We start from the raw sequence: 57,383 nt of genomic DNA on the forward strand, positions 1-57,383 counted from the left end.
ACCGGTGGTCTGCTGTCCTGGAATCGGTGGACTTCGGGTTGTCGCTCACGTGACGCTCCTTGGGATGCTCAATGCGAATAGGGTGCGCTGGACTAGCGCTGCGGGGTGCCCGGCGGGGCCGCGCCGCGCCATGGACGCCCCTCGGCTAGAGGCTACCGCCCGTGCCGCCGGCTAGCGTGGACGCCGTGAGTCCCGAGCATTCCCCAAATTCCTTGCTGGCTAGTCCGGCCAACGATGTCCATGTGGGCGCGGGCGCCACGTTCGCTCCGTTCGCGGGCTGGTCCATGCCCATCTCGTACGGCGGCGTGGTGGCGGAGCACAACGCGGTCCGCGAGGCGGTGGGGATCTTCGATGTCAGCCATCTTGGCAAGATCCTCGTCACGGGCACCGGTGCCGCCGAGTACATCAACAGCACGCTCACCAATGACCTGCAGCGCATCAGCCCTGGCAAGGCGCAGTACACGCTGTGCTGCGACGAGAGCGGAGGCGTGGTCGACGATCTCATCGTCTACCTCGTCAGCGAGAGCGAGGTGTTCCTCATCCCCAACGCCGCCAATACCGCCGAGGTGGCGCGGCGCCTCGAGGCCACCGCTCCGGCTGGGGTGAGCGTGCAGGACCAGCACCGTGATCACGCAGTGCTGGCCGTGCAGGGGCCGCGCTCCGCGGAACTTCTCGAGCTCGAGGAACTGCCCACGACCATGCCGTACATGGCGTTCGCCGACGCCACCTGGGAGGGCGCGGGCGGATCCGCGGTACGGATCTGCCGCACCGGCTACACCGGGGAGCAAGGCTACGAGATCGTGCTTCCGAGCAGTGCTGCCAAGGCAGCGCTCCAGCGGCTCGCGGACCGCGCCGAGCAGCTAGGGGGCAGGCTCGCTGGCCTCGGTGCGCGCGACACGCTGCGAACGGAGATGGGCTACCCGCTCCACGGCCACGAGCTGTCCCTCGAGATCACCCCGGTCGAGGCGCGCTGCGGATGGGCCGTGGGCTGGCGCAAGCCCGCTTTCTGGGGGCGGGAGGCCCTGCAGCGACAGCGCGAGGCCGGGCCCGGACGGACGCTGTGGGGCCTGCGCGCGCTCGGCAAGGGCGTGCTGCGCCCCGGGCTCTCCGTCCTCGGGGCGGAAAACAAGATGATCGGGACGACGACGTCCGGTACGTTCTCCCCAACGCTGAAAACCGGCATCGCGCTCGCGCTCCTCGACACCTCCGCGGACATCACCGCGGGCGCCACAGTGACGGTCGACGTGCGGGGACGCCACATTCCCTGCGAGGTCGTCCGTCCACCGTTTGTCGCACCGAGGACCCAGTGACTTTTCGCGATAGGATTTTCGCTCATGACGACGCTGCCCGAGTTCACCCGTTCCGCACATCCAGCGCCCCGGCCACAGGTCGAGCGGGAGCAGATTCTGCGGTCCCCGGGGTTCGGTACGCATTTCACCGACCACATGGTCGCGATCCGCTATTCGCGGCAGCAGGGCTGGCATGACGCCCACGTGCAGCCGTATGGCGCCATCACCCTCGACCCGGCGGCCATGGTCCTGCACTACGGGCAGGCCATCTTCGAGGGGCTGAAGGCATACCGGCAGCCCAACGGCACCATCGCCTCGTTCCGCCCCGACGCGAACGCCCAGCGCTTCCGCAGCTCGGCGCGCCGCATGGCCATGGCGGAGCTGCCCGACGAGTTGTTCCTCGAATCGCTGAAGGAGCTCCTCGCCGTTGATGAGGCGTGGGTGCCCGAGGCAGGCGGGGAGGAGTCGCTCTACCTCCGGCCGTTCATGTTCTCCACCGAGGCAGGGCTTGGCGTGCGGCCCGCGAAGGAGTACCAGTACCTCCTCATCGCGTCCCCGGCCGGCGCGTACTTCAAGGCTGGTGTCCGTCCCGTCAGCGTCTGGCTCTCCACCGAGTACGTGCGCGCCGCACCGGGTGGCACGGGTGCCGCGAAGTTCGCCGGGAACTATGCCGCCTCGTTGCTCGCCCAGGCGGAGGCAGCTGACCAAGGCTGCGACCAGGTCGTGTGGCTCGATGCGATCGAGCGTCGCTTCATCGAGGAAATGGGGGGCATGAACCTGTTCTTCGTGTTCGGCTCGGGCGCCGACGCACGACTCGTCACCCCCGAGCTCTCGGGCTCGCTGCTGCCCGGCATCACGCGGGAATCCCTGATCCACCTGGCGGAGGACGCGGGCATCCCGGTCGAGGAGCGCCGCATCTCGGTCGAGGAGGTCGACGAGAAGTCCCACAACGGCGAGATCACCGAGGTCTTCGCCTGCGGCACCGCAGCGGTGATCACGCCGGTCGGCCGGGTCAAGCACACCGGCGGCGAGTACATGATCGCTGACGGCGAGCCGGGCGAGGTCACGCTCGCGCTGCGCGATACCCTCACCGGGATCCAGCGCGGCACCTTCGAGGACACGCGCGGCTGGATGCAACGCCTGCTCTGAACCGCGCATCACGCCAGGGGCCTGGCCACCGATCCGGTGGCCAGGCCCTCATGCTCCCAGCAGCAATCCCACGGCGGCGATCAGCACGGTCAGTTCCAGAACGGCACCGAGCACATCGCCATTGATGCCGCCGAGGCGCCGGGTGCAATGCATCACGAAGACCAGCGCGAACGCGAACGCCACCACGAGGACGATCACCCCATGCAGCGGGCTGCCAGGCACGGCGACGGTCGCGATGAACAGGGCAGCCGCCACCCATGAGCCGATCGTCGCCCACGATTGGCTTCCCGCGACAAGTGCCCCGAACCCCTCCGGCCGTGCTGCCCGCAGCCCGGGGCGGCACGCGATGACCACGGCGACACGCCCGGCCGCGATCGCGACGGCGATGGCGACGAACATGCTGGCCCCAGCGAGCGCGCCCAGGGCCAGGCCCTGACCGATAAGGACGACGACGAGGGTGGCGATCCCGAACGGTCCCGAGCCGCCCGCGTGCATGATGCGCTGAGCCCGGTCCGGTGGCCCGAACGTCCCCAGGCCATCAGCGGTATCGGCGAGGCCGTCGATGTGCAGGCCACGCGTGGCGAGGGCCAGGAAGCCCACTCCCAGGATGCCAGCGAGCATGGCGGGCAGGCCGAGCGCGAGCATTCCCCACAGCAGCAGCGTTGTCGTGATTCCCAGCACAAGGCCGATCAGCGGGGTGACCGCGATCGCCCACGCGCTTGCTTGGCGGTCTATGAGCTGCGGTCCGCGCACGGGCAGCACCGTCAGCCACGAGAACGCCAGGCGCGCCCCGTCCACGGTGGGGTTGCTGCTCGTGCTGCCGCGCGTGCGACGGGGGCTCATCGATCACTCACCCCGGCCTCCGCGAAAGTGGCCATTCGTGCCAGCGTCGCCACGGCCGCGGCCAGGACGGGCAGGGCCACCGCGGCACCGGAGCCCTCGCCGAGCCGCATGCCGAGGTCCACGATCGGCTCGAGCTGCAGCCTCCGCAGCGCGATCGCGTGCGCGGGCTCGGTGGAACGATGTCCTGCCAGCCACCAATCGCGTGCTCCCGCGGCGAGGTCCTCGGCGACCAGCGCTGCGGCGGTCACTACTACGCCGTCGAGGATCACCGGGGTGCGACGCAGCGCCGCCTGGGCAAGGAACCCTGCCATCGCCGCGATGTCCGCGCCCGCGCTCGTGGCCAGCAGCCGTATCGGATCGCGCGCCACGACCCTGCCGCGGCGCATCGCGTCCCGCACGGCGGCTGTCTTGAGCATCCAGGCATTGTCATCGATCCCAGTGCCCCTGCCGACGGCGGCGATCGGCTCGGTGCGGGTCAGCGTGGCCACGAGCACCGTTGCCGGAGTGGTGTTCCCGATTCCCATGTCCCCGGCGATGAGCAGGTCGGCGCCCGCGTCGATCTCCTCGTCCGCGATGGCTCGTCCAGCCGCCACCGCGGCGACCGCCTCCTCGTGCGTCATGGCGTCCTCGGTGTCGATGCGCCCGCTGGAGCGGCGGACCTTGTGCGCGCGCACCGACGGCGGGGTATCGCCATCGACGCTGATATCGACCACGCGCACGGTCGCCCCGGCGTTCTCGGCGAGGCAGTTGATGGCGGCCCCGCCATCGAGGAAGTTCCGCACCATCTGCACGGTCACCTCGGGCGGGTAGGCGGAGACGCCGTGGCGGGCGATGCCATGGTCACCGGCGAAGATGACGATGCGGGGGCGGGTGAACGGAACGGGTGGGCATTGGCCCTGGCATGCCGCGATCCAGGTCGAGAGCTCCTCGAGCCTGCCCAGCGAGCCCGCGGGCTTGGTCAGCACTCCCTGCCGCTGCCAGGCCGCGCGCCGTGCCTCGCGATCCGGCTGCGGGATCGGATCGAAGACGCTGGGATCGTCCGGGCGTTCCTGGTCACTCAACTGCTCCAGCCTTTCTCGCCGGCCGCGCGACAGGCGGGGATCACTTCAGCGGCAACGGGATTCCCGCGACCACCAGGACAACTTTCTCGCATTCCTCCGCGATGCGCGCGTTCAACACCCCGATCTCGTCCCGGAATGCCCGGCCCGACCGGGTCTCGGGCACGATGCCCATCCCTACCTCGGGGGTGACGAGCACCAGCGGGGCCGGGTAGCGGGCTACGGCGTCGACGAGGCCGTCGACGGCTGCGCGAGCCCGCTCCGGCTCTGCCCACGCATCGAGGCGATCCATCACCGACGCGAGCCACATGCCGAGGTCGTCGATGATCGTGGGCGAGGCCGGTTCGCGGTCGAGCTCGGCGACCAGGTCCTCGGTGCGCACTGTCATCCAGTGCGCCGGGCGCCTCAGCTGGTGCGCGTGCACGCGCCGCGCCCATTCGTCATCACCAGGACGATCGGGTGCCGTCGCGATGTAGCGAACCTGCTCGGCCGTCGCCCAGGCGGAGATCACCTGCTCGCCATGGCCAGACTTGCCGGATCGCGCTCCTCCGAGGACCAGGCAGCGCATGGCGGGCTAGACCGCGTCGCCTGGCCGGACCTGTGGCTTGGGCACCCGCAGCCGACGGATCTGTGTCGCGCGGACGAAGGCGTACCAGCCAATGCCCAGGCCAGTATCGTCGCTGTCGGGGAAGCGCTCGCGGACCCGGTTGCTGATCTGCCGGCCCAGCACGATCCCCTCGATGATCATGAAGATGAGAAAGACCATCATGCCCAGCGTGATGATGGCCTGGATGTCCGGCGGCATGAACAGGGTCAGCAGCACGAGCAGCGCCAGCGGCATGAACAGGCCAGCGAGGTTGCGCCGCGCATCGACGTAGTCACGGGCGAGCTTGCGGGTCTTTCCCCGGTCCCTGGGCAGCAAGTAGTCCTCGTCGCCGGCCATCATGCGGGCCCGTCGCTCATTGGCGCGCGAGCGGCTCTCGGCGTTGAAGCGCTTGCGCTCCTCCTTGGACATCTTCGGCTTCTTGCGCTGCTCGGCCTTGAGGGCCTTCTTGCGTGCTCGTGCCTCGGCTCGCGTCATCGGGGGAGGCATGAGGGGGCCGCGCGCGCCTCGGCGGGCCTCGTTGCGCTTCGGGGTGGGGCGGCCCTTGCCGGGGGTGTGCCCGGAAGGCTGCGCCGACTGCCCCTGCTCCAGCTGGTCCTGGGCTGGTCCGTCCTTCGCGGAGGGATCATCAGGATTGCTGCCGCTGCTGCCACGTCCGGTGAGTTTCACGGGTTTTAGGGTAGGCGATCTGGTGATCCGGGCAAACCAGGGCACGCTTGCGGGCAGTCGGATGTGGTTTTCCTCGCACCTGGGTGGCTTCAGGGGCGCAGAGGGCCGGCGATACTGGTGGCATGAGGATCGTGCTGGCCCCGGACTCCTTCGGGGGCACGCTCTCGGCACGCGAGGCCGCGCTCGTCATGCGCGACGCGTGGCTGGCCGAGCGGCCGGGGGACCAGGTCGATCTCCTCCCGCAATCCGACGGCGGCCCCGGATTCGTTGACGCGCTGGCCACGCGGGGTGGCGAGGTGCTCGAGGCGACCGTGAGCGGGCCACTTGGTGGCCGCGTGCGGGCGCGCTGGTTGCTCCAGGGCGCGGGTCGTCCGGAGCAGGCGCCGGGCCGGGTCGCGTACGTGGAGGCCGCTCAAGCCTGCGGGCTGCACCTGCTGCCTGGACCGCCCACGCCATCCTCGGCCTGGGCGGCCACGAGCGCGGGTGTCGGGGACCTGCTGCTTCAGGCAGCCGGGCAGCAGCCCGGATCGATCGTCGTGGGGCTGGGTGGCACGGCCTGCACGGACGGTGGCTGCGGCATGCTCGAAGCGCTGGGTGGGGTCGAGCAGGGTCGGCGGGTGCTCGCCGGAACGACGCTGGTCGCTGCGACGGACGTCACGAGCCCTTTGCTCGGGCCACAGGGCTCGGCCCAGGTTTTCGGCCCGCAGAAGGGCGCTGATGCGCGCCTGGTCGCTCGGCTCGAGGAGCGGCTTTCCCGGGCGAGCACCTGGTTGCTCGACGAGCAGGGGGATGCCGTGGCCTTGCGCGAGGGGGCCGGCGCGGGCGGTGGGATCGGCGCTGCGCTGCTCGCGCTCGGGGGCGAGCGTGTCTCGGGCGCGCGGCTAGTCCTCGACGCCACGGGCCTCGGTGATGCCTGGGGCAAGGAACGGCGGGTGGATCCGATCGACCTCGTGATCACGGGCGAGGGGCGACTCGATGCCCAGACGCTGGCCGGTAAGGTGGTGGCCGAGGTGGCGGGCCGGTCGCTCGCGACGGCCGGGGCGGATCGCGTGCCCGTGATCGCGGTGGTGGGCAGTTGCACGCTCGACGAACCGGATTGGCGACGGCTGGGGCTTGATGACATCCTCTCGCTGTCAGTGCTGCGCGGGTCGATGAGCGCTGCGATCGGGGACGCCGCGGCGGCGCTCGCGGATGCCATTTCGCTGCTTGCTCGTCGGTACCACTAGGGCACGGGCGGCCCTGATCGGCGCATGGACGGGTAGGGGAATATCCGGAACAGGAGTACCGTTGGACCAAGCACCGGAATGTGCACGGTAATTCTGTAGGACCTGAGGGAGAACGCATGACTGTGCAGAACGAGACCACCACCCAGGGTGTGACGCTGACGACCGCTGCGGCGGCGAAGGCAAAAACGCTACTGGAGCAGGAGGGTCGCACTGACCTCTCGCTGCGCATCGCGGTGCAGCCCGGCGGTTGCGCGGGCCTGCGCTACCAGCTGTTCTTCGATGATCGCACGCTCGATGGCGACCATACCCTTGAGGTAGAAGGCGTCACTCTTGCTGTCGATCGCATGAGCGAGCCCTACCTGCATGGCGCCGTCATTGACTTCGTTGACACGATCGAGAAGCAGGGATTCACGATCGACAACCCGAACGCGACAGGCTCCTGCGCGTGCGGCGACTCGTTCAACTGACACGCTGACAACGTGGGGGCGGTCTGGCTCATGGCCAGGCCGCCCTTTCGCGTGCGATGAAACAACCATTGACCGGCATTTCCCGGTGCGTGTGCTTGCATGAGCGACGCGGCGCCGGGGTACTGTAATGCGGCGCGCGCCACAGGCCGGCGCGCTGCGCACCAGCTCGGAAGGGGCAAATGTGGCGATCGCGGTCAGCGGTTCCATCGCGACAGACCATCTGATGACGTTTCCCGGCACGTTCGAGGAACAGCTCGTCGCGGACAAGCTCAGCCAGATCTCGCTGAGCTTCCTCGTTGACGACCTCGTGGTCCGCCGCGGCGGAGTGGGCGGGAACATCGCCTTCGCGATCGGCGTGCTCGGCGGCAACCCCCTGCTGGTGGGCGCTGCGGGCGCGGACTTCGCCGAATACCGCACCTGGTTGCAGCGGCACGGCGTGGATTGCGATGGCGTCCGCATCTCGGAGACCGCGCACACGGCACGGTTCGTGTGCACGACGGATACCGCGATGGCGCAGATCGCCTCGTTCTATCCGGGCGCGATGAGCGAATCGCGGGAGATCTCGATCGCGGGCGTCGTGGATCGCCGGCCCGATATCGACATGGTCCTCATCGGGGCCAACGATCCGGACGCTATGGTCCGGCACACCCGCGAGTGCCGCGAGCTCGGCGTGCCCTTTGCCGCCGATCCCTCCCAGCAGCTCGCCCGCATCGATGGGGCCACCGCGCGTGACCTGATCGACGGCGCGGCCTATCTCTTCACGAACGAGTACGAGTGGGGCCTGCTGCGGCAGAAGACTGGGCTTTCCGAATCGGATGTAGCCGGCATGGTGGGCATCCGTGTCACAACCCTCGGCGCGGGTGGCGTGGATATCGTTGTCCGCGGCGAGGCTCCCGTGCATGTTGATGTCGTGCCTGATGAGGGGCGCGTGGACCCCACCGGTGTGGGCGATGCGTTCCGCGCGGGCTACCTGACCGGCCGCATGGCGAAGCTAGATCATGAGCGTGCTGCCCAGCTGGGCTCCTTGGTCGCCGTGCTAGTCCTGGAGACGGTCGGCACCCAGGAATGGACGTGGAACCGCGGGACGGCGCTCGACCGCATCAAGAATGCTTATGGGGCGGATGCGGCGCGCGAGATCGGCGATATCCTGCCTGGCTGACGGCCTTCGACCTGATCCGGAGCCGGGTACCTCCAGGGGTGCCCGGCTTTGTTCGTTAGCGGGGTGGGGGAGCGAAGCGTCACCGTCGTTCGAGCGTCCAGCAGCATGGCATGTGACTAGCGACCTAATAGATAGTGCACTAATTAGTTGTGCACGACTAGAGCGGGCGCTATCTTTAAGGCATGCCCGCCCCCGACCCGCTAGCCCTCGACCGCCAGGTCTGCTTCGCCCTCGCGGTCGCCAATCGCGCCGTCCTCGCCGTTTACCGGCCACTCCTCGAGCCCATGGGGCTCACGCATCCGCAATACCTCGTCATGCTTGCCCTGTGGGAGCAGGAGCCACGATCGGTCCGCAATATCGGCGAAGCGCTCCAGCTGGACTCGCCCACGCTGTCACCCCTGCTCAAGCGGCTCGAGGCGGCAGGACTGCTCACCCGGGCCCGCAGCCACCAGGACGAACGGCAACTCGAGGTCCACCTCACCGACAAGGGGCGAGCGCTCCGTGCCGAGGCCGAGAAGATCCCGCCCGCTGTCATGCGCAGCCTGGGTGTCACCGAGGCGCAGATCACCGAGCTCCACGACGTCCTCACCCGCATCAATATCGCCGCGCTTGATGCAGGAGCCCTCTCATGACCAGCAACGCCACCCGCCCCGGCCCGCTGCAATGGATCGGCTACAGCTTCGGCCGCACCCTGCCGCCCAGCATGCAGGACTGGGTGCGCAACGATCTCACCGGGGACTGGGCCGTGCCGCGGCATCTCCTCCGCAGCATGGCGCCGTTCGTTCCGATCTACGCGCTCGGCTTCCTGCTCCCGGGACCGCTCAGCCTGCGCGCCGCGGTCGTCCTGCTCGGCGTGCTGCTCGCGCTGTTCTACTCGGCCGCCTACATGGAGCCCAACAGGGCCCGGCGGCTCGAGCGCCACGGCCTGCCCAGCAATCTCCAGAACCCCAGGGCCGCCGCGCGCCACGCGCGCGAGAAGCAGCGCTACGAGGAGGCGCACGGCAAGCACACCGGGTAGCTCGCCGGCGGGCTCTAGCCGTGGCCCGTCGGCGAGCCGGACGTCACGCGATCACAGGGTGACGGGGTACTGGTGATCCTCGATCGCCGGGGTGATCCGCTCCTCCACGAAGATGCCATGCCACACCATGAAGGTGAGCAGGGTCCACAGGCGCCTGCTGTGGTCGGAGACGCCCGCGCGGTGCTCCTCGAGCATCTTGCTGACCGCGGCCAGATCGAGGATGTGATCGGTGCCGGATTCCGCGATCTGATCGCGCGCCCACTCGTACAGCTCGGGTCCGCGCAGCCAGTGCCGCAGCGGCACCGGGAAGCCCAGCTTCGCGCGGTGCAGCACATGGTGGGGAACGATGCCCTCGAGCGACTGCCGCAGCGCATGCTTGGTGGTCTCGCGGGTGATCTTCTGCTTGTAGGGGATCTTCTCCGCGACCGCGAGCACCTCGGGATCAAGGAACGGCACGCGCAGCTCCAGCGAGTTCGCCATCGTCATCTTGTCCGCCTTGACGAGGATGTCGCCGCGCAGCCACGTGAAGAGGTCGAGGTGCTGCATGCGCGCCACCGGGTCCCAGCCCTCGGAGCGGGCATAGATCGGTGCCGTGACGTCCATATGCGTCCACTCGGGCCGGAAGTCCCGCAGCACCGCGCGCAGGTGATGATCCTGGAAGCTGCGCGCGTTGCCGTAGTAGCGCTCCTCGAGCCGCTGCGAGCCGCGCTGCAGCAGGCTCTTGCCGCGCTTGCCCTCGGGCATCCGGTCCGACAACCGGGCTGCAGCACGGCGCATGCCCGGTGTCAGCGCGCTGAACGGCCGCAGCGACAACGGCTCGCGGTAGATGGTGTAGCCACCGAACAACTCATCCGCGCCCTCGCCGGAGAGCACGACCTTTACATGCTTGCGGGCTTCCCGGGCCACGAAGTACAGCGGGACGAGCGCCGGGTCAGCGACCGGATCATCGAGGTACCACACGATCTCCGGGATCGACTTGGCGAACTCCTCCGGCCCCACGATCTTCACCACATGGCGCGCACCGATCGCCTCGGCGGATTCCGCGGCCACGTCCACCTCGGAGTAGCCCTCGCGCTCGAAGCCCGTGGTGAACGTGATCAAGTCCGGGTTGTGCCGGATCGCGAGCGCGGCGATCGCGGTCGAATCGATGCCGCCGGACAGGAACGAGCCGACCGTCACATCCGCGCGCATGTGCTTCGCGACGGAATCCTCGAGCGCGGACGCGATCTCGTCATAGCGCTTCTGCGCCGCATCCTTGCCCTTGGCGAACGGCACCACCGGGAACGACGGCTTGAAGTAGCGCGTGATGCGCGGCGCCTCGCCCGGCCGCACCCACGCGTAGCAGCCCGACTCGAGCCGACGGATGCCCGCGTGCAGAGACTCGGGCTCGGGCACGTACTGCAGCACCAGGTAGTGCTCGGTCGCGCGCGGGTCGAGGCCGAGGTCCAGCTTCAACAGGTCCGCGGCCTCGAGCAGGCTCTTCTTCTCCGAGCCGAAGCCGAAGCCACCGGGGGCATCCGCGATGAACAGTGGCTTGATGCCAAACGGATCGCGAGCGATGAACAGCTCGCGGGTCTCGGTGTCCCAAACCCCGAACGCGAACATGCCGCGCAGTCGCTCCACCGCGCCCGGGCCCCAGTGGTGGAACGCCGCGACGATCGTCTCGCTATCGCCCTCGGTGCGGAACTCGGCGCCGTGCTCGCGGGCCAGCTCCTCGCGGAGCTCCAGGTAGTTGTAGATCTCGCCGTTGAACGTCAGTGCATACCGCTCCGGGTTCTCCGGAGGCCCCCAGCGCAACGGCTGGTGCGAGTGCGCGATGTCGATGATCGAGAGCCGGTTGAAGCCCAGCGCCAGATCTGCGTCATGCCACGTGCCCGCCTCATCCGGACCACGATGGCGCATGCAATGCAAAGCCTCTCCCAGCCGCGGCGCCACCTCCGCGGCAGACCCGTCCGGAGTCAGAATTCCCAGGAGGCCACACACAGCGCACAACACCTCAATCCACGATCAGCGCAGGGGCCACCACGGCGCCCCCGGACAAGCTGGGCAAACTCTTTCGCTAGGGAGTATGCCGCAAAACTTTCACCCGCATGAGGAGACCCGATAGTGCCGGCTGCAAACGCGTGGTCTACGCTGCGTAGTATTCAGGCTCAAGGGTTTGATCCGTGCGGATCCGCGCGCTCGCGGGGTCGGCACACGGTAGGTCTGAACAGGTTAGGTCTGCACATGGTGTGGCAACCAGGAAGGCGTGAACGTGGCACACGGTAGTCGGCGTCGGATTGCGCGACGGACTGGGCTAGCGGCGACTCTCGGTATCGCTGCCGTGCTCCTTTCGGGCTGCTCCATCGACAATACGGTTCTTCGATTCGGCTGGCCCTCGGGTATCACCCCGCAGGCCGAGATGATGCGCGAGTTGTGGACATGGTCGGTGGTCGCTGCTCTCGTTATGGGTGTTCTGGTCTGGGGGCTTACCTTCTGGACCGTGGTGTTCCACCGCAAGAAGAAGGGTGACCCCGACTTCCCGCGGCAAACGGGCTACAACGTGCCCCTCGAGCTGCTCTACACGGCAGTGCCCTTCGTCATCATCGCGGTGCTGTTCTACTTCACCGTCGTTGTGCAGAACTACGTCAACGACAAGGAGCACGGCGAGGCCGACGTCGTTGTCGACGTCACCGCCTACCAGTGGAACTGGAAGTTCGGCTACCGCAACATCGACATGGGCGACGGCACACCGATCTACGATGGCGCCGATCCTGAGGGCGGCCCCCAGCTCGGCTCCGCGGGAGGCGAGGATGACGACCACGGCAACAGCTACGGCCGCATCCACGGCTCCGAGCGGGGCGAGCTCGACTACCTGAGCTACAACACCATCGAGACCCTCGGCTCCAGCGAGGAGATCCCCGTGCTCGTGCTGCCGACGAACCGGCGCATCGAGTTTGTCCTCGCCTCCGCCGACGTCGTTCACTCCTTCTGGGTGCCCGAGTTCCTCTTCAAGCGCGATGTGATGCCGAACCCCGAGGCTAACCGCTCCGACTTCTCCTTCCAGATCAGCGAGATCGAGGAAGAAGGAGCCTTCGTCGGGCGCTGCGCCGAGATGTGCGGCACCTACCACTCCATGATGAACTTCGAGGTCCGCGCGGTGAGCCCGGAGCGGTTCGCCGAGTACATCGAGCTGCGCAAGCCCACCGTCGATGGCGGTCAGGGCCTGACCAACGCTCAAGCGCTCGAAGCGATCGGCGAGGAGCCGGTATCCACCAGCACCGTGCCGTTCGTCACGCAGCGAGAGGCACAGACCGCGATCCCCTTCCGTTCCGGCAACTGACGCCCCCGCACTGAACAAGGACGTGTTCTGACATGAAGATCGAAGCCAAGCTCTTCGAGCTGCTCACGGTGTTCTTCTTCCTCACCGCCATCCTGTATGGGGTGTTCACCTACACCTCGCGTGCCGGGCTGGAATGGGCCGGGCTCACCGCCATCGTGCTCACCGCGGGCCTGACCCTCATCATCGGCACCTACTTCCGGTTCGTGGCACGACGCATCGACACCCGGCCCGAGGACTACGAGGAGGCCGACATCGAGGACGGCACCGGCGACCTCGGCTTCTTCAGCCCTGGCAGCTACTGGCCGGTGCTGCTTGCCCTCTCCGCCGCGCTAGCAGGCATCGCGGTCGCGTTCTTCTACATGTGGCTCATCGCCGTCGCCGCCGTGATCATTCTTGTCGCTGCCGCAGGACTCGTCTTCGAGTACCACTGGGGCCCCGAGAAGCACTGACAACCGCAGAACCGCCTAGTTCGACACCGAAGCCCTCCAGCGCCGATTCCCACGCGCAGGAGGGCTTCGGCGTGCGGAATGGGCTACTGACAGCTGGCCGCGGATGAGTCCCGCAGCCGCATGCTCATGGCTGCGGGCTGGTCTGGCCGCCGCATTGGTTTGGCCGCCGCATTGGCGCCCAGGCTCCCTCCTGCGGCGCGATAACTCCCTCCGCCGGCCCCTAGGAGGGCGGTTCGGCCTACGCGCCGTGGTGGGCGATTGCGGCTGTGTAGCTAGTCCAAGGGTGGCGGAGCAACGGCCCCATGTGTCCAAACGCTCCGAATGCCGTCACACGCGATGGAAGCCGACCTGGGAATCCGGCGACTTCTATCGCGTTTCCTGTAGCGCGCGGATCCTTCGGGCCGGGAGCGGGGGCGCCATCCCTGGGATCATTGACTGGTGGAAACTTTTCCCGCTCTGGTGGGGAAAAGTTTCCACCCACGGTGGCCGCGACCAGTCCCGCGGGGACTTTCGGGCAGTAGCACGGTGATGCCCGCGCAGGTCGCGGTGTGCAGACACTCGATCGGGCGATAGGAACCCGGCGCTTGCTAGGTCACCGCCGTCGGCTTGATCATCCGGCTGCCCTGGCTTGCCGCGTGCCCTGGCTTGCCGCGTGCCCTGGCATGCAGCGGGGCTCGTCCAACAGCGTGCCCCGGCATGTTCTCGTACCGATATCCATGCGCGGCCCGCTAGTGGAAACAAATCCCGAGCAGATCGGGAAAAGTTTCCACTAGCGGGCCGCGTGTCCTTCGAGCCGACCCCGCTGCGTCGACCCCGCTGCGTCGACCTCGCTGCGTCGACCTCGCTGCGCCGATCCCGCGCCGCTATCCCGCGCCGCGATCCCGCACGCGCAAGCGAAGGCCCCCGGGAAGTGATTCCCCGGGGGCCTTCGGTCATTGCGCTGGTGCGCTAGCTAGGACGGATCAGTGCTGATCGTCGCCCTTCTCGATGCCGCGCTGCTGTAGCTTTCGGAGAGCCTGGGCCTGTCGGATATGGGCCTCGTGCTCCTCGTGCTCGAGCAGCTCGCGCTCGTCCGCTGGGTCCGCGGTGAGCAAGCCACCGGAGCCGGGGGCTCCTCCAGCGCCGAGCAGGTTCATCCGCTTGGGCACGGTCGCGCCCTGGTAGGGGAGCGGGACGGGATGCCCATGCTCATCGACGGGCCCGAGCGGCTGGTGCAGCTCGATGTACTCGCCGTGCGGAAGGCGGGTGATGATGCCCGTCTCTATGCCGTGCTCGAGGACCTTGCGGTCGGAGCGCTGAAGCGCGATGCACCAGCGGTAGGTGATGATGTACACCACCGGCGGCAGCACGATCAGGCCGAGGCGACCAAGCCAGGTCGTCGCGTTGAGCGAGATGTGGAACTTGAAGGCGATGATGTCGTTCATGGCCATGAGGAACAGCACGGCGTAGAACGCGAGGGCCATCGCGCCGAGCGAGGTGCGCACGGGCACATCGCGGGGGCGCTGAAGGATGTTGTGGTGCACATCGTCCTTGGTCAGCTTCGCCTCGATGAACGGGTAGGCGAACAGCAGCATGAAGATGATGCCGAGGATCACAGCGACGCCGACCACCGACGGGATCATGTAGTCGCCGATGTAGAAGTCCCAGGCTGGCCAGATGCGCGCCATTCCTTCGGTGAAGAACATGTAGAAGTCCGGCTGGGATCCCGCGGAGATCTGGGAGGCGTTGTATGGCCCAAGGTTCCAGATGGCGTTGATCTGCAGGAAGCCGCTCATCAGGGCAAGGATGCCGAAGATGATGCCGAAGAAGCCACCAGCCTTGACGCCGAACACCGGGAGGACGCGGACGCCGACGACGTTGTTCTCGGTACGGCCGGGGCCGGGGAACTGCGTGTGCTTCTGGTACCACACCAGCGCGAGGTGCGCGGCGATGAGTGCGAGGAGCAGGCCAGGGATGAGCAGGATGTGCGCGACGTAGAGCCTCGCGATGATCAGCTCGCCGGGGAACTCGCCACCGAACACCAGCCAGTGGGTCCAGGTTCCGACGACGGGGAGGGAAAGCATGATCGCGGAGGTAATACGAAGCCCGATGCCGGAGAGCAGGTCGTCGGGGAGGGTGTAGCCCATGAAGCCCTCGGCGATGGTGAGCACGAAGATCATGGAGCCGATGACCCAGTTGGCCTCGCGGGGCTTGCGGAAGCCGCCGGTGAAGAACACCCGCAGCAAGTGCAGGATGATCGATGCGGCGAACAGCAGGGCCGCCCAGTGGTGCAGCTGCCGGACGAACAGGCCGCCGCGGACCTCGAAGGAGAGCTGAAGGGCTGTCTCGTAGGCGCGGGACATCTCGACGCCACGCATGGGCTGGTACGGGCCCTCGTAGACGACGTGCGCGAGCGACGGATCGAAGAACAGCGTCAGGTAGACACCGGTCACGAGGAGGATGACGAAGCTATAGAGCGCGACCTCGCCAAGCAGGAAGGACCAGTGGGTGGGGAACACCTTGTTCATCTGGCGACGCATGCCCGCGGCCATGCGGTACCGCTGGTCCATGTTTATGGCAGCGTTGGCGGCTTCCTTGTTGGCGCGATCCTGGATCGCCTTGCTCGTGCTCATGATTCACGCTCCCCGAGGTCTGGGATCTCCGTGTAGCCGGGCCGTTCCCAGAACGCCGGTCCGACGGGTTCGATGAAGCCTCCGCGCGATACGAAGAAGCCCTCGTCGTCCACGGTGATCGGAAGCTGGGGGAGCGCTCGGGTCGCCGGGCCGAATACGGGCTTGGCGTACTGGAGCGCGTCAAACTGTGACTGGTGGCAGGGGCACAGGATCCGCTGCGTCTGCTGCTCGTACAGGGAGGTCGGGCAGGCGAGGTGGGTGCAGATCTTCGAGTACGCGAAGTAGTCGCCGTAGTTGAAGCTCTCCTGGCCCTGGCGCTTGATGACGCGCGCGGTGTCCGAACTGCGCAAGCGGATGAGCATGACGGGCGCGTACTGGTGCCGCAGCGAGTAGCGCAGCTTGTAGAGATCGCCACGCCATTCTTCCTTGAACGGGAAGACTGTCTCCATGCTGCCCGCGTCGAGGTCCTCGGGACGGACGAGCACGATGTCGTCGATGCGTCCAGTGTCGCGACGCAGGTAGACGGTCTGGCCCGGGTAGTCCTGGTCCCAGGGGGAAGTCCACAGCGGCGCATCGTTGCCGTCGGCCCAGGGGTTCTTGACCATGCCGCCGGCGAGCGCGACGGGCGCGGCGACCGCGAAGGTGCCAACCCCGAAGATCGCCGAGAGCTTGATCATGTTGCGGCGACCAATGGTGGAAGTGTCGTAGGCGTCCTTGAGGAGCGCCACGGTGGTCTTCTGGTCGACCGCGTCGGAGGGGCCATCGTGGCGCTGCTGGACCGCGATCTCCTCGGGGATCATCTTCTTGGCGATCAGGACAGCGGCGATGCCGATGCTGAGGATCGCGGTGCCAAAGGTGAGCCCGTAGAGCGGGGTGGCCCAGTTGTAGAGGTTGTAGCCCTCCTCGCCGAGGCTCTTGTGCTCCCACGGCCAGAAGAGGAATACCGCGATGAAGGCCAGGGCAGAGAGGCCGGAGAGTGCGAACCAGAATACGATCTGGCGCTCCGCGCGCTTCTCGGCCTTGGTGCCCTTCGCGGGCCAGCGGTTGCGGCGGAAGATGACGTCGACGTCATCAAGGTTGGTGCCGAGTCGCGCTAGCTCTTCCTGGCTCATGCTGGCCAGCTCTTCCTCCGAGGGATTCAGGTTCCCTGGAGTGTTCCGGTCAGCGTTGCTCATGACCTCGCTCCGATCCACATCGTGGCGCCGATGACCACTGAGATTCCGAGTACCCACATCGTCATGCCCTCGGAGACGGGGCCGAATCCGCCGAGGCCGTAGCCCCCGGGATCGCGGGTCTCCTGGACGGACTTGACGAAGGCGATGATGTCCCGCTTGTCCTCGGGGGTGAGCTGGCGATCCGAGAACTTCGGCATGTTCTGCGGGCCGGTCAGCATTGCGGTGTAGATGTCGGGCTCGGGCACGCCGACGAGCGAGGGTGCCCACTTGCCGGAGGAGAGAGCGCCGCCCTGGCCGGTGAAGTTGTGGCACGAGGCGCAGTTCTGGCGCCACAGCTCGCCGCCGCGGGCGGGATCGTTGCCGCGCAGCGAGGTAGTGGCTACTTCGCCGCTCGCGGTGCGTGGCACGACTGGTCCGCCGCCGTTCGCCTGGATGTAGGCGCCAAGGGCGTCGATCTGCTGTCCCTCGAACTTGGGGATCTTCCGCATGGCCTGCGCCTCGTTGCGCATGGCGGGCATGCGGCCTGAGGCGACCTGGAAGTACACGGATGCCTCGCCCACGCCGATCAGGCTGGGACCGCGGTCGGCGACGCCCTGCAGGTTCACGCCGTGGCAGGTGACGCAGGAGACGTCATAGATCTGCTTGCCCTCGCGGATCAGCGCAGCGCTGTCCTCGTTGGCGGTCGCGACATGCGCATCGGGGGTGATCGCCGTCGCGAACAGGCCCGCGCCGGTGAGTCCAGCAAGGAGCAGCGCGGCTCCGGTGGCGCGACGGCGCAGCTTGCGCGCGCGGCGGGAGCGGCGGGGCGGCGTGCCGGTCTGTGCGGCCGGCGCGACTGCCTCTCCGCCGGTGGCATCGGCTGGGGGTGGAGGAGATGAGCTCATCGAGATCCCTTTGGTGATGGGGGACGGGCTGGACGGGGCTGGCGCTGTGTGGTCGCTACTGGATGAAGTAGATCGTCGCGAACAGCGCGATCCACACGATGTCCACGAAGTGCCAGTAGTAAGAGACCACGATCGCGGCGGTGGCTTGAGCAGGCGTGAACTTGCTCATCTGGGTCCGCGCGATGATGTACAGGAACGCGATGAGGCCACCGATCACGTGCATGCCGTGGAAGCCGGTGGTCATGTAGAACACCGAGCCGTACACGCTGCCCGAGATCGTAGTGCCGGTGTGCACGAGCTCGAAGTACTCGTAGCCCTGGCCCAGCACGAAGAACAGGCCCATGAGGAAGCTGATGTAGTACCACTTCCGCAGGCCGAACACGTCGCCACGTTCCGCCGCGAACACACCCATCTGGCACGTGAATGATGACAGCACCAGGACGGTGGTGATCATCAGTGCAAAAGGCACGTTGAGGTGCGTGGGCGGTGGCGGCCACTCGGTGGCCTGGGCCTTCGACACGAAGTACATCGCGAAGAGGCCGGCGAAGAACATGAGCTCGCTTGACAGCCACACGATCGTGCCCACGCTGACCATGTTTGGGCGGTTCAGCGAGTGCACACGTTGTGTGATTGCCGTTCCTGAGTTCCCTACTGCGCTCGTCACACTTGGAAGTATGACGTCTCGTCGTACTAAACGTGCAGCCGGGTCCTGATTTGGGTTGATGTTGGCATCGTTTTCCCAGTTGGTGGACGTCTGCTTGCCGCGATTCCGGCGCGGGGCGTGTCGCGTAGGCTGGTCCGGGCGCACTGCGAGGTGCGTGCCGATGAGTCCCGCGGAGGAGCGTGGCGCGATGCTGGATCGCTTGCTGGCACGGTGGCGTCGCCGGGGTCCCGAGCCCCTTGACCCGGATATCGATGATCTGGTGCTCGTGGCGGGCACGCGGGACCCAGCGGAATCGGTGGTGGGGCTCATCGAGTCCTCGCCACGATGGAGGCAGGGCGACCTCGGCGTGCTGCGGTTCTTTCTCGACGTTCCGGCGAACCGCGCCGAGGCTGTCGTGGAGGCGCTAGGCGCCGAGGGGTACTCGCTCCGTCCCGCAGCCGTGACCGAGCCGGGGGACGTGGTTGAAGCCGGGGAGATCATGGTCCAGCGCGTGGATGTCCTCTCGGGGCTGTGGTGCGCCCAGGAGTCCTCCAGGATGGCGAGCCTGCTTTCCCGGCACGGTGGCGGGGTGCTCGGCTGGGAAGCGTGGCAGCGCTCGGGCTGATCGGCCGGGGTTGAGCGGGGCCAGTTGGCGCAGGGGCTCGATGATGCCGGATGGCGTCAGCCACAGCGCGCGGGGCCATTACGATGTGCTCGATGCTGGACCCCACCACCTGAGACCCCACGACCTGAGACGAGGGACACCGACGTGACACTGCATACTCCGGCCCTGGCATGGCCGACCGTGCTGGAGGCGCTGACCTCCCGCAGTGACTTGCCCGCGGAGGCGACGGCATGGGCGATGGACGAGATCATGTCGGACCGGGCAACGCCCGCCCAGATCGCGGCGTTCGGCGTGGCGATGAAGATGAAGGGGCCGACGTCGGCGGAGCTCAGCGGTCTCGCGAACGGCATGCTCGCGCACGCCCGCCGCGTCGAGGGCTGCGTGGACGCGGTGGACATCGTCGGCACGGGCGGCGACAAGTCGAACACGGTCAACATCTCGACGATGTCCGCGATCGTGGTGGCGGCCACCGGGATCAATGTCGTCAAGCATGGCAACCGGGCAGCATCGTCGCGCAGTGGTGGCGCAGATGTGCTCGAGGCGCTCGGCATTCGCATCAATCTGGGGCCCGCGGAGGTAGAGCGCAGCGTCCGCGAGGTCGGCATCGGGTTCTGCTTCGCTCCGGTGTTCCACCCCGCCTACCGTTTCGCTGGAGCGCCGCGCCGCGAGATCGGGATCCCGACCGTGTTCAACGTGCTGGGACCGTTGACGAACCCCGCGCAACCCCGCGCTGGGCTCGTGGGTTGCGCTTTCGAGGGCCTGCTGCCGGTGCTGGCGGGGGTGTTCGCGGATCGAGGCAGCTCGGTGCTGGTGGTGCGGGGCGACGATGGCCTCGATGAGATCACCACGACCACGACCACGACGATGCAGGTGGTGGTGGACGGGACGGTGCGCGAGGAGCGGTTCGATCCCGCGCGGGTCGGCCTCTCGCTGTCGGAGCCGGGTGACCTGAAGGGCGGGGACGCCGAGGACAACGCCGAGATCGCACGGCGGGTGCTAGGGGGCGAGAGGTCCGCGGTGCGCGACGCGGTGGTGCTGAACTCCGCCGCGGCGGTCGCGGCATACAAGGGCGTGCGCGGGGATGTGCACGAGGCGATCGGGGAGGCGATGCGCGAGGTCGAGGCCGCGATCGACGGTGGTGCGGCCGCGACGCTGCTGCACGCCTGGGCGGACTGGACCCAGCGGGCATAGCAGCACCGGCACCGGCCCTGGTCGGGGTCGACCTGGCTGGTCGCCCGCGCCGGGGCCGTCAGTCGCCGAGGGAGAAGGCGGCCTCGACATCGCTGCTCGCGTACTGCTTGAACGCGATCTGGGTGCTGCTTGACCGCACTCCGGGGATCTTGGTGATGCGCTCGGTGACGACGTGCGCGATCTCCTCGTGGCCCCCCACCCGGAGGATCGCGATGAGGTCGATATCGCCCGCGCACGAGTACACCTCGGACACCCCAGGCAGGTCAGCAACGGCCTGCGCGGTCTCGGGAATGCTGTGCGGGTCGGTGTGGATCAGGACAATCGCGGTGATCATGGAGTGAGGGTATCGGTTCGGCGATCCGGGCGGAGCAGTTGGTCGCGTCGCGCGCCGGTACGTGCCTGCTGGCACCAGTCGGCGTGCTGCGCCGCTCCGCGCGCGGGCTGATGGAAGCCGTGGCTGGTGGTGACGATCCGGGTTCCTGGAGTATCGAGCCAGGCGAGGAGGAGCGCGATCTCCTCGGGATGGGTTCCCTCCAGCGGCTCCTCATTGGGAATCGTGGTCTCCGCTGCTGCCTGGAGGTGCTCGGCGACGAGGAGGGGCGAGGTGCCCTGGCGCGCGACGCCAGCCGCGGCCAGGCGACCGCGCCGGATGACCACGAGCTCCCAGCCGCGCTGCCCGTCGGGGCGTCCGACGACTAGCTCATCGATGCGGATCAGCGAGGCGAGGCGCTGGCTGCGGTGCAATGCGAGGCCGAGGTTGGCCGCGCGGTCGCGCAGGCGTGCCGCGGTCTCGAACTTCTCCGCCGCCGCGAGTTGCTCGAGCTGCTGGCGCAGCTCGTCGAGGACGGTGTTGTCGTGCCCGGCGATGGTGGCGCGCGCATGGTCGGTGATCTCTGCATAACTGGACGCGACGAGGCTCCCATGCCGGGAGGCGGCGCACGGCGAGGCGCTGGTGGTTCCGCAATCGGCGGGGTGGATGGCAGTGGCGCCGAGTCGTGCGCGGCAGGTGCGGAGCCCGATCCCGGTAGCGAGGGCCTCGGCTGCTTCCTGGGCATTGGCGCGGCTCGAGAACGGGCCGATGGAGGGCACGCGAGCGGTGCGGGCGACCGCGAGGCGGGGGAACGCCTCGTCAGTGAGGCTGATCCACCAGGCACGTCGCGGGCTCGTGGAGCGCCGATTATAGGGCGGGCTCGTGGCGGCGAGCAGGCGCAGCTCGCGGACCCCGGCCTCGATGGTGTGCGAGCAGGGGATGTGGTCGACCCGCGTGGCGAGCGCGATCATCTCGCGCATCGCGGTGCGCTTCTCGGATCCAGTGAAGTAGCTTCGCACTCGTTTGCGCAGGTTGCCCGAGGTCCCGATGTAGAGCGGCTCGTCGGACGGCCCGCGAAAGATGTAGACGCCTGGTCCGTCGGGCAGCTCATCGGCAAGCGTCCGCTTCGCGCGCACGGTGCTCGGGACACGTGGGTAGTACTGCTCGAGCTCCTCCAGGGTCTGTACTCCCTGGTTCCCGACGCGCTCGAGAAGTGCGTGGAAGACGTCGACGGTGGCGCGGGCGTCGTCGAGCGCCCGGTGCGTGGGCGAGTTGGGCACATTGAAATGCGCGGCGAGCGCGGACAGCTTGGCCGAGGGGGCTTCCCCCCGGTCCAGGATCCGGCGGGCGAGGACAACGGTGCAGAGCGCTCGGGGAAACGGCCAGTCGAACGAGAGACGTGTCGCGGCGGCCCGGAGGAATCCGGTATCGAACCGGGCATTGTGCGCGACCAGGATGCTGTCCCGGGCGAACTCGAGGAAGGCGGGGAGCACCTCGTTGATCGGGGGCGCTTCGCGGACCATGGCGGTAGTGATGCCCGTGAGCTCGATGATGTAGGGCGGTATCTCCCGCTGGGGGTTGACGAGGGTGGCGAACTCGCCGATGCATGCACCGCCACGAACCTTGACCGCACCGATCTCGGTGATGCAGTCGTTCTCGGGGCTGCCGCCGGTCGTCTCGAGATCCACAATGACAAAAGTCGTCTCGTGCAGGTTGTCCTCGAGCTCGGGAAGGCTCATCTGGCCTGCTGGCAGGGGATGCGGGATGGGCACGCCGGTCACAGTAGCCGGGTGGTCCGACAGTCATTGGAGCGGCAGTGGCGGACACGCGGCGCGCCCGGGGCCAAAGTGAGAGAAGGACCACAGGTTTTTCTCAGTGTGCATGGCATCTCGTGGCTGGGGCTTGCTCGGGAAGCCAAGTTTCGCTATGCGAGTTCGCGCAGTAGTCCGGCTGCCAGCAGTTTTAATCGCCCCTACCAGCATTCATCCTATGATTCACGCGGGGCGGCCCGCGGCCTTGGCGCAACGGCCGCGCGCGGCGCGCTCAATGGGGGTCGCTGGGCCTGGATCGCGAGCGGCAAGCGCTCTGACCGTGGGGTTTGCGCGAAACCGACGGCGGGGCAAGCGTTACCGCATTCGAGTGTGATCGCTACCACATACCCGGATCGCCGTTTGGGTGATGGACGAAGCCGAGTCCTTTTCGTAATCTTTTCGAGACACAGCGGAGTCCTGCCGACCCGACCGGGATGGCGCCGCTCTCAACACCGCTTAATCGCGTGGCACCCGACCGCCACGCGAACCGGGGAACCACCGTTACGTGGGGTGAATCCCACGCTGGACAGCGATCCCGCGTGGGTAGGGCAATCTTCCATGCCCGAACCCGTCAGCTAACTCGGTCAGCGGAACCAGGAAGAAACGGAGAACCATCACTATGGCCACCACGTCGCTCAAGCGGACCGTTCGAAACGCAGTCGCCGCCGGAGTACTTTCCGCCGGCGTCATCGCGATTCCCGCCGCGCCCGCCATGGCAGCGCCCGTGACCATCCCCGGCATCGGCAGCTTCGATGTCCCGGACCACCTCGCGATCCCCACCAACTTCGAGGTCCCGGTCGTCGAGGTCCCGCAGATCCCGAACCTCCCGCAGGTCCAGACCCCGAACTTCGCGCCGCAGCACATCGCGGCCCCGTTCTCGCGCGGCAACCAGGTCGCTGACATCGCCCTCGGCAAGGTCGGCTCCCCCTACGTGTGGGGCGCGACCGGCCCGAACGCCTTCGACTGCTCCGGGCTCGTGCAGTGGGCGCACGGCCAGGCCGGCATCAGCGTTCCGCGCACCAGCCAGGCGCAGGTCGGCGGCGGCGTCCCGGTCTCCTACAACAACCTGCAGCGCGGCGACGTCGTCGGCTTCTACGGTGGCGCCTCGCACGTGGGCATCTACATCGGCAACGGCCAGGTCGTGCACGCGCTGAACTCGTCGTCGCCCGTTCGCGTCGACCCGATGAGCATGATGCCGTTCCACAGCGCTCGCCGCTACGCGTGAGCTAGCTAGCGCGGAGAACGCTCGCGATGGGCGGGAGCCACGGCTCCCGCCCATTGGCATGCTCGCCCCCGAATGGACACCGGGCGAGCGGGATCGTAATCTGATCGAGACTCAGCGGGGAGGCAGGCGCGCGCGACCCGTGCGCACGCGAATCCGTCCAGCAACTAGGAGCAGAACTGGTGATCGCAGGTTCACGCCGTGCGCTGATCACGATGGTGCTAGCCGCGCTCGTCCTCGCTGGGGCCGTCGGGCTGCCCAGCACGATGCCGGCCAGCGCGGATCCCGTCATCACTGATTCCACCGAGGCGCTGAACCGGCTGTCGGAGCTCAGTCGCGCGGCCACCAAGGCCAACGACGATGTGCTCGCCGCGGAGGAGGAGCTCGCGCGCCTCCAGGACGAGCTCGCCGACGCCGAAGCCCGCCAGGAGGGCAACCTCCGCACGGAAGCCGAGGCCAGCAGCCGGATCGAGACGCTGCAAGTCCTCGTGGACGCGCACGCCCGCGCGAACTACCGCGGCACCCGGGTGGATCCCATCTACGCGCTGCTGACCAGTGATTCGCCGCAATCCGTCATCACGAGGATGTCCGCCCTCGACGTCATCACCCGGGACACCGGAGAGCGGGTCAAGGACTTCCATTCAGCGCGCGAGAGCTTCAAGCGCGCCGCAGCGGAGGCTGCTACCACTGCGGAGCACCTCCGGGACCTCACGGCCACCGCCCAGGCGCGCCGCGACGAGCTCGAGCGCCGCCGCGCGAGCCTCGAGCAGCAGATCGCCGAGATCAAGGATCTCTTCGAGACGCTCAGCGCCGAGGAGCGAGCCGAGTGGGCCGGATCGATCATGCCCCCCGGATTTGATACTGGCGCGGTTCGAGGCTCGGGAACCGGCGCAGCGATCGTGCAGGCCGCGCTGACACGCCTGGGCCGTCCCTACGTCTGGGGCGCCACCGGGCCCGAGGAGTTCGACTGCTCCGGCCTGGTCATGTGGGCTCATCACCAGGCGGGACGTTCGGTTCCCCGCACCAGCCAGATGCAAGCGGTCGGTGGCAGCCCTGTGACCCCCGCGGAGATCCAGCCGGGCGACGTCATCACCTATTACTCCGATGCCTCGCACGTGGGTCTGTATATCGGCGACGGCCAGATCGTGCACGCCTCGACCTTCGGGGTCCCGGTCAAGGTCGATACCGTCAACAATGCCCCGATCCACTCGATCCGCAGGTACTAGCAACACTGCGCTGAGCGGGCGGCCACGATCGGGCTGCGCGCGATAGCCTAGGGCGGTGCCTCGCCCGACAACTAGCTGCCCTCGCGCGGCAACCAGCCAGTGGGGCAGCACTGGCACCAGCACATGGCGCAGGGGCATGGTCGCTGTGCTGCTCACGCTGGTCGTGCTATCCGTGCCATCCTGCGCGATCAACAGCGACACCGCGGGCACCACCAGCCCAAGCACTGCCACGCCGACGTCAACAACAGGTACTTCGGGCGGCGCAGCAAGCTTTGACGAGCAACGCCGGCAGGACGCGCAGGATCTGCTCGACCGCTTCTCGCGCGCCCAGGTCGCCGGCGACATCGATCAGCTCAGGAGCTTGATCCACCCGGATGCTCCACCGGATTTCCTCGCCTTTCATCTCGAGCGGGCCCGCAACCTCGCGTCATCCAACCTCGACGAGTGGTCCTATGCCGTCACCGACGGTCCTGAGGCGTTCGTCCCCTCCGAGATCGTGCAGGCACTGGGGGTCCGTGATGCCTGGGCGCCAGGGATCCGGCTCCGGTACAGCGTCGGGGGAGAGGACCCGGGCGTGGACCGGCCAAGCGAACTGATCCTCGTGCTCGATGAAGCGGACTGGTTGATCGGGGGCGCACGGGCCGAGGACCCTGCAGGCTGGTCCCGAGTGCCCTGGGACCAGGGGCCGACGGTCGAGCATACGTCCCCGGGCGGTTCCACCGTGATCGCGCATCCCACCGACGACGCGCTCGCCATCGAGGTAGTGGATCTGCTTCCGGAAGCGGCGGCGGCGGTCACGCGGCGCTGGCCACAGCAACAGGAGGACGATCGAATAATCGTCGAGATCGCCAGTACCGGGGATGAGTTCACCGCCCTCACCGGAGGCGGGCTAGCCGCGCATGAGGGCGCCACTCCGACATCGGGCACCGCGGTGGTCGCCGCGGCGATAGCCAATCCCGATGCCTCCGCCTCGCCGGGGGCCGGCCAGCGAATCGTCGTCGCTGGACCGGCATTCGCGAGCCTCGGCAGGGAAAGCCAGCTCGCCGCGCTGCGCCATGAGATCGCGCATGTGCTCACCCGCTCCCGGAACCCCATGCCTTTGTGGATCGTCGAAGGCATCGCGGAGCTCGCCGCCAAGGGAGATCGCTACCCGGATCCGCGCGGGACAGCTGCTCGCGTGATGGAGCTCGTCGAGCGGTACGGCCCTCCCGATAGCCTGCCTCGCGATGATCATTTCACCGGGGGCGGCGCCGCCTCGCTCCTGGCGTACGAGCTTTCCTGGACGTTTGTCGCCTATCTCACCGCTACCCACGGGGAGGCCGCAGTGATCGAGGCATATCGGTTGGCCGATTCCGAGGGTGGCGGAACGCAGGAACTCTCCCGTGCCCTCGAGGAGATCGCCGCGGTCACGCTGCCCGAGGCCGTCGACGGGTGGGGCCGCTGGCTCGCGCGCTAGCGGCCCGTCGGCGATGGAGGCCGGCCGAAGCGCGCGCCTTGGCCTGTGCCGCGCGCGCGATGCGCATACGGTAAGGAGCATGCGTCGCACGTTGCTCGTCACCAATGACTTCCCGCCGCGGCCGGGGGGCATCCAGTCCTACATCCATACCTTGGCCTCGCTCGTCCCGCCGGATGACCTCGTGGTCTATGCGCCCCGATGGCGGGACGACTCGCACACACGCTTCGACGCCGAGCAGTCGTTCGAGGTGGTGCGGCATCCCTCGACGCTGATGGTGCCATCGCCTGATGTGCTGCGCCGGTCCCGCGAGCTCGTGCGCGCCCATGATTGCTCCGCCGTGTGGTTCGGGGCCGCGGCGCCGCTGGCCCTGCTGACGCCGATGCTGCGGCGGGAGGGGATCGAGCGCGCAGTCGCGTGCACGCACGGGCATGAAGTTGGCTGGTCAATGGTGCCCGGAGCCAGGCAGGCGCTGCGCGTGATCGGTGACGCCACGGACGTCGTGACCTACGTGAGCCGCTATACGCGCGGCCGGTTTGCCTCGGCGTTCGGTCCGGACGCGGCTCTCGAGCATCTGCCCCCGGGCGTGAATACGGATGTGTTCCGCCCGGACGAAGCGGCGCGCACGGAGATGCGCTCGCGCTATGGGCTGGGCGACCGGCCCGTCATCGTGTGCCTCTCGCGATTGGTTCCCCGCAAGGGGCAGGACATGCTGATCCGGGCATTGCCGGGGATCCAGCGGCGAGTGCCGGGCACCGTCCTGGTCATCGTGGGGGGCGGCCCGTACGGGGACCGGCTGCGCGCTCTCGCCCGGGAGCACGCCGTGGCTGATGACGTCATCTTCACCGGGACAGTGCCCTCCGCCGAGCTTGCAGCGCACCATGCGATGGCGGATGTCTTCGCGATGCCCTGCCGCACGCGTGGCGCTGGCCTGGATGTCGAGGGGCTCGGGATCGTGTTCCTGGAGGCCTCGGCGTCAGGGGTCCCGGTGGTAGCGGGACGGTCGGGCGGCGCGCCGGAGACCGTGGTCGATCACGAGACAGGGCATGTGGTGGATGGCCGGTCCGTCAGCGAGATCACTGATGCTATTGCCGAGGTACTGGCTGATCCGGATCGCGCCCGCTCGATGGGGCGCGCGGGGCGCGAATGGGTGACCGAGAACTGGCAATGGCAGACGATGGCCGCCCGCCTGCGCGAGTTCCTCGATAGCGCCGGAGTGCACGCCTAGGGAGCAGGTCCGGTCGGCAGGCCCGATCGGGATCCTGCCGGCGCGTCCAGGCGGTAAGTCCGGGCAGCAAACGCGATAGAAACGACGGCGATCCCGCCGAAATTTCTATCGCGTTTGGCCGTTTCCCGTGCTTTTGCCGGACATCGCACCCGCCACCCAGCGCCGGCCACCCAGCGCCTGCCACCCAGCGCCGGCCACCCAGCGCCGGCCACCAAGCGCCTGCCTGGAAACGAGCGTGGCCCGCCGCGATGAGCGGCGGGCCACGTTCTCGCAGGCCAGGTCCTACTTCTTGTAAAGGCCTTCGATCTCGTCCGCGAACTTCTCAGCGACGACCTTGCGCTTGAGCTTCATCGACGGGGTGAGCTCGCCGGTGGCCTCGGTGAAGTCGATCGGCAGGATCTTGTACTTCTTGATCGACTCCGCGCTCGACACGGTCTCGTTGGCTTGCTTGACCACGGCATCGATCTCGGCGATCAGATCAGGATCGTTGCGAACCTCGTCGATGGCGGTATCGGCGGACTTGCCGTGCCGCTCGAGCCAGCCGGGCAGTGCCTCGGGATCGAGGGTGAGGAGCGCGCCGATGAATGGCTTCTGGTCGCCAACGACCATCGCCTGGCTGATGATCGCGCTGGAGCGAAGCACATCCTCGAGGCCCGCGGGGGAGACGTTCTTGCCACCGGCGGTGACAATGATTTCCTTCTTGCGGCCGTGGATGAACAGGTAGCCCTCGTCGTCGAGGGTGCCGAGGTCGCCGGTGTGGAACCAGCCATCCTCGATGGACTCCTCGGTGGCCTTCGGGTTCTGCCAGTAGCTCTCGAGCACCACGGGGCCGTAGAGGAGGATCTCGCCATCCTCGGCGATGCGTACCTTCGAGCCGGGCAGGGGGCGACCGACCGAGCCGATGCGGTTGTGATCCGGGGTGTTGACCGTGATCGCCGCGCTGGTCTCGGTGAGGCCGTAGCCCTCGAACACGGTCAGTCCGGCGCCGCGGAAGAAGTGGCCAAGGCGAGCCCCGAGCGGCGCGCCGCCGGCGATGGCACCCGTGCATTCGCCGCCGAGCGCGGCAAGCAGCTTCTTGTAGACGAGCTTGCTGAACAGCGCATGCTTGGCCTTGAGGCCAAACTTGGCGCCGCCCTCGTCGAGGGCCTTGCTGTAGGCGATCGCGGTGTCAGCGGCGGAGTCGAAGATCTTGCCCTTGCCGGCAGCGTGGGCCTTGGAGCGGGCGCCGTTGAACACCTTCTCGAAGATGCGCGGCACCGCGAGCAGGACGGTCGGCTTGAACGTGCCGAGGTGCTCGACGATGTTGGGGATGTCGGAGGTGTGGCCGACGGTCACGCGAGCCTCGACGCACGCGATGCTAATGACGCGCGCGAAGATGTGCGCGAGCGGCAGGAACAGCAGGGTGCGCGAGTCCTCCTGCAGGTACGACGACAGGCTCGACGCCAGGATGGACTTGACCTCGGCCTGGAGGTTGTAGTGCGTGAGCTGCACGCCCTTGGGCCGCCCGGTCGTGCCGGAGGTGTAGATCAGGGTGGCGGGATCGGACGCCTTGAGGCTGTTGACCCGCTCGGTCACCACGTCATCGCCGATCTCGGCCCCCGCGGAGACGAGGTCGTCGAGGGCGCCCTCATCGATAACCAAGACCTTCTTCAGTGCCTTGGCAGCGTCCGTGACAGACTTGTGCGCCGTCGCGTTCTCGGTGGTCTCGACGATCAGGCCAACGGCAGCGGAGTCCTCGAGGATCCACTCGACCTGGCTGGAGGAGGAGGAGGCGTAGATGGGCACGGTGACGCCGCCCGCGCTCCAGATCGCGTAGTCAAGGACAGTCCACTCGTAGCTGGTGTTGGCAAGCAGCGCGACACGATCGCCCTGGTTCACACCGAGCGTGACAAGGCCCTTGGCGACCCCGGTCACGTCCTTGGCGAACTGTGCGGTAGTGATATCGGTCCAGGCGCCGTCGACGAGCCGCTGGAACAGGGGATAGGTTGGGCTTTCTGCGGCATTGCGCGCGACGGCATCGGCGCATGACACATCATCAGGGACCGTATATGTGGCCGGGACGCTGAACTCGTGCACTAGGCACCTCCGGGATCATCCGTGCATCGTTGACGTTTTGCCCCACACTTTAACGTGTCTTTGCCTTGGACGGCGGAGCCTCGACGCGGGTTTCCCGCCCACGATAGCGCTGGCGACGTGCTGGTGCGCGGGCAACGCGTATGTGATGCTGTTGGGGTGAGCAGCATTCATGTCGCTGATGACACGTTCATCGCTGCCGCGCCCGATCGGGTCGCGGCCATTCTGGGCGACCGTTCCGCATGGCGTCGCTGGTGGCCTGGCCTGGACCTCGCGGTGCGCGAGGATCGCGCCGACAAGGGGATCCGCTGGCAGGTCCATGGGGCGCTCGACGGCACGATGGAGGTATGGCTCGAGCCCGTCCTCGACGGCACGATCGTGCACTACTTCCTCCATGCGGAACCGACCGGGCGCGATGCGGCGGCGGTGCGCAAGGACCTCGCCGTGGCCAACCGCGCGCGCCGGGCCCAGGGCAGGGCGATGGCGTTCGAGGCGAAGCTAGGGGCGGAGCGAGGCCGCCGAGTCGGCGAGCCCGCTGTGGCGGCCCCGTCGGCAGGGTAGCGTTTGCGTCATGACGGAAAGGACTACGCAGTCGATCGTGATCGAAGCCCCGGCCGAGCGTGTCATGGCGGTGATCGCGGATTTCGCCGCCTATCCGGACTGGGTCTCGGCCGTCAAAGAGGTCCGTGTGGTGTCGACCCTGCCCAACGGGCATGCTGCTCGCGTGCATTTCGAGCTCGACGCCGGTGTCATCAAGGACAGCTATGACCTCCTGTACCGCTGGTCGCCCGATGGCCTCGCGGTGAGCTGGGAACTGGTGGACGGCACGATCCAGAAGGCACAGTCGGGCTCGTACGTGCTTGATCCGCTGCCCGAGGGGACTTCCACGCGGGTCACCTACGAGCTCATGGTGGACCTCGCGATCCCGGTCATCGGACTGCTCAAGCGGCGCGCGGAGAAGGTCATCACCGATACCGCGCTCAAGGAGCTCAAGAAGCGAGTCGAGCGCTGACCGACGACCAGGGCGCCACCCGTGCCCCGATCCGGCTGATCGTCGGCAAGGGCGGGGTGGGAAAGACAACGCTCGCGGCGGCGCTCGCGGTCGCGAGCGCGCGAGAAGGCAACCGGACGCTGGTGGTATCGACCGACCAGGCGCATTCCCTCGCGGATGCCTACGGCCTGGATGGTCCCGCCGGGGACGATGGTTCCTGGCATCTCGAGGGTGGCCTGCTGCACGCGCGCCACATCGATGCCGTGGCGCTCGCGGAATCACTCTGGAAGAGCCTCGTGGACCGGATCGGTCCCCAGTTCGGCCCCGAGGGGGACGACGCCATCGATTGGTTGTCGCTCGAGCCCGAGGAGATCACGGTGGTTCCCGGCGCGGAGGAGCTGCTCGCGCTCGTCGAGATCATGCGGCTCGCCGAGAGCGGGCAGTGGGACGAGGTGATCGTCGATTGCGCGCCCACCGCCGAGACCCTGCGACTGATCACCCTGCCAGAGACGGTCCAGGGCTACGCGGATCGCATATGGCCGCAGCATCGACGGCTCCAGTCGATTGGGCATCCCGGCGCCCCCGGCATGCTGGCCGAGGTCCTCGACGCGATCACCGCGAGCGCGGCGCGGCTGCGGTCCCGGCTCACGAGCGCCACGACTGTGCGCGTAGCGCTGGTGCTCACCCCGGAGAAGGTGGTGATGGAGGAGGCCCGGCGCACCGTGACAGCCATGGCGCTGCTCGGCATGAACCTCGACACGGTGATCGCCAATCGCATCCTCGAGCCCCATCCATGCTCCCCATCGGACGATCCGATCCATCATTGGTACAGCGCGCGCCTCATCGAGCAGCAGGCCGTGCTCGACGAGCTTGGCGGGGCGCTCGGCGCCGTGCCGCTGCTGCGGGTGCACCACGCTGCTGCCGAGCCGGTTGGCCCGGACGCGTTGCACGGGCTCGCTGCGGCGCTTCCCGGGCTCGGCACGCGCGATGTTGATCCCGGGGATGTCGCGTCGCGACGGGCCCCGCGGGTATCGTGCGAGTCCGGGGAGGACCTCAATGCGGTATACCTCATGAGAATGGAATTGCCGCTCGTCGACCCTGCCTCGGTGCGACTCGGCCGGATCGGCGACGATCTGATCGTGGGCGCCGCGGGGATCCGTCGGCGGGTCCTTCTCGCGCCGGTGCTCCGGCGGTGCCTGGTCATCGGCGCGCGCATGGACGGCAGCGAGCTCCAGATCCGCTTCAGACCCAACCCGGAGGTATGGCCACAGTGGTAGACGGTCCGCCCACCGCCGATCCCCAGCCCGCCCTGCGCGCCGCCGCGCGCGAGCTGCGCATGCTTGCCCAGGTGATCATCGACAAGTTCGAGCCCGCCCTGCGCGCCTATTCCGACCACGAGCACGAGACCGCCGGTGGCTCAGCTTGCTCGTGGTGCCCGGTGTGCGCGGTCGTTGCCGTCGCGCGGGGCGAGAACCATGAGCTCATCACGGCACTCGCCCGGCACGGTGCGACGGTGCTGGGCTTCCTGCGCACGATCGTGGAGAACGAGGACGAGGAGTCCATCGACGACATCCTCGTTGATCAATTGAACTCGATGTTTGACCTTGCCCGGGGATTCGCGCCCGCGTCCAGCGCGCCGGAATCCGAATCGCCGCGGGCTCGCACGAAGCAGGCTGGCCCGCAATCGGGCCAGCCCGGCTCGCGCCGGCCACGAACCAGCGGGGAGCCGCCGCGCGCCCATCCGGTCCGCGAGAAGCAGTTCGAACCGATCCCCGTGCTGATCGGCACCTAGCGCCAGTGGCAGGATCGAGTCCATGAGCGCTCGATCAGGGCATCCCAGCAGGGCCGAGTGCCTGACCGTGGGAGTCGATATCGGTGGCACGAATATCCGCGCCGCGGTCGTCGCTGACGACGCCACCATCATCGACACGGTCAACGCCCCGACCCCGCACTCGGTGCGATCCCTCGAGAAAGCCGTTGCCGGTGCGATCCATGGCCTGATGGAGCGCCACGACGTAGCCGCGGTGGGGCTCGCGATAGCGGGCTTCCTCACCAGCGATCGCCGCACCGTGCGATTCGCTCCCCATCTGCCATGGCGCGGCATCGCGGTCGGCGAGATGATGCAGCAGGTCCTCGGCGTGCCGGTGGTCGTCGAGCATGACGCCAATGCCGCTGGGTGGGCCGAGTATCGCTTCGGAGCCGGAATGGGCGGCGAGAACGTGGTGACGCTCGCGATCGGCACCGGCATCGGGGCGGCATTGCTGATGGACGGGGAGATATTCCGGGGCAGCCATGGCGTGGCGCCCGAGCTGGGCCACCTCCAGGTCGTGCCCGACGGGCGAGCGTGCCCCTGCGGGAAGCGGGGCTGCCTCGAGCGCTATTGCAGCGGGACCGGGCTCATTGATTCCGCGATCGAGCTGCTCGCGAACGATCCGGACCTCGCCTCCCCGCTCGCCCGCGAGCTCCGTGGCGACCCCGAGTGCGTATCGGGCCGACGCGTGATGTCCGCGGCCCAGGACGGCGACGTGCTCGGCGAGGCAACCGTCGGCGAGTTCGCGCGCTGGCTCGGCGTTGGTCTTGCGATGGTCAGCGATATGTACGATCCCGACCTCATCGTGATCGGCGGCGGCGTGGGAAGCGCGGCGCCCTTGTTCCTCGACGAGGCGCGCGAGCACTACGCGAAGATGATCACCGGGGCGGGGCATCGGCCGCTTGCCCGGATCCGCCGGGCCCAGATGGGCGAGGACGCCGCGGTAATCGGGGCCGCGGACCTCGCGCGCGCCGTCCTGCCGGGCCAACCGGCGCCCCGATGAAGCGTAACGAGCACTCGCAGCGGCAAGCCAATAGAATGCAGCCCGTTGCTAGGGCGAGCCGGCCCTGGGGCCAGAACAGACAGGTGGTTGCAGCTACTCGTGCGCTATTTCTATGACAGTGAGTTCATCGAGGACGGGCGCACGATCGACCTGGTCTCGATCGCGGTGGTCGCCGAGGACGGCCGGGAGTTCTATGCCGTGTCCACCGAGTTCGACGCCGCGCGCGCGGGCACGTGGGTGCGGACCCATGTCCTGCCGAAGCTCCCGCCGCCGTCATCGCAGCTGTGGCGCAGCCGTAGCCAGATCCGCGAGGACCTAACGGCATTCCTCAAGCCGGGCGATGGTGATGTCGAGCTCTGGGCGTGGGTCGGCGCCTACGATCACGTCGCGCTGTGCCAGCTATGGGGACCGATGACGGCCCTGCCGCGCGGGATGCCACGCTTCACTCGCGAGATCAAGCAGCATTGGGAGGCCCACGGCAAGCCCCAGCTGCCCGGAGCCCCCGGTGATGCCCATGACGCGCTCGCCGACGCCCGTCACAACGCGCAGCGATTCCTGGCCATCGAAGCGTTGCGGGATCGCAGGTCCCGGCCCTGACCGAACACGGCCAGGCTGCGGCGAGGACCACCGGGGAAGAGCGAATTACCACCCTCGCGAGCGAAGTGACCGCCTCACGTCCTACGCTAGGGGAGTGAACTGGACTGTCGACGTGGCGATCGATGAACTGCCACAGCTCCCGCCCCTGCCTGGTGACCTGCGCGAACGGCTCGATGCCGCGCTCGCCAAGCCTGCCGTGCAGCAGCCGGGATGGCCCGCCGGGCAGGCCGCTACCATGCGCACGGTGCTCGAATCGGTGCCTCCGGTCACTGTGGCGCCCGAGGTGGACGCGCTGCAGGACAAGCTAGCCGCCGTCGCGCGGGGCGAGGCATTCCTGCTGCAGGGCGGCGATTGCGCGGAAACGTTCGCGGACAACACGGAGCCGCATATCACCGCGAACATTCGCACGCTGCTGCAAATGGCCGTGGTCCTCACCTACGGCGCGAGCCTGCCGGTGGTCAAGGTCGCGCGGATCGCTGGGCAGTACGCCAAGCCCCGCTCGTCCAATATCGATGCGCTGGGCCTCCCGTCCTACCGGGGCGACATGATCAATTCGCTGGCGCCCGATGAGCACACCCGGCAGCACGATGCATCGCGCCTCGTCCGCGCCTACGCCAACGCGAGCGCCGCGATGAACCTGGTCCGCGCGCTCACCGGCTCTGGCCTCGCGGACCTGCGGAAGGTCCACGAGTGGAACCGCGAGTTCGTCCGTACCTCCCCGGCCGGGGCCCGCTACGAGGCCCTCGCCAGCGAGATCGACCGCGGCCTGCGCTTCATGGATGCCTGCGGCGTGACCGACCCCGCGCTGCATGCCGTGGAGATCTTCGCTAGCCATGAGGCGCTCGTGCTGGACTACGAGCGCGCCATGCTGCGGCTCGACAAGCGACGCGACGAGCCCCGGCTCTACGATCTCTCCGCGCACTTCCTGTGGATCGGGGATCGCACCAGGCAGCTCGATGGCGCGCATATCGCGCTGGCCGAGCTCGTGGCCAACCCGATCGGGCTGAAGATCGGTCCGTCCACGACGCCTGACCAGGCTGTCGAGTACGTCGAGCGCCTTGACCCGCACAACAAGCCCGGCCGCCTGACCCTGGTATCGCGCATGGGCAACGGCAAGGTCCGTGAGCTGCTGCCCCCCATCATCGAGAAGGTGCAGGCCACAGGCCATCAGGTGATCTGGCAGTGCGACCCGATGCACGGCAACACCCATGAGGCGACTACGGGGTACAAGACCCGGCATTTCGATCGGATCGTCGACGAGGTGCAGGGATTCTTCGAGGTGCACAACGCCCTCGGCACATATCCAGGCGGCATTCACATCGAGTTCACGGGGGAGAACGTCACGGAATGCCTCGGGGGCGCTCAGGAGATCTCCGACCTCGATCTCTCGGGCCGCTACGAGACGGCGTGCGATCCCCGGCTGAATACCCAGCAGTCGCTCGAGCTGGCGTTCCTCGTCGCGGAGATGCTGCGCGGCTAGGGCCGGTCCTGATTGGGGCTCGCCGCGTGACCCACGAGCTAGGGCAGCGCCGTCACTGTAACGGTGCTCCCCGGCTGGGCGCGCGATCCCGCGCTCGGGCTCTGGCCGATCACTAGTGACGAGCTGGAGTTGACGAGCTGGCGCACTGCCACGCTGAACCCCGCTTCCGTGAGCGTTGATCGGGCATCAGCCACGGAGCGGCCCAGCACGCCCGGAACGCGCTCGGCGTTCGAGACGACAAGCGTTATGGCAGTGTCCGAGCCCGCCTCGCCGCCGATGGGGGGACGGGTCGCCGATACTGCCCCCGCATCGATTCCGGCATCGAACTCCTCGACGACCTCGCCGACATTCAGGCCCGCATCAACGAGGGCAGCGCGTGCCTCGCTGGTGCTCATGCCGCGCACGTTGGGAACGATGATCGGCTCGCCCAGGCTCGGGGTGATCGTGACCTGGGATCCCACGGCGAGCACCGATCCTGGGGGAGGCTGGAGCGTCACGACGGTTCCCTCGGGGCGCTCGCGGTGATAGGCGCCATCGCCGATGACCGCCGCGAACGTCCGTTCCCGCAAGTCCTCGATCATCTCGTCCACGGGTATGTCGTCGTCGATCGCGGGCACCTCGGGCTGGCCCAGCGATACCGTCACCGTCACATCGGAGCTCCGGACGACCCGGCTGCCCGGCGGCGGAGCGATCCCCAGGATCGTATCGACGGGTTCCGAGTCACGGTATTGCCCATCGCGGACCGGGTTGAGCCCGGCCTCCTCGAGCGCTGACTCGGTGGCGACGAGGCTGAGGCCCGTGACGGACGGCACCGTGACGTAGCGGCCCGATCCGAACCACCACCCCGCTACCCCCACGAGCGCGGCGAGGAGCATGACCACGATGATCAGTACCAGCGGGGAGCGAGCGCCACGGGATGACGAGAGCCCACGATCGGGCGGCGCGGGCGCGCGGTCCGGCGTGGCATGCTGGCCATGGGCTGCCGCGGGACCACCCGCTGCCTGGCTCGCCGGCGGCGGATAGGGGCCTCCCATGGGGAGGACCGTGGTGGGGGATCCCTGGACAGCCGGGATGGTCGTTGTCCGCTCGTTCGGTGCGCGGCCCGGGCCGGGCTCGCCCGTATCAGGAGCGGCCGGGGCAGCGGGCGCGCCCGTCGGTATCACGGTGGTGCTGTGGCTGCCGTCCGGGGCGCCGGTGCCAGCCGGGGCCTCGCCCGTGCCAGGCTTGCCCACGCTGCCACTAGCTCCCGCTGGGCCCAGCATGGAGGAGACGGCCACGTGCTGCGCGGACTGGCGCGGCGCGGGAACCCGGTACGGCGGCAGCGAGAGCTTCTCCGAAACGGCGATCAGGGCTTGCACCATCGCGCCCGCGTCGGCGAAGCGCTGCTGCGGCTCGCGCGCAGTGGCGCGCAGGATGAACTCATCGATCTCGCGCGGCACGCCCGGAACGAGAGAGCCAGGGGCTGGTACATCCTGGGATGTTCGCTGGTAGGCCACCGAGATCGAGTTGTCGCCACTGAACGGGACGCGGCCGGTCAGCATCTCGAACATGACCACGCCGAGGGAGTACACATCGCTGCGGGCATCCGCGCTACCCGTGGTGACCTGCTCGGGCGCGAGGTACGCGGCAGTGCCGAGGATCATCCCGCCGGTAGTGGTGCCGGATGCCGCGATGGCCCGGACCAGGCCGAAGTCCGCGACCTTGACCGCGCCTGCATCGGAGATGAGGACATTCTCCGGCTTGATATCGCGGTGCACGAGGCCCGCGCGGTGCGCGACGGCGAGGGCGCGCAGCACGGGACGCGCGACGGCTGCGGCCGCATAGGGAGGCATGGGCCCGCGCTCCCGCAGCAGCTCGCGCAGCGTCCCGCCGGGAACGAGCTCCATCACCAGGAACACGTGCTCGCCATCGGTGCCCTGATCGAAGACCGCGACCAGAGAGGGGTGCGTCAGCCGGGCGACGCTGCGCGCCTCGAGCTCGAACCGGTCGAGGAACTGTGGATCATCGGAGAACCGGGGATCCATGACCTTGATCGCTACTGGCCGATCGAGGCGCAAGTCCATTCCCTGGTACACGACAGACATGCCGCCCCGGGCGATCGGCGCGTCGATGCGGTACCGGTTATCGAGCAGGGTGCCGACGAGATTGAGCGAGTCCGAGCCCCGCTGGCCCCCTGTGCTCATGGACGTCAACTCCTAGGATGTCGGTGGAACCATCCAGGTTCCCTGCCGTACCGATGGTAGCGGCCAGCTCGAAGCCCTGTCGCGCGCTGGCCCAGTACCCGCTTTGGCGCCATCACCCGCTACGGTAGCCGTGTGAGCACCTTTCCAGTCTGCGAGGACGTCCTCGCTGAATCGGACGAAGTCCTGTCCCTGCCCGATGTTGCTGAAGAGCTTGGCATCCCTGTGACCCGCGTGCACCAGTTGCTGAGGGAGGATCAGCTGCTCGCGGTGCGCCGCGACGACATCGCTGTGGTCCCGGCAGCGTTCCTCGACGCTGATGATGAGCACCCTGGCCGCAGTCGGATCCTCAAGCAGCTGCCCGGCCTCATCGCCGTCCTGCGCGATGGCGGATTCGACTACGACGGCGCGCTGGCGTGGATGTACGAGGATGACCCCAGCCTGCCAGGCCGCCCGGTCGATGCCCTGCGCACGCATTCGGCGCGCGAGGTGCTGCGCCGCGCCCAGGCGCTCGCGCTCTAGCTGGTGCCGCTGGCCCGTGGCCGGGCCCCGGCGAGCGCGGCCCGCGCCATGCGTGGTGCCGCGACGGCGAGGCGGGTGCGCTGGGGCACCACGGCACGACGGGCGAACACGTTGTACCCGGCGGACTCGATCTCATCGAGGATGCCCCGGTACAGGATCAATGCGGTCTCCACGCACATCCGGGCCTCGGTAGGCAGCTCCGCGCAACCGGATTCGGCCTTCCTGTAGTACGAGCGAGTGATCGCGATGAGGTGCGCGACGGCGCGCCGTGCCTGCGGCGTCGCTTCTCCGGTGTCCACGCACCGCGCGAGCATGTCCTCGTCCACGCCGAAGGCCGCGAGCTCGGCGAGGGGCAGGTAGATGCGGCCGCGCCGGTAGTCATCGGCCGTATCGCGAAGGAAGTTGGTGAGCTGGAACGCGTCGCCGAGCGCGGCGGCGCCGTCGCGGGCAGCCTGACTATCCACCCCGAACACCGGAAGCAGCTGCAGGCCGATGACCGCCGCCGAGCCGTAGGTGTACTCATGCAGCTCAGCGAGCGTGCGGTATCGGTCACGGTGCTCCCGCGTGCCCGGGATGTCCATCCGCATGGATGCGAGGAAGTCCCAGAAGTACTGATGCGGGATGCCATGCCGGATGATGGTGGTGCTCAGCGCGAGGATGATCGGGTCCGTGGGCGTGGCCCCGCGCTCGAGGGCATCGCGAAGCTCGTGCTCGACGGTATCCACGAAAGCAGCCTGCACCGCGGGCTCGACGTTGCCTTCGTCGATGACGTCGTCGACCTGCCGGGCGAACCCATACAGGGCGTGGATCGCGGGGCGCTGCTGGTCGGGCAGGAGCCTCGCCGCGAGGTAGTAGGTGCGGGCATGGCGCTCGGTGATGCGGCGGCACAGCTCGAAGGCGCGATCGAGCTCGGCATCGGGGGCAGTATGTGTCACGGCTCCAGGGTTCCTAGGCGGTGGGGGCTTGCGCGCTCGGTCCAGTGGCCTGCTTGGGCTTGCCACGCACGAGCTGGCGCAGGCGCAGCGGGTCCTCGACGGTGAGGGAGCGTGCCGCGATGAAGGCAGCGGCGAAGGTGAGGGCCACATGTACCAGGTCGTACATCCCGTGGGCCCCATCGGGTCGGAAGATCACCATGAGCCAGACCGAGAGGCCGGTGAGTATGACGAGCGATCGGTCGGACAGGGCGAAGCCCGCGGCGATGGCAATGGGCCACGAGTAGTACCAGGGCAGCGCGGCGGGGGAGAGCACCACGATCGCGAGGAGCGCGAGCAGCAGTCCGAGCACGGCGTCGCGCTGGGTGTGCCTGCCGCGCCACCACACGGTGATCAGGATGATCAGCATCGCCGCGCCACAGATCATCCGGGTGATATCGAGGACGCTCAGCAGCGGGAAGCTAGTGAACCAGGTGACGATGTGGGCGAGGATCGTGGGCAGGGAGAGCCAGTTGACGATCAGGGCCGAGCCCTGGAGCGCGGTGAGCCAGCCCAGGCCCAGTTGTGCCGCGAAGGAGATCGCGGCCAGCACGATCGCGAACACGGCCACGCCGGGGATCGCGGTGCGCGCGAACAGCACCAATGGGTGCGCGGGTGTCGTGCCGCTCTCGGTGGCATCCTCGCGAAGGTGCACCATCCAGATCCACACGATGAAGGGCAGCGCGACCCCCGCGGTGGCCTTCACGGCCAGCCCGACGGTGACCACGGCGATTCCCGCGGCATGGTGGCGCTGCAGGGCGAGGACCAGACCCGCTGTCATCAGCCCGACCATGAGTACCTCGTTGTGCACGCCCCCGATCAAGTGGATCAGCACGAGTGGATTGAGCACGGCCAGCCAGATCGCTACAGCGGGATTGCCACCGAGGTAGCGTGCCAGGCGTGGCACCGCCCACAAGGTGAGCAGCAGCCCGGGCAGCATCGCGACCCTCATGAGCAGGGTGCCCGCGACGACGTTGTCCCCAGCGATCATGGTGACGGTCTTCGCGGTCAGCATGAACGCCGGGCCATAGGGCGCGGGCGTGGTGGTCCACACCGTGGAGACATTGTCGAGGATCACACCGGGATTGGCGACCGGCCCCACCTTGTACGGATTGAAGCCGTCGCGCAGCAACGCCCCCTGGGCGATGTACGAGTAGGCATCGCGGCTGAACAAGGGGACGGAGAGCAGGAGCGGCACGGTCCACATGAGCACCGTGAGGCGCAGTCCCGCGAGCGTGACGCCACCGCGAAGGGTGAGCCTGCCCAGCCGGACCCAGGCCCAGATCATCACCAGGACCCCGGACCACAGCAGGATGCTCGAGATGACCATGCCGTGCCCGTACCGGAGCCAGCCGAGCTGCATGTTCTCCAGCAGGGCATCGTGGCGGCGCAGGCTTCCCGATCCGAGGCCACCGATCACCAGCACGATAGCGCCGAGCAGGCCCAGGAGCGCGGCGCGTCCCTGGAGACTGCCGAAGAACTCCCGCAGGCTGCCGATGCGCCGCTCCTCGGCGGTCGTATGCAGCGAAACACGGTGTTTGGCGTTCATCGGTGTCGATCATTCCCCACAGTGGCGGCCATGGTGGCCAGGATCGCGATCATCGTATCGAACGACCCTATCCCGAAGCCGTGCAGTAGGCGCCGCCAGGCTCATGGAGCGCCAGTGATGCGTTGCGCGGCGAGACGGCCGGAGATCATCGTGGTGGGAACCCCCACGCCGGGCGTCGTGCCACATCCAGCAAGGACGACGTTGTCCACGCCGCGGACCAGGTTGCGTCGACGAAATGGACCGGTCTGCGGGAACGAATGCGCCGCGGAGAAGGGCGTTCCGGCGGCCATGCCCTGTGCTGCCCACGTCCGTGGCGAATCGACATGATCGACGGCGAAGTGCTCAGAGATTCCCTTGTATCCGCGCCGCTCGAGCGTGCCCAGGAGCTCGGCCTGGTAGGACGGTTCGAGCGCGTCCCAGGCCAGTGGTGCCGAGACCAGGTTGGGGGCGGGAGCGAGCACCGAGAGCAGCTCGCGGGGCCCGGTCGCGCCGTCCGCGACCATGGCGGGGCTGGTGAGCGTTGGCCGGGTGATCAGCAGCGAGGGGTCGGACATGACGGTTCCCTTGCCGCGGCGCGCGGTGAGCTGCTCGAACGTGGAATCCCACGCATCGCCGAAGTCGATCGTGTGGTGGGCCTGGGCATCCCACAACCCTGTTACCGACTGGGGGATCGTGCCGTGCAGGATGAACGCCGATGGCGACCAGCGCGTCGCCCTCCGGGGGATGCGCGCGGGCGTGCGGGCGAGCAGCTGATCGGTGATGGGCAGGTCCCCGGTGAGGATGAACGCATCGCCAGGGATGCGGTGCCCTTCGGCGGTGGTGGCGGCCGTGATCGTGCTGCCACTGTGCTCGAGGCCGGTGATCTCCGTGTTGTAGTGGATGCTGCCGCCCGCCTCGATCAAGGCGGCGGCGAGCGCCTCGGTGATCCGGTGCATGCCTCCATCGGGGAAGTACACGCCGAGCGAGGTGTCCATATGGGCGATGGCGCCATATACGCCGAGCGCGCGTGCTGGGGGCATTCCGGCGTACAGGGCCTGGAAGGTGAAGATGCGCCGCAGGCGTGGATCCTCGATCCGCTTGGCTACTTGCTTGCCGAGCCGGCTGAAGCCACCCAGCGCGATCAACCGGGCCATATCGCGGAAGGCGGACGGTGAGTTCGCCAGATCGAGCGGGGAGTCGAAGTTCGCCGCGATGAACCGGTCGTACTCGGTGTCGAACATCGCGCCGAGCCAGGCGCGCAGCTCCCGGTAGCGAGTGGCCTCGGCAGCCCCGCATGCCCGCCTGACCTCGTGCTCCATTGCCTCGGGGTCGCTGTGCACATCAATGGTCGTGCCGTCCGCGAAGCGACCGTGATAGGCCGGGGCGAGCTGACGGATCACCAAGCCGGTGCGCGCGCGGTCCGAGCCCACCGCAGCGAGGGCCTCATCGATGAGCCCGGGCATCGTCAGGACGGTGGCGCCGCTGTCGATGCGGTAGCTGCCGCCAGGGCCCTCGTAGGCGCCGACCCGGCCGCCCGGGGCGCTGGCGCGCTCGACGATGGTGACGTCGGCTCCGGTGCCGCGAAGGTGCAGCGCCGCGCTCAGCCCGGACAGGCCGGCACCGACGATGACGACGCGGTTCGCGGGCCGGGCAATGGTGTGGATGTGGCGTGCTGGCATCGTGGATGCTCCTCGGGCTTACTTCGGATGGATCAGTGGTCGCGGCGGGTCACGGAGAGTGCCATCTCCTGCAGCTGCCGCTTCGGCCCGGGGGCCATGCTGGAGGTCTCGAGGATCGCGAGCGCCCGATCGGTGAGCGAGGCGATGCGTTCCTCGATGGCGCGCACTGCCCCGAGCTGGTGCAGGATGGCGCGGGCCTCGTTGACCCCGTCTGCAGCGAGCTGGCGCCCGAGAAAGCCACGAAGCCTGCTTGCTGCTGCGGGATCGTGCTGATCGCCGTGGTCGAGGGCGCGGGAGATCAGTTCGGTGCGCTTGCCCTCGATGAGGTCGTCGCCGGAGGGCTTGCCGGTCACCGCGGGATCGCCGAAAACACCGAGCAGGTCGTCGCGCAGCTGGAACGCCACACCGATCGCGGCGCCGAACGCGCGCAGGTCCTCGATGAGCCGGGCATCGGAACCAGCGATCTCGGCACCGAGGTGAAGGGGCCGCTCCACCGTGTACGCGGCGGTCTTGAACCGGTTGATCCGCTCGGCGGTGCCGCGCCGACCGTCACCGGATGCCTCCGCGACGATATCGAGCAGCTGCCCGCCGAGCACCTCGGTGCGCATGGCGGCCCACACCGGCCGCGCGCGCGCGAGCGCCGGGCCGGGCAGGCCCGAGCCGGAGAACATATCGTCGGCCCAGGCGAGAGCAAGGTCACCAGTGATGATGCCAGCAGCCATGCCGAAGCGATCGGCGCTGCCTGACCATCCGTTCCCGGCGTGATCCGCAGCGAACTCGACATGCACCGTGGGACGCCCGCGGCGGGTATCGGAATTGTCGATGATGTCGTCGTGGATCAACGCGCACGCCTGCACGAGCTCCAGTGCCGCGCACGCGGAAACCATCTGCTCGGCATCGGGCCCGGTGGGGTCGCCGCCTGCCGCGGTCCAGCCCAGCCACGCGAACATCGGGCGCACCCGCTTTCCGCCGCTGAGCACGAAGGCCTCGAGCCGTGCCATTGCTGCGGCATACTCCGGCCCGATCGGCTCGACCAGGGGCCTGCGGGATGCGAAGAAAGCCTCCAGCGCGCCGGTCACTAGCGGGGGCAGATCGCGCGCCGTGAGTACGTCTCGTCGTGTGCTCAGCGCTGGCTCCTGTCGTTGTCGGGCTCGCCCGCGCACCAGAGTAGCGACCAGCACGAGGATCGGCGACATGGCAGCGGCCTGGCAGCGGCCTGGCACTGGGAGCGCGGCCGGTGCGCTCCGTCACGGCCCTCCCGCGGCTGAATCCGTATGCTGTGTGTGTGGCAATCAGGGCAAGTCAGTCGACAGAGCGAACAAGCAGGACACCATCGATCGTCGAGCGCATCCGCGAGCATCGTGGCGGAACGCCGTTCTCGGTGGAGTTCTATCCGCCCCGCAACGAGCTGGAGGAGCAGCGCTTGTGGCGCGCGGTGCGCACCTTCGAGCAGATGCACCCGGCTTTTGTCTCGATGACCTACGGCGCGGGCGGATCGACCCGCGACCGCACCGTGCGCATCGCAGGGCAGCTGGCGCAGGAGACAACCTTGCTGCCGGTAGCCCACTTGACCGCCGTGAACCACAGCCTCGACGAGCTGCGCGGGCTCGTGGGGTCCTACGCCGACCGCGGGATCGTCAACCTGCTCGCGCTGCGCGGGGACCCGCCGGGCGATCCGCTGGGAAACTGGGTGAAGCACCCGCAGGGCCTGGAGTACGCCGAGGAACTGGTGCGGCTCATCCGCGAGCTCGGTGACTTCCACGTCGGGGTGGCGTCCTTCCCCGAGGGGCACTACCGTGCCGCGTCGCTCGAGGAGGACACGCGGTTCCTCCTGGGGAAGCTCCGCGCGGGCGCCGAGTACTCGATCACCCAGATGTTCTTCGAGGTGGACGACTACCTGCGCTTGCGGGATCGGGTAGTCGCGGCCGATCCCGTCCAGGGCGAGAAGCCGATCATCCCCGGCATCATGCCGATCACCTCGCTGCGGCAGGTGCGCAAGATCGTGGAGCTCTCCGGCTCCCAGATCCCCGCCCACATCGAGGAACGGCTCGCCCGCGCCGCCGGCAACGGGCCGGAGGAGGACAAGGCCGAGGTTCGCAAGGTCGGCATGGAGCTCGCCACCACGATGTGCGAGCGGCTGATCGCCGAAGAGGTCCCCTGCCTGCATTTCTGCACCCTCAACTTCGCCAAGGCCACCCGGGAGGTCCTCTCGAACCTCGGCATGGCGGCAGTGCCGGCCTAGGCGATCACGGGCGCGGCAGCGGGCGCGATCGCCATGTAGCCTCGCCGCGCCGGTGCCGCGCCCGGGAGTCCAGGACCAGCGCGATCACCCCAGCAGCACCGGCGGGATGGGCGAGGGCGCTCGCGATCCGGGCACGTCGCGGAGTGCCTCCTCGCTCCACCTGGCTAGCCAGGAGCCGGGAGGCAACCAGGGATGCGTATCCGGCGCGGGCGAGCGCGCGCGTGCGCGGATCGCGGGCACGGACGAGCAGCACGGGGAGGATCTGGGTCACCGCGATCCCGGTGAGGACCATGGCGGTGCTCACCGGCCCACCAAAGGCATGGCCCAGCCACCGGCCGTGGCCCGCGCGCAGCGTGGCAGCGCTGGAGTACATGCGGCAGCTCGCGACCTGCCTGCCCAGCACGACAGCAGTCTGGCGGCCATGCCGGCGGTACTCGCGAGCGAGATCGAGGTCGTCGACGAGGGAGCCGCGAATGCTCGCGTGGCCACCGACCGCTTGATAGGTGCTGGTGCTAGTGGCGAGGAACTGGCCGCACGCGACAGCGAGCGAGGGACGGAGGCTCCTGTTGGCCAGCCGCACCGGAGCGGTAGCCAGCCAGGACCAGGCGAGCAGTGGCTGGATCAGGTGCTCGGCAACGGTGCCAGTCTCCTGGTGCGGCCAGATGCTCACCAGGTCGGCCGTGGAGGAATCGAGCGCATGCACTGCCGCGTCGAGCGCCACCGGGGAGACGCGGACATCGGCATCGAGGAAGACAAGGATCCCGGTCCGCGCGCTCGCGGACTGGCCGCCTGCCGCGTGGTCAGCAAGGCGCTGGCAGGCCCACTGCTTGCCGACCCACCCCGGGGGTGGCTCCGCGTCGCTCGCGCGCACCTCGAATCGCGGATCGCCGCCAATTGCCTCGGAAGCGGCCGCGGCCGTGCCATCCGTCGATGCGTCGTCAAGGATGAGCACGCGCACGTGGTGGTCCGTGTCCTGCCGGCGGAGGTCGCTGATGAGCGCGGGAAGCGTGTGGACCTCGTTCCGTGCCGGGATGCATACCGTGACGTCGCGCCGAGATGTCCCGCCTCGGTGCGCCCGGGGCGCGGCAACCGTATTGTGCACGGTCATCGCGAGGAGCACGCCCGCGGTGCAAGCACCGATCGTTGCTAGCCATCGCTGGGGCGGCACGTCAGTGAACGAGGTCACCAGGCTTGGGGGACCGGTTCCGGCTGAACCACGCGAGCGCGCCCACGACGACCGCGGCGGCGACGCTGCCCCCGATCACGAAGCCCGCCCAGCCAGCGAAGCTGCGGGTGTTCGGGTCGGTGTAGCTCGTCTCGGCGCGGAAAGTCGATAGCTGTCCGGCCGCGGGAGTCCAGGTGACTGATCGATTGCTGGTCTGATCGCCATTGGTGGATTCCACCGAGGACGGGAAGGTCACCGAGATGCGAACCTCCGCGCCCTCACCGATGTTCCGCAGGTCAGCGCGCCCGGTGAGGGTCACGTCCGAGCCGTTGCGGACCAGTCGGACATCAAAGCTGCCGGGGACATCGCTGCTGGTCAGGGCGAGCTGCCGGAAATCGGCGAAGCTGAGGTCATTGAAGATGAGCTCGCTGCCCACGAAGCCCTCGTCGGCCCACGGCTGGACCCTGGCGCGGATGCGCAGGGAATCCTGGATCCGTAGCTGTGGTCCCGTGGAGTCATCGCCCGAAGCGCGCTGGGCAACGATCATTCGTCCTGACACGCGATCATCGCTGCTGATGCTGACGTCGATGTCAGCGCGCAGGCATCCGGCGAGGAGCGTGGCGAACGTGGCGAGCAACAACGTGGCGATGACGGTGCGCGCGCGCCGAGGCAATGCGGTTTGAGACACAGGGCTATCGTGCCAGGTCGTTCGCGCCTCGTGCGCGAGGGTGGCGGGGTTTGCCATGCATCCGTGATCTCCAGGGCCGGATGCGACGAGCGGCCAGGAGCAGCGGAACGCCCGTGATCGCCATGCCAACGAACCCATAGACGGCCGAAAGGCGCAGGTCAGGAAGGAACACCAGGTGCGCGACGGCGGATCCCAGCCACGTCCAGATGAACAATGCCAGGGGTGCAGCGTCCCGTCGCATCTGGGTCCGCGGCGAGGACGCGGGAACCGGGTCGGCGAAAGCGAGAAGCGTGGCGATGCATAGCGCGACCAGTGCCCAGCCCGCATAGTTCGACAGAGGAATAGGGAAGCCTGGCAGGGTGGGGCCTTGCGCGCACCAGGACCAGTAGCCGGCCGTGACCATTTGCGGATCGAGGTACAGGTCCCACGCGACAATGGTGGCTCCCGTGAGGGGCACCCGTATCCACTGGCGGCCACGGGGCAGCAGGGACGCCACGGCCGAGGCCGCGCACCAGGCCGGATAGCTCCCGCCCACCCAGGCCAGCGGGACGATCACCGGGACGTCGGCGATGGCGGGGCCAAGCCGGTCAAGGGCGTACTCGTAGCAACCGAACGGGAAGCCCGTCGCCACACCGATCGCCTCCGCGGCGAGGCCACCACCAGCCGCGCCGACTAGCAGCGTGAGCGCGAATGCAGTGCCGCGGGAGGCGAGGGCGTGCACGAGCGCGGCGACCGCCAGGAGGATCACCACGAGCGCGGTCACCGTATCGGCGAGAGTGCCCTCGGCCAGGGGGAAAACGATCTGGGCCAGGATCGCCGCGAGCGACAGCAGGACCGCCATGCACGCGAGCCAGGACCCGCGCGGACGGGAGGATGTCATCGTGGCCACGCGACGCGGTGCCGCAGGTTCCCGAAGCGTGCATCGCGCAGAGCAAGCCGTGCGGCGCTACGCCCGCTGAAACCGGAGACGCCGCCGCCGGGATGGGTCGAGGCCCCGGTGAGGTAGAAGCCCGGCGCGGCCGGGACCCGATGCTGCGCGAGCTGCGGCACAGGGCGCCACAGCATCATCTGGTCAAGCCCCATCTCCACGTGCATGACATTGCCGCCGAGGAGGCCGAGCTCGGTGGCCAGTGACTTGGGTGTCTGGACGTAGCGGTCAAGGAGCTGCGCGGAGAGCCCGGGGGCGTAGCGCTCGAGCTCGGCGATGATCCGGTCGCACTCCTGGTCGGCGACGTCATCCCAGTCGTGGTCCCGCAGCGTGTAGGGCTGCCACTGGGACCACAGCGTGAGCTGGTGCTCGCCGGGCGGAGCAAGCGTGGGATCGATCGCGCTGAAGGCCATCGCGAGCGCGACGGGTCGCTCGGCGCGGTCCCCGGCAAGCATCGCGCCATGGGCGCGCCGCAGGTGGGATCGATCGGTGGCGAGGAGCTGCAGGCCGGCGAGCACGGAGTCGCCGTCCGGTCCCGCGGAGGGGTACGAGGGCAGCGCCGAGGAGCGCAGCCGCACCGCCATTCCGAGCCCTGGACCCACCCGGATGCGGCGCCGCCAGGTCTCGATCCGTCGCGCATCGTATCCGCCGCGGGCAAGCATATCGAGAGTGGTGAGCACGTGGCAGCCAGCGATGACGGTGGCGGCGCGATGCTGCTTGCCTGAAGTGGTCGTGACGATCCATTCACTGCCGTCGCGCTCCACGCAATCGACGGCATCGCCGAGGAGGATGCGCCCGCCATCCTCGCTCAGGCGCGCTGCCAGAGCCTCGGTGAGCGCGCCGCTGCCACCCACGGGGCGCCCCGGGGGCAGGGCATGCATGAGCGCCGCGAATCCCACCATCGGGGCAGTGCCCGGCTCGGAGACAGGCGGCCCGGACTGGGCGCCGAACCAGGCGAGCGCCGCCTTGAGCCGCTCGCTGTCGAAGTAGTAGTCGAGGAGCGCATCACCGCTGGCGAGGAACTCACGGGAGAGCTGAGCAGGGTCGCCATCAGTGTCCAGGCCCCAGAACGACCTGATCAGGGAGGCGGGTGCCGGTGGCCGCGCGAACGCGCGCATCACTTTCTGGCTGCGCGGCGCCCAGTCATGGACGAAGCTCCGGTACGCGCGCGCGTCCCGGGGGCCGCAGGCACGGTGGATCGACTCGCAGGTGGCGTCGAGGTCCTGGTGGAACACGATGCCCGGCTCCCCGGTGCCGGGCTCGGCGGGCGCGAAGGCCCAGGGGTCGCACTCGAGGTAGCGCAGCCCGTGCCGGGACAGCCCGAGGTCCTCGATAATGCCGCTGTGGCGGATCATCAGGTGCGCGGAGGAGCCGCGATCGACACGATGGCCGGGGAAGCGCTCGACTGTCGATACGGCGCCGCCGATGACGGTATCGCGCTCGAGGACCGTGGTCGTCCACCCGGCCCGCGCCAGGTAGCAGGCGCTGGTCAGCGCATTGTGGCCGGATCCGATGATGATGGCGTCGCTCACGATGCCCGAGCCTATGCGGTGGTCGTCGCGAGCGGCAGGGCGCGCCCCAGCACGGCGAAGGCGCGGGGGTCCCCGTCGAACCGGAAGTCGCGGAGGACATCCTCGAAGCCGCGCCGCCGGTAGAGCCGCCACGCGCGATTGGACTCGCCCACCACCTCGGGAGTGGAGAGAAGCACCCGGGATGCGGGGCATCCGGCGAGGAGCTGGCCGAGCAGCGCATCGCCCAGCCCGTTTCCCTGGGCCGAGGGGTGGATATGCAGCTCGGTGAGCTCGAAGTAGTCCTGGAGGAGCTGCGCGGCCGCCGCGCTTCCGTGCGTCCGGGTGAGGCCGCGGCGGACCTGCTCGTACCACCATTGCTGGCTGGCTCCCGTGTAGCCGTATGCGATGCCGAGGAGCGTGCCGTGGAGGTCGGCCTGGGGCAGTGCCGCGTGGGCAGGGCGGTCGTGCGCGCGGGGCGGCGCGAGGACAGCGGCCGCTCGCCAGCCGGGTCGCAGGGCATGCTCGGCCCACATCGGGGCTCGCCGCCGAGCGACGGATGCGGGGTATCCCATGGCCTGGACATAGATCGTGAGCGCCTCGTGGAGGCGGTCGCGCATCTGTGCCGGGGTGAGATCGGCGACGTACGGCTGCTGCACTGCGGTAGCGATCCTCGGGAGGCGGGTCATGGACAGGGAAAAGTGTCAGGCCTGCGCGTTATCGTAGTTCTATCGAACATGGGTTCGATGCCGCGGCTCGTCCTGCCGGATCACGGCTCGACCGTTGGCCCCAGGCTCTCGGTTGATCCTACTGGCTGCTTGGCGGGCTTCGCGATCGCCGCGTGCCGGGTTGCCCGGCGGGAAGGAGGTTGGCGGATGCGTCCGGAAACCCGTCGTAGGTTGTCGTGCACGGGCCCGGGAGGCCCGGCGCCCGCGAGCGCGCAGGCACAGTCGATGCTGAGGAGGGCTGATGCGTTCTGCGCCGAGGCGGGGCTCGCCGAGCACCCGGAGGAGCGGTTCCGCGCCTCGTACCTCGCCGCGCTGCGTGCTGCGGGCGCGGTGATCATGCTCAGCGTCCCGCGCAGCAGGAGGCGGCGCCCAGCGAGCGCCTGGGCGATGCTCGCTGCGGAAGGTGAACCGTGGGAGGGCTGGGTCGCGCGGATCGCGCCCTACTCGACGCGCCGCGCCATTGTCGATGCCGGTAGCGCGCGACCCGTCACGGCGTCGGAGGCCGATGCGCTGTTCGTGCTCGCCGGCGAGTTCGTCGATGCGGTTCATCGCCATGTCGATGTGGCGCGCAGCGCGTGATGAGCCCGGATCGCAGGGCGCTCGAGGGGCTGCGCGCCGGTCGCACGGTGGATTTCTCGAGGGTGCGACAAATCGCACAGATCATCCGTGTGGTAAGTGGCGGCGCCACGCCTTATCATAGTGGTAAGTTCTTGTCCGAATCAGGAGCCCGCCGCCACCACCGGTGCGGCTTTCACCATCAAGTGCGGGGGAGGGACCGTGCCACTCTCCGAGCACGAGCAGCGAATGCTCGAGCAGATCGAGAGCGCGCTCTACGCGGAGGATCCGAAGTTTGCCTCCCAAGTGCGCTCTGCGGGAACACGAGGCCCGTCGACGCGGCGGCGCATGCAGTTCATCGCGCTGTTCGCCGTGGGTCTTGTCCTGCTTATTGCCGGGCTCGCCCTCCCGGTGCTGATGGTAGGAGGATTCCCAGCCGTCAGCTTCCTCGGCTTCCTCGTGATGTTTGGTACGGGGGTGTGGGCACTGCTCGGCAAGCATGATTCCGGCAGTGCGAGCGCTGGCGACAAGCCGGACGCACCCACGCAGCCACCCGGCAAGACCGGGAAGACGGGGAAGAAGCCACCGAAGCGGACGTCGGGCAGCTTCTCCGAGCGAATGGAAGAACGCTTCCGCAAGCGCTTCGAGGAGTAGGCCTCTGCGCTTGCTCCAACATCACTCTCGTTCCGGGTCCAGCTCTTGCAGCTGGGCCCGGCTTTGTTGTGTCGTGCGATCGGCAGCGCTTCCCCCACTTCCACCCACGTCCCGCGCCGGATGAGGCTCCAGGGCGCGAGCCTTGAGGGCGCGGAGGGCGTAGCGCGTGCATCGAGGGCGTGAGCGTGCGAGAAGCGTCAGGCTTCGGCCCCGGAACTGTCGTTTTTCGCACTCTTTCGCACTCTGGAGCAATGCCGACCTGCACGCCGGAGCGCCGCAGCCCACCAGTGCCCTGGGGTCGAGAGTCGCGGCAGGCCAAAGCCCCCCACCATGCGTCGGGCGCGCTAGCTGAGGATATCCCCGCGTTTTCGTTGGCAACACGTCTGTAATTGATTGCAGGTGGGGGAAAGTGGGGTAACGTGGTGGCCGGTGGAACACGAGGGTGAATCACCTGGGCTTGCGTGTTGAGGAGGTGTCGACGACGTGTTCTTCGGCACGTACACGCCCAAGCTTGATGACAAGGGACGACTGACGCTTCCGGCTCGGTTCCGGGAACTACTGGCAGGAGGGGTGATGGTGGCCAAGGGCCAGGATCACAGTCTTTCTGTCTACCCGCGTGCCGAGTTCCTGGAGCTCGCGCGCAAGGCTTCCGCGATGTCGAGGAGTGACCCGAGCGCGCGCGCGTTCATCCGCGGCCTGGCCGCGGGAGCGGACGAGCAGCACCTTGACGCGCAGGGGCGGATCAGCATCTCGTCGGCACACCGGCAATGGGCTGGCCTGCAGAAGGAATGCGTGGTGGTGGGATCCGTCGATTTCATCGAGATCTGGGACTCCACCGCATGGGACAGCTACCTCTCGGACAACGAGGAGGGCTACTCGACAGCAGCGGACGAGGTGTTGAAGGAAATTCTGTAGCGATTGCAGTGATTGATGCCCCTGTCGGCACATGAGCGGATAACGACCAGCCAGGTGCGGCGTGGCCTCTATCCGGTTAGGCCCCTGACGTACTTCCCCAACGCCAGGTGCCCTTACCGGATGGGGACCACGCCGCACACGATGCAGGCGTAGTCCGGCCGCAGTCGTGAACGACCACGTTATGCCCCGAGCCTTCAGCGATACCCCAGCCGATATTCGTGTAGGAGCGTGCATGAGCGAGCCGATGCCCGAGCATCATCGCGAGACCGCCGAGCGTCACCTCCCGGTCATGGCGGACCGGGCGGTCGAGCTGCTCGGCCCCGCGATCGATTCCCCTGGCTCGGTGCTGGTCGATGGAACGCTCGGGCTGGCTGGCCATGCGGAGCGCTTCCTCGTGGAGTACCCGGAGCTCGTGCTCGTGGGCCTCGACCGCGACACGAACGCGCTGCGGCTCGCTGGCGAGCGGCTGCGCCCGTTCCAGGACCGCGTCCATCTGGTCCATACCCGTTTCGACGACATCGACGACGCCTTGCAGCAAGCAGGGATCGCGGGTTCCGCGGTATCAGGGGTCCTTCTGGACCTCGGCGTCTCCTCGATGCAGCTCGATGAGCAGGATCGGGGCTTCTCCTACTCGACGGACGCGCCGCTCGACATGCGCATGGATACGACGTCGGAGCTGACGGCCGCGGATGTGGTCAATACCTATAGCGCCGCCGACATCGCCCGGGTCCTCTCGATGTATGGCGAGGAGCGGTTCGCGAGACGGATCGCCGGAGAGATCGTCAAGCAGCGCGCGCAGGAACCGTTCACCACCAGCGGTCCGCTCGTAGAGCTCCTTTACCGGGCGATACCCGCGGCCACGCGGCGAACCGGCGGGCACCCCGCGAAACGCACTTTCCAGGCCCTGCGGATCGAGGTCAATGGTGAGCTCGACGCCTTGCACGGGGTGCTCGGGCCCGCGCTTGACTCGCTCCGCATCGGCGGCCGCATCGCCATCATGTCCTACCACTCGCTCGAGGATCGCATCGTCAAGCGGGCGCTCGCCGAGCGGTGCGCCTCCCGGACCCCACCCGGCCTGCCCGTCGAGCTACCGGGCGCGGGACCCGAGTTCCGGCTCCTCACGCGCGGCGCGGAGCGAGCGAGCGAGGCGGAAGCCGCATCCAATCCTCGAGCGGTGCCCGTGAGGCTCCGGGCCGCTGAACGGATCGCAAGGAGAGAAGCATGACCACCTTCACCCCGCCGCGCAAGCGCAAGGACATCACGAGGCGCGGCAACAGGTCCGGTCCAGGATCGGGGCTCTCGCCGGCCGCGCGGCGAGCCTACGAGCGCCGTTCCAGCCGGGATGGCGGATCGGCAGGGGCATCGCGGGCCCAGATCGCGAACGTCGTGCGGAGCCAGGCCAGCCGCATCCCCTTCGTCGCACTGATCATCGCGATGCTGGTCGCTGGGCTCGCGCTCACCTTGCTCCTGTCCACCCAAGCGGCGCAGCAGGCGTACCAGATCTCTGAGCAGAAGCTCGAGACCAAGAAGCTCTCCGAGACGAGGGAGGCGCTCTTTCGCGATGTCGCGCTCGGTCGCTCCGCCCCCGCGCTCGCTCAAGCGGCAGGGGAGCTGGGCATGATCCCCGCGCCCGCGCCGGCGTACCTGACCGTTGCCGCGGACGGAAGCGTGACCCTCCACGGCGAGCCTACTGCCGCTTCGGGCTCGCCCCTGCCACCATTCAATATCGAGCCCGCGAATCCGTCCGAGACTGGTCCTCGGTCGGGCTCGGCGGAGCGCGAGCTCGAGGTAATGGTGCCGATTCCCGTCGATGAGCTGCCAACGCCCGGGCAGCTTCCAGCGCTTGGCCTCGACGGCGTGCCCGTGGAGACGCTGAGCCCCGTCGTTCCCGGGCCGGACGGCCCCACGAACGCAGTGAACCCAACACCGGAGAACAGCGCAGAGCAACCGTGACGACTGGCCGTCCACAAGCACAACGTCCGCGAACGAAGCGCCCTAGGCGCGCTACCGCTCGCGCCACCACCGCAGGCCCGCGCTACCGCATAGCCGGACTTGCCATGTCCATGGCGCTGGGCCTGATCATCGTGCAACTGATCAATGTGCAGGGAATCTCGGCGAGCAGGCTGTCCGAGCAGGCCGCGCTGCAGCGAACGGTGTCGCTGATCGATCCAGCAAAACGAGGCGCTATCACGGATCGCGATGGCGCCATGCTGTCGTTCACCACCCAGGCGCGCGCGCTGACCTTCCAGCCGCAACGCATCCGCGAGCAGCTCGAGCAGCAGCAGGAGACCGACCCCGAGGCGCCTGATCCGGACGCGCGGCTGCGGGAGATCGCACGTGGCGTGTCGAAGGCGCTCGACGAGCGTGTCACCGAGCGGACGCTGCGCCGCCAGCTCTTCAGCGACACCACCTTCGTCTACCTCGCGCGCAACGTCGATCCGGCCGTCGCCACCGACATCAGGGAGGAGTTCCCGGAGGTAGGTGCCGAGCGGCAGGATATCCGCCAGTACCCGGGTGGAGCGCTCGCCGCCAACGTTGTCGGCTCGACCGGCTGGGACGGCCACGGGCTGCTCGGTCTCGAGCGATCCATGGATGCTCAGCTCGCCGGGCGCAATGGCTCGCGCACCTACGACCGCAGCGAGGATGGCGCCGTCATTCCTGGCAGCACGCGCGATGTCGTCCCGGCCGAGGATGGCGTGACGATCGAGCTGACCCTTGACAATGACGTGCAGTTCTTCGTGCAGCAACAGATCGAGATGGCGGTGGACCTTTCCGGCGCGCGCGCTGGTTCGATCCTGGTGCAGGACGCGGCCACTGGCGAGGTCATCGCGATCGCAAATGACGATACGTTCAACCCAGCGCTAGGACTCGCCTCCCCGGAGAACCAGGTCTCGGTGCTGGGCAACCCCGCGGTGAGCACGCCCTTCGAGCCAGGCTCGGTCGCGAAGATCGTGACGGCTGCCGCGGCCATAGAGGACGATCTCACCTCGCCCGACGAGGTCCTGCAGGTCGATGGCGAGATCGATATGGCTGGGGTCACCGTCAAGGATGCGTGGAAGCATGGTGTAGTCCCTTTCACGACGACGGGCATCTTCGGCAAGTCATCCAACGTGGGCACCCTGATGCTGGCCAAGCGGATCGGCGAGGAACGGTTCGCGGAGATGCTGTGGCGATTCGGCGTGGGCCTGCCCACCGGCATCGAACTGCCTGGAGAGAGCACCGGCATGGTCCCGCCCCTCGACACCTGGGGCGGCGGCACCTTCGCCAACATGCCAATCGGGCAAGGCATGTCCATGACCCTGCTGCAGATGTCCGGCATCTACCAGGCCATCGCCAACGACGGCGTGCGCATCCCGCCGCGGATCATCAACGCGGTCGTTGATCCATCGGGCAACCGCACCGAACCGACGCCGCCCGAGCCTGTCCAGGTAGTGAGCCCGGAGACCGCCCGGATCGTGCGGGACATGTTCCGCAGCGTCGTCCAGTCCGATCCCATGGGGTACCAGCAGGGAACGGGAGCATCCGCCGCCGTGCCGGGATACCAGATCTCGGGCAAGACGGGCACCGCCCAGCAGGTGGATCCCGATTGCAGTTGCTACTCCGATTCGCTGCACTGGATCACCTTTGCCGGCATGGCCCCCGCCGATGATCCCCGCTACGTGATCTCGATCATGCTCGACGCGCCAGTCCGGGGCGTCGATGGCGGTGGCGGCACCTCGGCGGCTCCGCTGTTCAGCACGGTCGCGTCCTGGCTGCTCCAGCGCGACAACGTGCCGCTCTCGCCCGAGGCGCCCCGCCTGGTCATCGACACCAGCGCGCCAGGCTTGTGAGCAGCCCGAGCGAGGGACAACGGGACGATTCCCCCGGGCGCCGTGTGTGGCGCTGGGCGGGACGGTAACGTTTCGCAATGCCGGGCACGCGCCCGGACCTTGCCAGGACAGCACGACGCAGCGGATCGAGAGGAGCGGGCACGTGGCCCACGGACAGCACGCGAGGACCCCGCGCCCCACTACCCTCGCCCCCGTTCCTCTTGCCGAGCTAGCCAGCCTCGCGGGCGCCACGATCGATGACAATGCGGGACGTCCTCGTGACGACCTCGACCCGGACCTCGACCCGGACCTCGACTCGGCCCTCAACGTGGCCGGAGTGGAGCTGCGAGCGCAAGACATTCGACCCGGGGACCTGTTCGCAGCGCTGCCCGGCGCGCGGGCGCACGGAGCCGCATTCGTTGACCAGGCTGTCGAGCACGGGGCCATCGCGGTGCTCACCGATGCCGCAGGCGCGGAGCTGATCAAGCAGGCCGGCGTGCAGGTTCCGCTACTGCTCCACGAGGCTCCCCGCTCGGTACTGGGCGCGGTGGCCGCGCGGATCTATGGCAATCCGTCGGACCACCTCACCCTCATCGGCATCACCGGCACCTCGGGCAAGACAACCACCGCGTACCTCGTCGAGGGCGGTCTCGCCGCGGCCGGGCACAAGGCCGGGCTGATCGGGACCGTCGAGACGCGCATCGCCGGGGAACCCATCGCCAGCGCGCTCACTACCCCAGAGGCACCCCAGTTGCAGGCATTGCTCGCCGTGATGGTCGAGCGCGGCATCTCCCACGTCGTGATGGAGGTATCCAGCCATGCCCTCGCGCTCGGGCGCGTGGACGGCTGCCGGTTCGCGGTCGGCGGCTTCACCAACCTCTCCCAGGATCATCTCGATTTCCACAAGGACCTCGACGACTACTTCGGTGCCAAGGCGCAGCTCTTCGACGGCCGGTCGCGCCCGGCTGCGGAACGCGCGGTGATCTGCGTCGACGATCACTGGGGCAGCCGCATGACCGATCGCGCTACCGGTGAGGTGACCACCGTATCGGCCGATGGACACCTCGCCAGCTGGGTGGCGCGCGCCCCGGAGGTGACGGGCGTGGGGGTGCAGTCCTTCCTCGCCGAGACCGCTGCCGGCGCGCAGTATCCCGTCACGATCCTGTTGCCGGGCCGCTACAACATCGCCAATGCGTTGCTGGCGCTCGCGCTGCTCGATGCGGCTGGCGTGGATCCCGCCGCCGCGGCCGCTGGGCTGGGCGAGGTGCAGGTGCCGGGCCGCATGGAGCGGGTCGACCGGGGCCAGCCGTTCCTCGCGGTCGTTGACTACGCCCACAAGCCAGGCGCCGTGGAGGCGGTTCTCGCGACGCTGCGCGGACAGGCGCGTGGCAAGATCGTCCTGGTGCTGGGCGCTGGTGGCAACCGGGACACCGGCAAGCGAGCGCCGATGGGGGCAGCGGCGGCTCGCGGCAGCGACCTGCTGGTGGTGACCGATGACAATCCCCGTGATGAGGATCCGGCAGCCATCCGGGCCGAGGTGGTCGCTGGGGCGCTGCAGGTAGCGGAGGCGGAGCGCGCCACCATCGCGGAGACAGGTGATCGGCGCGCGGCCATCGTGGAGGCCGTGCGGTGGATCCACGCGCATGGCGTGGGCGATGACGTCGTAGTCGTCGCGGGCAAGGGCCACGAATCGGGACAGGAAGTGAAGGGCGTGAAGCAGCCGT

Annotated in this window: 54 protein-coding genes and 1 riboswitch (2 of these 55 cut by a window edge); of the genes, 31 read left to right on the plus strand and 23 right to left on the minus strand. The window is 68.4% G+C overall.

Going from position 1 to position 57,383, the window contains the following annotated elements:
* Positions 1-49, minus strand: the 5' portion of a protein-coding gene (locus tag QC765_RS12850; RefSeq protein WP_278314846.1) for a leucyl aminopeptidase. The gene continues 1,505 nt to the left of window position 1, outside the view; 49 of the gene's 1,554 nt are visible here — the first part of the coding sequence; it begins with the start codon at positions 47-49; its stop codon lies off the left edge, out of view.
* 136 nt (positions 50-185) lie between these two features.
* On the opposite strand from QC765_RS12850, the gene gcvT reads away from it, so the two are divergent.
* Together gcvT and QC765_RS12860 are read left to right on the plus strand one after the other, a co-directional pair.
* Positions 186-1,310: a glycine cleavage system aminomethyltransferase GcvT gene (gene gcvT, locus QC765_RS12855; RefSeq protein ID WP_373876750.1), complete on the plus strand. Its 1,125-nt coding sequence runs from the start codon at positions 186-188 to the stop codon at positions 1,308-1,310.
* A 24-nt stretch (positions 1,311-1,334) separates the two neighbouring features.
* Positions 1,335-2,438 carry a branched-chain amino acid aminotransferase gene (locus tag QC765_RS12860; RefSeq protein WP_278314847.1) on the plus strand — a complete coding sequence of 368 codons (1,104 nt, stop codon included), beginning with the start codon at positions 1,335-1,337 and terminating at the stop codon, positions 2,436-2,438.
* A gap of 48 nt (positions 2,439-2,486) precedes the next feature.
* On the opposite strand, the gene QC765_RS12865 is transcribed toward QC765_RS12860, so the two are convergent.
* The 4 genes from QC765_RS12865 to QC765_RS12880 are packed head-to-tail and all read right to left on the minus strand — an operon-like array spanning position 2,487 to position 5,612.
* Positions 2,487-3,281, minus strand: coding sequence for an adenosylcobinamide-GDP ribazoletransferase (locus QC765_RS12865; RefSeq protein ID WP_278314848.1), 795 nt, complete (start codon positions 3,279-3,281; stop codon positions 2,487-2,489).
* Positions 3,278-4,342, minus strand: a complete 1,065-nt coding sequence (gene cobT / locus QC765_RS12870) for a nicotinate-nucleotide--dimethylbenzimidazole phosphoribosyltransferase (RefSeq protein ID WP_278314849.1) — start codon at positions 4,340-4,342, stop codon at positions 3,278-3,280. Before cobT ends, QC765_RS12865 begins: the two co-directional genes overlap by 4 nt.
* A 40-nt stretch (positions 4,343-4,382) precedes the next feature.
* Positions 4,383-4,907 carry a bifunctional adenosylcobinamide kinase/adenosylcobinamide-phosphate guanylyltransferase gene (gene cobU, locus QC765_RS12875; RefSeq protein ID WP_278314850.1) on the minus strand — a complete coding sequence of 175 codons (525 nt, stop codon included), beginning with the start codon at positions 4,905-4,907 and terminating at the stop codon, positions 4,383-4,385.
* Positions 4,908-4,913: 6 nt separating this feature from the next.
* Positions 4,914-5,612: a DUF3043 domain-containing protein gene (locus QC765_RS12880; RefSeq protein WP_373876751.1), complete on the minus strand. Its 699-nt coding sequence runs from the start codon at positions 5,610-5,612 to the stop codon at positions 4,914-4,916.
* 122 nt (positions 5,613-5,734) lie between these two features.
* Between QC765_RS12880 and QC765_RS12885 the strand changes: the two genes are divergently transcribed.
* The 5 genes from QC765_RS12885 to QC765_RS12905 all read left to right on the plus strand — a co-directional run bounded on the left by QC765_RS12885 (position 5,735) and on the right by QC765_RS12905 (position 9,482).
* Positions 5,735-6,838 carry a glycerate kinase gene (locus QC765_RS12885; RefSeq protein WP_278314851.1) on the plus strand — a complete coding sequence of 368 codons (1,104 nt, stop codon included), beginning with the start codon at positions 5,735-5,737 and terminating at the stop codon, positions 6,836-6,838.
* Between the two features lie 116 nt (positions 6,839-6,954).
* On the plus strand, positions 6,955-7,305 hold the full coding sequence (locus QC765_RS12890) for a HesB/IscA family protein (RefSeq protein WP_278314852.1): 351 nt from the start codon (positions 6,955-6,957) through the stop codon (positions 7,303-7,305).
* 181 nt (positions 7,306-7,486) lie between these two features.
* Positions 7,487-8,464, plus strand: a complete 978-nt coding sequence (locus tag QC765_RS12895) for a carbohydrate kinase family protein (protein WP_278314853.1) — start codon at positions 7,487-7,489, stop codon at positions 8,462-8,464.
* A 182-nt stretch (positions 8,465-8,646) separates the two neighbouring features.
* On the plus strand, positions 8,647-9,096 hold the full coding sequence (locus QC765_RS12900; RefSeq protein ID WP_278314854.1) for a MarR family winged helix-turn-helix transcriptional regulator: 450 nt from the start codon (positions 8,647-8,649) through the stop codon (positions 9,094-9,096).
* The gene (locus tag QC765_RS12905; RefSeq protein ID WP_278314855.1) at positions 9,093-9,482 is read left to right on the plus strand and encodes a DUF5313 family protein; all 390 of its coding nucleotides are present in this window, start codon (positions 9,093-9,095) and stop codon (positions 9,480-9,482) included. Before QC765_RS12900 ends, QC765_RS12905 begins: the two co-directional genes overlap by 4 nt.
* 51 nt (positions 9,483-9,533) lie before the next feature.
* On the opposite strand, the gene asnB is transcribed toward QC765_RS12905, so the two are convergent.
* Positions 9,534-11,465: an asparagine synthase (glutamine-hydrolyzing) gene (gene asnB / locus QC765_RS12910; protein WP_278314856.1), complete on the minus strand. Its 1,932-nt coding sequence runs from the start codon at positions 11,463-11,465 to the stop codon at positions 9,534-9,536.
* A gap of 265 nt (positions 11,466-11,730) precedes the next feature.
* On the opposite strand from asnB, the gene ctaC reads away from it, so the two are divergent.
* Together ctaC and QC765_RS12920 are read left to right on the plus strand one after the other, a co-directional pair.
* Positions 11,731-12,804: an aa3-type cytochrome oxidase subunit II gene (gene ctaC / locus QC765_RS12915; RefSeq protein WP_278314857.1), complete on the plus strand. Its 1,074-nt coding sequence runs from the start codon at positions 11,731-11,733 to the stop codon at positions 12,802-12,804.
* Positions 12,805-12,836: 32 nt separating this feature from the next.
* The gene (locus QC765_RS12920) at positions 12,837-13,253 is read left to right on the plus strand and encodes a cytochrome c oxidase subunit 4 (RefSeq protein WP_278314858.1); all 417 of its coding nucleotides are present in this window, start codon (positions 12,837-12,839) and stop codon (positions 13,251-13,253) included.
* A gap of 962 nt (positions 13,254-14,215) precedes the next feature.
* Here the strand turns inward: QC765_RS12920 and qcrB are convergent.
* From qcrB to ctaE, 4 genes are read right to left on the minus strand one after another with little or no spacing between them, the layout of a single operon-like run.
* Complete coding sequence (gene qcrB, locus QC765_RS12925) at positions 14,216-15,865, minus strand: cytochrome bc1 complex cytochrome b subunit (protein ID WP_373876752.1); 1,650 nt, start codon at positions 15,863-15,865, stop codon at positions 14,216-14,218.
* Positions 15,862-17,040, minus strand: coding sequence for a cytochrome bc1 complex Rieske iron-sulfur subunit (qcrA, locus tag QC765_RS12930; protein ID WP_278314859.1), 1,179 nt, complete (start codon positions 17,038-17,040; stop codon positions 15,862-15,864). Before qcrA ends, qcrB begins: the two co-directional genes overlap by 4 nt.
* Positions 17,037-17,924, minus strand: a complete 888-nt coding sequence (qcrC, locus tag QC765_RS12935; protein WP_278314860.1) for a cytochrome bc1 complex diheme cytochrome c subunit — start codon at positions 17,922-17,924, stop codon at positions 17,037-17,039. Before qcrC ends, qcrA begins: the two co-directional genes overlap by 4 nt.
* 55 nt (positions 17,925-17,979) lie before the next feature.
* Positions 17,980-18,588 (minus strand): aa3-type cytochrome oxidase subunit III, encoded by a 609-nt coding sequence (gene ctaE / locus QC765_RS12940; protein WP_278314861.1) that lies wholly within the window; start codon positions 18,586-18,588, stop codon positions 17,980-17,982.
* A 160-nt stretch (positions 18,589-18,748) separates the two neighbouring features.
* Between ctaE and QC765_RS12945 the strand changes: the two genes are divergently transcribed.
* Both QC765_RS12945 and trpD read left to right on the plus strand, forming a co-directional pair.
* Complete coding sequence (locus QC765_RS12945) at positions 18,749-19,192, plus strand: hypothetical protein (RefSeq protein WP_278314862.1); 444 nt, start codon at positions 18,749-18,751, stop codon at positions 19,190-19,192.
* A gap of 144 nt (positions 19,193-19,336) precedes the next feature.
* Complete coding sequence (gene trpD / locus QC765_RS12950; RefSeq protein WP_278314863.1) at positions 19,337-20,383, plus strand: anthranilate phosphoribosyltransferase; 1,047 nt, start codon at positions 19,337-19,339, stop codon at positions 20,381-20,383.
* A 58-nt stretch (positions 20,384-20,441) separates the two neighbouring features.
* Here trpD and QC765_RS12955 read toward each other — a convergent pair whose 3' ends face one another.
* Both QC765_RS12955 and QC765_RS12960 read right to left on the minus strand, forming a co-directional pair.
* Positions 20,442-20,717: an Lrp/AsnC family transcriptional regulator gene (locus tag QC765_RS12955; RefSeq protein WP_278314864.1), complete on the minus strand. Its 276-nt coding sequence runs from the start codon at positions 20,715-20,717 to the stop codon at positions 20,442-20,444.
* Positions 20,714-22,432: a DEDD exonuclease domain-containing protein gene (locus QC765_RS12960; protein WP_278314931.1), complete on the minus strand. Its 1,719-nt coding sequence runs from the start codon at positions 22,430-22,432 to the stop codon at positions 20,714-20,716. Before QC765_RS12960 ends, QC765_RS12955 begins: the two co-directional genes overlap by 4 nt.
* Before the next feature lie 515 nt (positions 22,433-22,947).
* Positions 22,948-23,109, plus strand: a riboswitch (cyclic di-AMP (ydaO/yuaA leader).
* A 14-nt stretch (positions 23,110-23,123) separates the two neighbouring features.
* On the opposite strand from QC765_RS12960, the gene QC765_RS12965 reads away from it, so the two are divergent.
* From QC765_RS12965 to QC765_RS12980, 4 genes are all read left to right on the plus strand, one after another.
* Positions 23,124-23,729, plus strand: coding sequence for a C40 family peptidase (locus QC765_RS12965; protein WP_278314865.1), 606 nt, complete (start codon positions 23,124-23,126; stop codon positions 23,727-23,729).
* A 179-nt stretch (positions 23,730-23,908) separates the two neighbouring features.
* The gene (locus tag QC765_RS12970) at positions 23,909-24,952 is read left to right on the plus strand and encodes an NlpC/P60 family protein (RefSeq protein ID WP_278314866.1); all 1,044 of its coding nucleotides are present in this window, start codon (positions 23,909-23,911) and stop codon (positions 24,950-24,952) included.
* Positions 24,953-25,088: 136 nt separating this feature from the next.
* A complete protein-coding gene (locus tag QC765_RS12975; protein WP_278314867.1) occupies positions 25,089-26,408 on the plus strand; it encodes a hypothetical protein in 1,320 nt (439 codons plus the stop codon).
* Between the two features lie 79 nt (positions 26,409-26,487).
* Complete coding sequence (locus QC765_RS12980; RefSeq protein ID WP_278314868.1) at positions 26,488-27,633, plus strand: glycosyltransferase family 4 protein; 1,146 nt, start codon at positions 26,488-26,490, stop codon at positions 27,631-27,633.
* Between the two features lie 282 nt (positions 27,634-27,915).
* On the opposite strand, the gene QC765_RS12985 is transcribed toward QC765_RS12980, so the two are convergent.
* On the minus strand, positions 27,916-29,709 hold the full coding sequence (locus QC765_RS12985; RefSeq protein ID WP_278314869.1) for an AMP-dependent synthetase/ligase: 1,794 nt from the start codon (positions 29,707-29,709) through the stop codon (positions 27,916-27,918).
* Between the two features lie 156 nt (positions 29,710-29,865).
* Here QC765_RS12985 and QC765_RS12990 point away from each other — a divergent pair, with 156 nt between their 5' ends.
* The 7 genes from QC765_RS12990 (at position 29,866) to QC765_RS13020 (ending at position 35,587) form a co-directional block, all read left to right on the plus strand.
* Positions 29,866-30,267 (plus strand): polyketide cyclase / dehydrase and lipid transport, encoded by a 402-nt coding sequence (locus QC765_RS12990; RefSeq protein ID WP_278314870.1) that lies wholly within the window; start codon positions 29,866-29,868, stop codon positions 30,265-30,267.
* A 10-nt stretch (positions 30,268-30,277) separates the two neighbouring features.
* Positions 30,278-30,718, plus strand: coding sequence for an SRPBCC family protein (locus QC765_RS12995; protein ID WP_278314871.1), 441 nt, complete (start codon positions 30,278-30,280; stop codon positions 30,716-30,718).
* 56 nt (positions 30,719-30,774) lie between these two features.
* Complete coding sequence (locus tag QC765_RS13000) at positions 30,775-31,974, plus strand: ArsA family ATPase (protein WP_373876753.1); 1,200 nt, start codon at positions 30,775-30,777, stop codon at positions 31,972-31,974.
* A complete protein-coding gene (locus tag QC765_RS13005; RefSeq protein ID WP_278314872.1) occupies positions 31,959-32,489 on the plus strand; it encodes a hypothetical protein in 531 nt (176 codons plus the stop codon). The genes QC765_RS13000 and QC765_RS13005 overlap by 16 nt, the downstream gene beginning before the upstream one ends.
* 22 nt (positions 32,490-32,511) lie before the next feature.
* Positions 32,512-33,510 carry an ROK family protein gene (locus tag QC765_RS13010; protein WP_278314873.1) on the plus strand — a complete coding sequence of 333 codons (999 nt, stop codon included), beginning with the start codon at positions 32,512-32,514 and terminating at the stop codon, positions 33,508-33,510.
* A 99-nt stretch (positions 33,511-33,609) separates the two neighbouring features.
* Complete coding sequence (locus tag QC765_RS13015) at positions 33,610-34,107, plus strand: polyadenylate-specific 3'-exoribonuclease AS (protein WP_278314874.1); 498 nt, start codon at positions 33,610-33,612, stop codon at positions 34,105-34,107.
* 94 nt (positions 34,108-34,201) lie between these two features.
* On the plus strand, positions 34,202-35,587 hold the full coding sequence (locus QC765_RS13020; RefSeq protein WP_278314875.1) for a class II 3-deoxy-7-phosphoheptulonate synthase: 1,386 nt from the start codon (positions 34,202-34,204) through the stop codon (positions 35,585-35,587).
* Between the two features lie 38 nt (positions 35,588-35,625).
* On the opposite strand, the gene QC765_RS13025 is transcribed toward QC765_RS13020, so the two are convergent.
* Positions 35,626-37,770, minus strand: a complete 2,145-nt coding sequence (locus QC765_RS13025; protein ID WP_278314876.1) for a Stk1 family PASTA domain-containing Ser/Thr kinase — start codon at positions 37,768-37,770, stop codon at positions 35,626-35,628.
* Between the two features lie 132 nt (positions 37,771-37,902).
* Here QC765_RS13025 and QC765_RS13030 point away from each other — a divergent pair, with 132 nt between their 5' ends.
* Positions 37,903-38,289 (plus strand): Rv2175c family DNA-binding protein, encoded by a 387-nt coding sequence (locus QC765_RS13030; protein WP_278314877.1) that lies wholly within the window; start codon positions 37,903-37,905, stop codon positions 38,287-38,289.
* On the opposite strand, the gene QC765_RS13035 is transcribed toward QC765_RS13030, so the two are convergent.
* From QC765_RS13035 to QC765_RS13050, 4 genes are all read right to left on the minus strand, one after another.
* Positions 38,286-39,224, minus strand: coding sequence for a phytoene/squalene synthase family protein (locus tag QC765_RS13035; protein ID WP_278314878.1), 939 nt, complete (start codon positions 39,222-39,224; stop codon positions 38,286-38,288). The genes QC765_RS13030 and QC765_RS13035 overlap by 4 nt on opposite strands.
* A 13-nt stretch (positions 39,225-39,237) precedes the next feature.
* Positions 39,238-40,809 (minus strand): alpha-(1->6)-mannopyranosyltransferase A, encoded by a 1,572-nt coding sequence (locus QC765_RS13040; RefSeq protein WP_278314879.1) that lies wholly within the window; start codon positions 40,807-40,809, stop codon positions 39,238-39,240.
* A 101-nt stretch (positions 40,810-40,910) separates the two neighbouring features.
* Positions 40,911-42,467 (minus strand): phytoene desaturase family protein, encoded by a 1,557-nt coding sequence (gene crtI, locus QC765_RS13045; protein ID WP_278314880.1) that lies wholly within the window; start codon positions 42,465-42,467, stop codon positions 40,911-40,913.
* 32 nt (positions 42,468-42,499) lie between these two features.
* A complete protein-coding gene (locus QC765_RS13050) occupies positions 42,500-43,663 on the minus strand; it encodes a polyprenyl synthetase family protein (protein WP_278314881.1) in 1,164 nt (387 codons plus the stop codon).
* Positions 43,664-43,752: 89 nt separating this feature from the next.
* Between QC765_RS13050 and metF the strand changes: the two genes are divergently transcribed.
* Positions 43,753-44,709, plus strand: coding sequence for a methylenetetrahydrofolate reductase [NAD(P)H] (gene metF / locus QC765_RS13055; protein ID WP_278314882.1), 957 nt, complete (start codon positions 43,753-43,755; stop codon positions 44,707-44,709).
* 4 nt (positions 44,710-44,713) lie between these two features.
* On the opposite strand, the gene QC765_RS13060 is transcribed toward metF, so the two are convergent.
* Genes QC765_RS13060 through QC765_RS13080 form a run of 5 tightly spaced genes read right to left on the minus strand, consistent with a single transcriptional unit; the run spans position 44,714 to position 49,687 of the window.
* A complete protein-coding gene (locus QC765_RS13060) occupies positions 44,714-45,895 on the minus strand; it encodes a glycosyltransferase family 2 protein (protein WP_278314883.1) in 1,182 nt (393 codons plus the stop codon).
* Positions 45,879-46,562 (minus strand): LppM family (lipo)protein, encoded by a 684-nt coding sequence (locus QC765_RS13065; RefSeq protein ID WP_278314884.1) that lies wholly within the window; start codon positions 46,560-46,562, stop codon positions 45,879-45,881. Before QC765_RS13065 ends, QC765_RS13060 begins: the two co-directional genes overlap by 17 nt.
* A 4-nt stretch (positions 46,563-46,566) precedes the next feature.
* Complete coding sequence (locus QC765_RS13070; RefSeq protein ID WP_278314885.1) at positions 46,567-47,442, minus strand: carotenoid biosynthesis protein; 876 nt, start codon at positions 47,440-47,442, stop codon at positions 46,567-46,569.
* Positions 47,439-49,022: a phytoene desaturase family protein gene (locus tag QC765_RS13075; RefSeq protein ID WP_278314886.1), complete on the minus strand. Its 1,584-nt coding sequence runs from the start codon at positions 49,020-49,022 to the stop codon at positions 47,439-47,441. Before QC765_RS13075 ends, QC765_RS13070 begins: the two co-directional genes overlap by 4 nt.
* 11 nt (positions 49,023-49,033) lie before the next feature.
* A complete protein-coding gene (locus QC765_RS13080) occupies positions 49,034-49,687 on the minus strand; it encodes a GNAT family N-acetyltransferase (RefSeq protein WP_278314887.1) in 654 nt (217 codons plus the stop codon).
* Positions 49,688-49,951: 264 nt separating this feature from the next.
* Between QC765_RS13080 and QC765_RS13085 the strand changes: the two genes are divergently transcribed.
* The 7 genes from QC765_RS13085 to QC765_RS13115 all read left to right on the plus strand — a co-directional run.
* Positions 49,952-50,305 (plus strand): SAV_6107 family HEPN domain-containing protein, encoded by a 354-nt coding sequence (locus QC765_RS13085; RefSeq protein WP_278314888.1) that lies wholly within the window; start codon positions 49,952-49,954, stop codon positions 50,303-50,305.
* Positions 50,306-50,503: 198 nt separating this feature from the next.
* The gene (locus QC765_RS13090; protein ID WP_278314889.1) at positions 50,504-50,935 is read left to right on the plus strand and encodes an SCO2097 family morphological protein; all 432 of its coding nucleotides are present in this window, start codon (positions 50,504-50,506) and stop codon (positions 50,933-50,935) included.
* Positions 50,936-51,418: 483 nt separating this feature from the next.
* The gene (gene mraZ, locus QC765_RS13095) at positions 51,419-51,850 is read left to right on the plus strand and encodes a division/cell wall cluster transcriptional repressor MraZ (protein ID WP_278314890.1); all 432 of its coding nucleotides are present in this window, start codon (positions 51,419-51,421) and stop codon (positions 51,848-51,850) included.
* 232 nt (positions 51,851-52,082) lie between these two features.
* Positions 52,083-53,075: a 16S rRNA (cytosine(1402)-N(4))-methyltransferase RsmH gene (gene rsmH / locus QC765_RS13100; protein ID WP_278314891.1), complete on the plus strand. Its 993-nt coding sequence runs from the start codon at positions 52,083-52,085 to the stop codon at positions 53,073-53,075.
* Positions 53,072-53,803: a cell division protein FtsL gene (gene ftsL / locus QC765_RS13105; protein ID WP_278314892.1), complete on the plus strand. Its 732-nt coding sequence runs from the start codon at positions 53,072-53,074 to the stop codon at positions 53,801-53,803. Before rsmH ends, ftsL begins: the two co-directional genes overlap by 4 nt.
* A gap of 104 nt (positions 53,804-53,907) precedes the next feature.
* A complete protein-coding gene (locus tag QC765_RS13110; protein WP_278314893.1) occupies positions 53,908-55,680 on the plus strand; it encodes a peptidoglycan D,D-transpeptidase FtsI family protein in 1,773 nt (590 codons plus the stop codon).
* Positions 55,681-55,822: 142 nt separating this feature from the next.
* On the plus strand, positions 55,823-57,383 hold the 5' portion of the coding sequence (locus tag QC765_RS13115; protein WP_278314894.1) for a UDP-N-acetylmuramoyl-L-alanyl-D-glutamate--2,6-diaminopimelate ligase. The gene runs 74 nt beyond the window's last position; 1,561 of the gene's 1,635 nt are visible here — the first part of the coding sequence; the start codon lies at positions 55,823-55,825; its stop codon lies beyond the right edge, outside the window.

Source organism: Hoyosella levis, assembly GCF_026008515.1.
Classification (GTDB): domain Bacteria; phylum Actinomycetota; class Actinomycetes; order Mycobacteriales; family Mycobacteriaceae; genus Lolliginicoccus; species Lolliginicoccus levis.

Bases quoted from the DNA above. Each gene is read 5' to 3' on its own strand.
- QC765_RS12860 (WP_278314847.1), top strand. From the start codon at position 1,335: ATGACGACGCTGCCCGAGTTCACCCGTTCCGCACATCCAGCGCCCCGG.
- QC765_RS12865 (WP_278314848.1), bottom strand. From the start codon at position 3,281: ATGAGCCCCCGTCGCACGCGCGGCAGCACGAGCAGCAACCCCACCGTG.
- cobU (WP_278314850.1), bottom strand. From the start codon at position 4,907: ATGCGCTGCCTGGTCCTCGGAGGAGCGCGATCCGGCAAGTCTGGCCAT.
- QC765_RS12885 (WP_278314851.1), top strand. From the start codon at position 5,735: ATGAGGATCGTGCTGGCCCCGGACTCCTTCGGGGGCACGCTCTCGGCA.
- QC765_RS12890 (WP_278314852.1), top strand. From the start codon at position 6,955: ATGACTGTGCAGAACGAGACCACCACCCAGGGTGTGACGCTGACGACC.
- QC765_RS12900 (WP_278314854.1), top strand. From the start codon at position 8,647: ATGCCCGCCCCCGACCCGCTAGCCCTCGACCGCCAGGTCTGCTTCGCC.
- QC765_RS12905 (WP_278314855.1), top strand. From the start codon at position 9,093: ATGACCAGCAACGCCACCCGCCCCGGCCCGCTGCAATGGATCGGCTAC.
- QC765_RS12920 (WP_278314858.1), top strand. From the start codon at position 12,837: ATGAAGATCGAAGCCAAGCTCTTCGAGCTGCTCACGGTGTTCTTCTTC.
- qcrB (WP_373876752.1), bottom strand. From the start codon at position 15,865: ATGAGCACGAGCAAGGCGATCCAGGATCGCGCCAACAAGGAAGCCGCC.
- qcrA (WP_278314859.1), bottom strand. From the start codon at position 17,040: ATGAGCAACGCTGACCGGAACACTCCAGGGAACCTGAATCCCTCGGAG.
- qcrC (WP_278314860.1), bottom strand. From the start codon at position 17,924: ATGAGCTCATCTCCTCCACCCCCAGCCGATGCCACCGGCGGAGAGGCA.
- QC765_RS12945 (WP_278314862.1), top strand. From the start codon at position 18,749: ATGAGTCCCGCGGAGGAGCGTGGCGCGATGCTGGATCGCTTGCTGGCA.
- QC765_RS12955 (WP_278314864.1), bottom strand. From the start codon at position 20,717: ATGATCACCGCGATTGTCCTGATCCACACCGACCCGCACAGCATTCCC.
- QC765_RS12960 (WP_278314931.1), bottom strand. From the start codon at position 22,432: ATGAGCCTTCCCGAGCTCGAGGACAACCTGCACGAGACGACTTTTGTC.
- QC765_RS12965 (WP_278314865.1), top strand. From the start codon at position 23,124: ATGGCCACCACGTCGCTCAAGCGGACCGTTCGAAACGCAGTCGCCGCC.
- QC765_RS12975 (WP_278314867.1), top strand. From the start codon at position 25,089: ATGGTCGCTGTGCTGCTCACGCTGGTCGTGCTATCCGTGCCATCCTGC.
- QC765_RS12980 (WP_278314868.1), top strand. From the start codon at position 26,488: ATGCGTCGCACGTTGCTCGTCACCAATGACTTCCCGCCGCGGCCGGGG.
- QC765_RS12995 (WP_278314871.1), top strand. From the start codon at position 30,278: ATGACGGAAAGGACTACGCAGTCGATCGTGATCGAAGCCCCGGCCGAG.
- QC765_RS13005 (WP_278314872.1), top strand. From the start codon at position 31,959: ATGGCCACAGTGGTAGACGGTCCGCCCACCGCCGATCCCCAGCCCGCC.
- QC765_RS13010 (WP_278314873.1), top strand. From the start codon at position 32,512: ATGAGCGCTCGATCAGGGCATCCCAGCAGGGCCGAGTGCCTGACCGTG.
- QC765_RS13025 (WP_278314876.1), bottom strand. From the start codon at position 37,770: ATGAGCACAGGGGGCCAGCGGGGCTCGGACTCGCTCAATCTCGTCGGC.
- QC765_RS13040 (WP_278314879.1), bottom strand. From the start codon at position 40,809: ATGAACGCCAAACACCGTGTTTCGCTGCATACGACCGCCGAGGAGCGG.
- crtI (WP_278314880.1), bottom strand. From the start codon at position 42,467: ATGCCAGCACGCCACATCCACACCATTGCCCGGCCCGCGAACCGCGTC.
- QC765_RS13050 (WP_278314881.1), bottom strand. From the start codon at position 43,663: ATGTCGCCGATCCTCGTGCTGGTCGCTACTCTGGTGCGCGGGCGAGCC.
- QC765_RS13070 (WP_278314885.1), bottom strand. From the start codon at position 47,442: ATGACATCCTCCCGTCCGCGCGGGTCCTGGCTCGCGTGCATGGCGGTC.
- QC765_RS13080 (WP_278314887.1), bottom strand. From the start codon at position 49,687: ATGACCCGCCTCCCGAGGATCGCTACCGCAGTGCAGCAGCCGTACGTC.
- QC765_RS13085 (WP_278314888.1), top strand. From the start codon at position 49,952: ATGCTGAGGAGGGCTGATGCGTTCTGCGCCGAGGCGGGGCTCGCCGAG.
- rsmH (WP_278314891.1), top strand. From the start codon at position 52,083: ATGAGCGAGCCGATGCCCGAGCATCATCGCGAGACCGCCGAGCGTCAC.
- ftsL (WP_278314892.1), top strand. From the start codon at position 53,072: ATGACCACCTTCACCCCGCCGCGCAAGCGCAAGGACATCACGAGGCGC.
- QC765_RS13110 (WP_278314893.1), top strand. From the start codon at position 53,908: ATGTCCATGGCGCTGGGCCTGATCATCGTGCAACTGATCAATGTGCAG.